The sequence below is a fragment of the Bartonella sp. AP88HLJMH genome (assembly GCF_042195605.1).
Taxonomy (GTDB): Bacteria; Pseudomonadota; Alphaproteobacteria; order Rhizobiales; family Rhizobiaceae; genus Bartonella.
The window spans coordinates 8,691-66,361 of the sequence record NZ_JBHIOR010000008.1; the positions used below are offsets into that span (position 1 = coordinate 8,691).

A 57,671-nucleotide genomic window follows, 5' to 3' on the forward strand; every position below is an offset into this window, starting at 1 on the left:
AAACCCATCTCAAAGGGGAAAACCCATCTCAAAGGGGAAAACCCATCTCAAAGGGGAAAACCCATCTCAAAGGGGAAAACCCATCTCAAAGGGGAACTAAAAAACTTTGAAAGCGTTTAACAGTGAAGAAGCCCCTAGGCTGACAAATTGGAGTCCGCTCTGTCAACCTGTCATTTGGAAAATAATTGATGAATCCCCTTGTTTTTATCCTCTTATTAGTTTCATGTACAGATGATTTTAATAGTTGCTATTCGAACAATACAATGGTTAAAATCTATCCCACGGCTCAAGCTTGTGAACAGGCCATGGTCCCGTCCACAAAAAAGTTTGCACTTTATGGACAACAAATTTTTGCCCAATGTATAAACGTACATGCAAATTTGCATCAACAAGAAGTAAGCTTGATCTGGTCTGTAACAAACCATGGAAATTTTCTTCTTAAAAGCCAAAACGTAAAGGACAAGCTGTCTACAGTCCACAAAGAAGATATTTTACCAACATCGCTTCCTCTTTTACATTCTTCTTCCACAAACCTCTTGCACAAAAAACTTTAAAAGCATAAACCCATCAGATCTCAAAAAAAATAATCAATGAAAGACATGATGGATAATAAGCGAATGCACCCTTCAAAAGACCATCACACAGAGCAAAATTCTCTGCCTCAAGATCTCCCTTTAGACCCTGCCGTAGAACGAGTGAGAAAAAAACTTATGGGTTTAATGATTATTTCCGTTTTAATAACGCTTTTCCTTATTCTAACCGTACTGTTTTTAATTGTTTATAAAGTGATAAAAACCGGATCAGCGCCAAAACAAACAGAGCTATCTTCCTCTCTCAGCAAAAACCCACACGTTATCCATCATACGCTCTCTCTACCGGAAAAAACACAGATTTTGTCGCAAAGCCTCTCAGAACACAATATTGTACTGAAAGTTTTAACCCCTGATGGACAAACAAAATTTATGATTTACAATTATCACACCGGTGCACTTGTCTCCATTCTTTCTGTTGAAACAACAAAAGAGAGAGCGAAGATAATGCCCCATTAAGAAAACTAACATCAATAAGCGCTGACATAGCATTCTGAAGGTTTAAACATTTTCTGCAAGCCGGCATTATCACACGCTTTACCAACTCGTGGATGTTGCCCACAATCCTTGGCGCTAGAGAGAGTTCATAAGAGCCATTTTTATTCCTTCTTATACAAATTTATCCACACGGGCTCTCCCCGTTTGCAACGTGCAAGCGAATGGTTTTTGTTGATCCAACATGGAACAAATTTGCAAATGAGAGAATTCTAGGGGTTTAGGAGCTCTCACCTAACATTCAAAACAATGAATTATTATTATAAATTAATGTGATAAGTCTTAAATATCCACCACTCGGCGACGGCGTGGTTTTTACTGTATCCCCTCACTTAAATCTTGGAAAAGAAGAAACCTTTCTGTCAACGCATTCCCATTTTAAGAAAATGACATCACTTGGGAAAAGCTAATAAACGTGCAAGAAATACCTCTTCTTGAGTGCAAAAATTCAACATATTAATTTATAGTGATGATTTATTTTGCATGTCAAACGAGAATCTCAAATACTGTAAGATTCTCCCTTTCAAATCTGTTCGTAAGAAACTGAATCAAAATCATTTCTTTACATATCCCAGCAAGAAAATGGATGAATAAAAATACCTCTTATGAATGATCCGGTATCAAAAGAAGAACTGTTGCAACATTGAAAATTAAAGCAATAACGCCCAGCTTACATCTTTTATTAAGCAAAGATAGCCGATGAATTTCACATAATAGAATTCATGAACACCAACGCGAAATGGGCATGAATACATTGAATAATATTAAATATAAGTGTGAATTAAATAAAACAACGACATTGCGTTCTTCATAAAAGAACTGCCTCTTAAAATACACGGATGCGGTTTTCTCTGTATTTCCTCACTTAAATCCCAGCAAAGAGGCAATCTTTTCTGTCAACACCCTTTGTTAAGTCTCAATACTGCCCGTGAAAATCCAAAGAAAGCGCAAGAGGCTTCTTGAGTATATACAATTTACTATCATGATACCAATAACATCACCACAAGCGCTTATACAGCACCTTTCAGGTTTAAACATTTCCCTCTGCTTCAAGATTGACCACTTGAGCGACGGCGTGGTTTTCTCTGTATCCGCTTACTTAAATCTCAGCAAAGAGGCAATCTTTTCTGTCAACAGCCTTCGTTAAGTCTCAATACAGCCCCGTGAAAACTCAAAGAAAGCGCAAGAATCTTCTTGAGCATATTATAATTTATTATCATGATACCAATAACATCACCACACAAGCGCGCTTACACAGCACCCTTCAAGGTTTAAATATTTTCCTCTGCTTCAAGATTGACCACTTGAGCGACGACGCATCTTTCCCTGTATCCCCTTACTTAAATCTCAGCAAAGAGGCAATCTTTTCTGTCAACAGCCTTCGTTAAGTTCCTGATACTGCCCGTGAAAATCTAAAGAAAGCGCAAGAATCTTCTTGAGCATATTATAATTTATTATCATGATACCAATAACATCACCACACAAGCGCGCTTACACAGCACCCTTCAAGGTTTAAATATTTTCCTCTGCCTCAAGATTGACCACTCGGCGACGGCGTGGTTTTCTCTGTATCCCCTCACCTAATCCAGGCAAGGAAGAATCCTCTTTTGTTGCTGTTTTTGTTGCTGTTGATGCATCTCCATTGCTAGAGCTTTCTGCTGTTGTAAGTGAAAGCTCAAGAGATGATTCATCTTGAGTCCGTACAGTACGTCGACGAGGAGAACGACGTATTTTTTTGACAGGTTCAACATTTTTCTCAGAGAGGCAGTGCTCTTGATCTGTTTTTTCATCCGATAGAGCCTCTAAAGCGTTTTCACGCGCATCCCCATTTTGCGCTTTATCATATTGGCCATTGCCATTTTTTTGCGACGACATTTGTAATACATCTGTATCACCCTCGACAGCATCCTTTTTTTCACCATCAAGATTTATTTCACCGCATTCTTGCCCATTGTTTTCATCACGATTTTCGTTTTCATCACCACGATTTTCATCACGCCGAACCGATTGAGACATTTGCCCAGCTGCTGCTAAAATAATACGCAAATAGTGCTCGGCATGTTGTAAATAATTTTCCGACATAACACGATCACCTGCACCTTGTGCATCACGCGCAAGGCTTATGTATTTATCGGCAATTTGCTGAGCATTCCCGCGAATTTTAACATCCGGACCGCTACTTTCATAATTGCGAGACAACGGATTAGGACCGCGACGATTATTATTGTTATTACCATTATTGTTATTATTGCGACCGCGTACCCGTCTATTTTGTTGTGGCCTCATCTTTATCCCTTTTTGGAGTGTTTGTCTTATGTGTGTCTTAATTGACGCTTCCTCATTACATTATCTTTTGATAATGCTGATCATGTTTAACATACGATTATCAAGCTATCCGCGTTTATTTCACTCAAACGAACCCTACTGATATTGATAAAAGCATATATTTTCTTGAAAATCACAAAACAGCAGGGAAATCGTAAATCAAAAATTCCCTTTTTCTCTGTCAAACAGCAGAAACCTAATGATGTTCACGTAAAATGCCAAGTGTTTTTTTTAAAATAAACCATATTTCACTAAAAAAAAATAATTATCTTGTGGAAAACAAAAAGGAAAACACACATATAACACACCTGACAAAGAAAAAATTCCTGCCAGAGAATAGTAGAAGCTTCCTTTTTTGCTCTAAAACCACCGCTCCTAAAAACGCCGATATTCTCTACCCCCTCGTGCATTTAACTCACAAGCACTTCCATCCCAACGAGTCACTGCGCGAACCTCTTTATTTTATAAATATAGCCTCTCTTCATCGCTAAAGCAACCCCTTGCGAGCGATAATCCACGATCGCCTCACAAAACCTCTTAACTTTTATAGATAGATTAACACGAAGTATTATTCAAGCCCTATAATCACCAAGAGATCAATCTTCTTTCCCAAAAAAGTCAATGATACTATCAATTTTTATTTTAACCCATAGAGTTTTTAAGTTAATCACAGTTTTTATTTATAACAAATTGAGCTTAAAAACAAAATATTTAAATACAAAAAAATATCAAATTATGAAAAAAACGACCAATATGTCACACTTTTTTAAAAATCAGCTTCTTCTCAAAAAAATACCCTCCTCAAAGCCTATCAATAAGAATGGCCTAAAGTATTTCCTTACTTATCTTTTCTGATAAAGAAAACTAGAATTATAAAACAAGCACATTTTTAAACCCAGCACAGCGCTTTACGCATGAAGAAGCCGTAAATGTTTATAAAAGGAATGTTTTTTTACTCATTTTTGTCATGTCTATTGACTTACACCCTCAAAGAATGAAGGTTCTCAAATCACACTGGTCTGTTAACAATGAAAATACTTATAAAATTCATACACTAAATTGATTTATAATGATAATTCATATTTTTTGTGTTGAATAAGAAAATTAATACCGTAGGATTTTTCATCCTCAATCTGTTTGCTGTTGAATCAATCTCTTTTTCTTGCATGTTACATGTGGGAAAACCTGCGTGGAGTAAAAACGATAAAAAGACTAAAAGTGCCTCTTATGAACCGTCTCTAAGGCTAAAGGGTTGTCGAGAGCACCATTGGGAGCGAGCAAAGTGTGAGATAGTACCGGCTTATTCTTTGTTTAAACCATAAAGATGAACTTGCTTTATAAATTTTATACATTTCATGATGGTTTACCATTATACCATTCACCAAAACCATCACGAAATGGATTTCCCACACTTGTTATTTCCCTTAAAAAAGCGCAACAAATCCTCCTGAAACTCCACCACGCCCCCTTAAACATTTCAAGGAGGCCATCCATACCTTATGTCGCCACACCTTAAATAAGAAGTTCGATATAACAAGATAAATAAATCAAGCTGCTATTGGTCATGAGGCAGATAGTCATTTAAGAGGCTTTTATCTTTTTATCAAAATTCGCATCCTTTTAACTTTCCATATAAAAACTTAAAAGTAATTGCGCCTTTTGCCTGTTTTATTTTCTCTTTCATTCAGAAAACAGTCTCGTAAGAGAAAATAATTTCCATCCCCAGGACGGACCCTCGTCAAACATTGTTTTTTAGCACTATCAGAAAGCTTATCCCACATTTCACGAATAGCAAAATAGGCCTCACTTTCCAAATTAAGACAATGCTGATAAACCTCTCTTTTCATATCGGGCATAACGGAGGCAGAAATTTCCTTGCAATATACGCGTAGATCAAAAACAGGAATAACCAATTCAACGGGTGCTTGTTGTGTTACTTTTTTATGAGAAGAAAAATAACTAACCACCTTTGCAACAACAAAACACAAAAACACTATACAAAAAAGTATTATGCAAACAAAAGCAATCTTGCGATATAATCTTTTGAAATAAGCCTTTTGTCTTGCTCGGATTCTTTTTTCCATAAAGATTATACCCTTTAATATCCCAAGAGAAGCTTTTACAGCAAAAAATGATAGAAGTATCTGTGTACACAATACAGGTTATAGCCGCAAACGATCAAGACTCTTATGTCAAAAGACTCTCTTTTTTACCGTATAATTCTTATCGTATATAATTCTTATGAAACACTTTTCTCATGCCCTTTATGAAAAAATAGGGCTGATGATTTTCTCTCACCACTTTTAAAGACGAAGATTCTTCATCCATGCGGATCTATAAACAATTCGTCTTTGTTAAAACACATCACATTGATTTACAAAGAGTATTTATTGTTTTGCACGTTGAATGAGAAACCCGAACACCATAGGATTCTCTCATTCCAAACCTGTTTATGTTAAATCAACCAAAACCATGTCGCTTACAAGTTACAAGCGGAACTGGCATGTGGATTAAAAACTGTATAAGAAAGGCATATGCCTCTTATGAATCGTCTTAAGTGTCAAAGACCGTAGCAAAATTGCGAGCGAGCAAATACACTGATAGTACCCGGCTTGCCTCTACATAAGCGTAAAGATGGGAGTGCTCAATGGATTTACCGTTATTCACCACACAAACACTTCATATATAAAATCTTATACGCCTTCTATTACCGCCCCCTCAAAAAGCAGTCGCTAAAACAAGATAAGAGATTATAGATGTAAAACTCCTAACAAAAAAGAATGGACTTTCTAATCGAGATCAACAAACACTGTTAAAGACACATTTGCATTTTTGATCATGCTGGCATGTATGATAATGGCCCTTCAAATGCGCCACCATTTTATGCTTCACCTCATATCATTCTCCGTCAAACAATCACAAAGATTCTTTAACTATTCAACGCCCCCCAACCAAAGCAAAGAAACCAAACCCAGACGCCTGCATTTTTATTTGAATCTTCCCTATTGGGATAAAACACACAAGAATTTAAAGATTTCACTGCAAAATGAAATCACAAAATACAATAATGAGAAAAATATCCAAAGCCATCTCAATAACAAATATATAGCGCCCCTGTTATTAGAAAGTAAAAAAGCCGCACCATTTAAAGGCGCGGCTTATGAATAGAGATATAACTAAATAAAATACAAAAGAAATCAATAATAAATACTTATACACAAAACGTATAGTATTGCAAGCTTTTTAATTATATTTATAAAAATATCCAAAAAGAGTATAAATAATGATACATTCGTATTGAGGAGAACTGTTTATAACAATACACTTTCTAAAATAAAAACGTATCCAATAAATCAAAATACTTTGTAGCTTTATCTCAATATAATCCATGAAAAAACACACATGATTTAAGTCCATAATTATAATAAGACCCGTTCTTTTACGCTTGTAAAAGCTGGTTTTTCTTAACTTACATTCACCACTTCAAAAGATGAAGATTCTTCACCCAATCTGATTTATCAACAGCCCAGATTGCAGTGGGGTCCATTTGGCTTTTTCGTATGTGATTGATTTAAACTTAAAGCTCAACAAATAAGCCTGCCTTAAATATTTGCCACGCCCTTTAAAAAACACTTTTTGTATCATGGAAGCTCTTACAAAGAGACTTGCCTTATATCATCACACCTGAAAGGACAGTCTTTACAGCATAAACAGGATAAGACAAATCAACAACCGCTTGTACAATCTTGTCTGATAAGAAAACAAGTGAAACGTTAGCCTTCAAGCCTGCTCCAACAGTACAGCATTTCTCTTCTTTATAAGAAAAGACACAACGATACGCATGATTTTTTTATAGGCATTTTTCTGCTTTTGTCCTTTTGGCAATTAACATTTTCTTTTTATGGGATTTTTAACAAATTAAAATTGCGAGGAACTGCACTTTTTCTCTTTTAAAAAAGCGTAAAAATGGCAATTTTTTATAGAGTTAAAATCATCAAACGCTCTATCCAAAAGCTTTTTAAAATGATTGCACGATTTTTTATCTTTTTAAAGCTTCTTTTGCCATGCGTTTCTATTTGGGCATGGCTCCTTGCTCTGTAGGCTTTAAAAACTTACCCTTAGATTTCAATATGCGCCCTACTCTCCCCAACAACGCATGATCAACTTATCCAGCAACAACGCTTCTCTATCAATTTTTACCATTTTTTAACATCTCAAACAGAGTGCAATTCCAGGCTCCACCGAAGATATAAATTAGGTTTATCTGATCTATAGCTTCACCCCATACATATTGTTATGATCACTCTATTCTATTTTTCCTTATCTAACAAAGAAGAAATCTCTCTAGAATGCTCAACACTGATGTTTTGAGTAACACTACTGTGTATTTCTAGCGGTTTATGTGCTGTAAATTTTGAAATAAAAGAGCTGTAGTCTATTTTTGGCGCCTCGTATATTGGAGAAAAAAATATGTCTCCAGCGGACGATGATTCTGTTTTAATTTCTGGTGCGCTCACAAAACTGTTTGGTGTCGTTATTCCACCACTCACAACACTATTAATACTGTCTTGCTTCTCTTCTTTCTCATTTTTTTTCTGTTCGACATTGGTAAGATCTAGAGCATTTAATTTTTTTTCTAAAGCATCCATGCGCTTTGCAATTTTTGTAATATCTTCATATGCTTTCTTCAACAATGCGTTTAAAGGAGCATGTCCCATTCTTCCGCTAGCATAAAGAACCACACGAATACATTCCGGATCATCAATATCAGCAATAGAAAATGGAAAAAGTGCCATTATATCCCCCTTTTTGATAAGCTAAACGCGTATTAAGGCATTTGCATCTCTTTTTTCGTTGTACGGCTCTTGCATTTCTCAGAAAACCTCAGAAAACCATATGAAAAGCTTTTGAAAAAAAATTCCTCATCGAAAATTTTTACAAGGTATTTTTTTAGATTATACTCTGTTTTCCACCTAAAATGATGATTTTACCACCTAAAACCAAAGAGAAATGCATGTCACCTTGCATGCTGTATCAACCTTTCCCAAAAGGACAAAGCCCACACCGGTCTTTAAATAATGGCAATCAATAAACAATGGTTTGTAAACAATCTGGCTTCTTATCTAACAGATTTGACTTGGCTTCCCCCTTCAAACGCATCCTTGTAATGTATCCCCTGTCCAGAGTTACTCTACAAAAAAATGCTGCGTTAGGAATACGCACAGACGAAAAACACCCCATGCATAAAATTTTAACCGCATCTCAAACAATGGTATTTTACAACACAACGGGATAAACTATTGTCTTATAGATTTTCTCGTATCACTCTCATCCTGTTTCAAGAAGTTGCCTGATAAGCACAAAATGCCATCTCAGAGGGTTCAATGCCTCACCATGTACTACAACGCATCGCCAACCTGCTGCTCTTGCCAACAGTGCACCCATTTTGAAAACAAAGAGGGGCTTTTTTCCTACACGCTTTGCCAAAAAAGGGAGCGCTCCATTTTGCTTTTTCTCGCTTTAAATAAACATATCCGTTAACCTCTTTCCACCACCCTCAAAGGACAAAGGTTTTAGCCCCACATCGGTTTGTAAACAATCCAACTCCTCTGAAGGGGCTCCATATCTGCTCATTATTTATATGATTCACTTGCATAATACTTAACCAAGAAAATCCTCACCATAACATTTGCTAATGTATTAAATACTTTAAGCTATCTTACTGATATCACCACCTTCAATAATAGTGTTTTAATGACGGTATTTTACGCTATAATAGGATAAAATTATCTAGGGGCTTTTTGTCATCGCACAGCAGCGCTTTAACCCCAGCACTTGAAATAATGGATCACGATATCACAAAAGAGAGGCATTTGAGCTAAAATATTGATTCATCAGCAAAAAACGCCATGAATAAAGAAAGTTTTTTTGTTCTCCCCCTACCTTCAATAATCACCGTCTTGATCCTCTAAAGAACAATAGGCAAACTTACCTTTAGACATCCAACAAAGGCAGCACAAAAAATAAAGAGAGTTGAGTTTTTTCTAAAGCGCCTCAAAACTTTCTACACAATATATTCTATAAGACTTTATATTCAATAAGACTTTTTTTCATAACAAACATTTTAGCATTTTTATCTTTCTCTCACACAGCTTTCATTCTCAGGCTTTGACAGCATAAACCACCGCCATATTGACGGGGCGTGTTTCATCCCCCCCTGTTTTTTGCAACAAGACCTTATGTTCATGCTCTCCCGCAGCCTTCGTTAACCGATCTTTATTGTAGACTTGAGCCAGATGTCTATAATATTCACCGTGATTCATATCCCAAACTACTTCGTCAATCATTGGATAACTATGCTGGTGGTTACCTGTTGAATCTGTTTTTCCCTCATGGGTATGGGATTGAAAAGACTCTTCTTGTCGGCTTCCCAAGCGACGTCCTTTATCAATTTCTTTTCCACTATCGAGCCCCCGTAAAAACATTCCACGCAAATCGGGAACATTGAATGTTGTTCTCCCGTCTCCTTTTCCCCATGTTTCTCCCAGAACAGCAAAGAGATTAGCATAGTTCCTTCGCGAATATTCTTTACCATTACACAGTAACCATCCAGAGGGTATTTTTTCTGTAGCAAAAGTCCCGATAAATCCAGAAGAAAAAGTTTCAGGCAAAGGAGGAAAGGGCGGAATTTCAGGAAGTTTTATAGTAGGATTGGTTAAAAACCAGCCATCAGCATTTTTTCCGGCAATATCACGCGTATAGACGATCTCATAAAGCCCCCCTTTTTGAATTTCCCCGCCCTTTAAAGGCACAATACCCTCTGGCGTTGCCATATAAGTTGGTCTTGGCGGCAATTGATTTAAAGAAATATTTGTTATTCCTCTGTTGACGCCTTGTGCTTTAAAGCGCACAACAATGCCATCCATATAAGTCTCAAAAAAAGACTTTGTTGCCAAACGAAGTGACGTTCTCTCATTTTTCACATCGACAGTAAACTGTGTTTCAATCCCGCCCCCATTATCCAACAAATATTCTTTGATGCGTTGCATCATAGCGCGAGCACTATCATTGACTGTGCTTGGCGGTTGCCCTTCTGCCCAGTTTATATTCTCGTCGACATAAGCATTTTCTGATGCAACAATTGACCAATCATAAATCGAGCTCATAGAAGATACTCTTTTTTCAAAAAGGGAAAACGAGCAAAAAATGAAGAAAAGAAAGCCGCAATTTTATTTTTAGATGCCGGCATTTTCTCCATTTTCATTTTTTCCATTTTCAGGCCTATTTTGTCATAATCAACATGCAATAACTTTGTTTTCGCATTGACATAAACAGCTTCAGGGTTCACACGCAACACGTCTTGCGCCATAACGCCCTGATAACGTTGTGGATTTCCCTTATAATTAAAGGTATAAAGTGGATATCCCTTTTTCTGCCCCACAGGGATAATATTTTCTTTTGCTCTCACATCACAAAGCCCTAAAATTCCTCCGACCAATCCAAGCACTTGCTGCGCATCACGCAATGGATCTTTTGTCACAGAAGGCATTGTCGTGGATTTTCCTGAAGTCGTTCCGTAATTTCCAGCAGCCTGTGTTCCTACCTGTAACAAACTTTGCAATCGGTTCCAATCTTGATTATCTTTTTCTGACCATTTTTGGCGTTCAGCATCTAAGACATTTTGGCGGTTTATATCTTGAATCATGCCCCCTTTCAAAGCATTGCTTTGCACGTTACTCTGTCCTTGATAATAGCTATTTGCCGCATTAACTTGATCATTCTGAGAGCGATCAATCATCTGGTTTGCATTCATCATATTGTTAATATCTTGATTATATTGCTGTGCTGCAGCATTTGTTGCCAAGGCGCCTAACTCATCGGCCAGCACACCAGTATGAGCCCCAGAACCATAACGTCCTGCTCCCGACATCGATTGATTAATTGCATCGGACGTTTTATTCAGAGCATTTTGCAATGCAGTATTAAATTTACTATTGCTTCCAATCCAGCTTCCCTTAGCCATACCGGAAAGATTTGTAGCGCTGTTGGTTGGTGCACTCAACCATTGCGTTACCGTTGGATTGTTATAGAGCCCTGCTGCTTGTTGTAAACCGGTCAGCGCATTTTTTGTCATATTGCTAAGACCAGCGACTCTGTCTCCCTGATAAACGTTTCCGCCAATTCCTCTATTATAAAGTCCAAGTGCATCAGCACTGGCTTGTTTAAGAATATCAGCCGCCCAAGCAGGTGGAGCATTTGTTTGTGTTGTTGTCTGCACTTGAGGTGTGGTTTTTCTACTCATGGGTTCAGAACCTTTCTATATTGAATAAGATTACGAGAATATCCGTGATGAGCGAGCTTTTTCGCCCATCCAGTTCTTCCAAACATGTGCATTTCTTCAGCATTAATTGTTCGCGCCCATTTTTCGACTTCATCAATCAACTTGACCAATTTCAGCCCTCCCTCTCCAGCAAGATCAGAGAGAACGACGCATTTTTTTCCCGTATGGGTTATTTCAACTTTGGTAATTGCAAAAGCACTAAATTGGATTTTATTTTTTAAGACCAGCCACAATTGTGCTTGTCCTGTAGCGATTTCTTCAGCAATTTTTTCCAGACAAACATCATCCGGAAAGCGCTGAACATATTTTTTCAATGCAGCATTGAGAGCCTCTTGATAGGGAGCTATTTTTTCCCATGGCCACTGCTCTGTCAGATGAGCAGAATATAAATCTTGACTCTCTTGCATCATAATTTTAGCTCTTTTAGCTTTGTCATTTCCCTCATTTGAGCAATACGCATCCCCATGCATACTTCACGCATTCCATGCCCCCCGCACAATAAAAGAAAAAAAGCCCCATCATCCCTTTGTCACAACAAAGAGGGAACTTTTTTCTTTATAAAAATAAACTATGGTGCAGCCTATTTTCCTTTATCGCAGAAAAGCATGAAACATAACGCACCACCTTGTTCTTCATATTATAAAGACACAGCTTATCGCATTGTGCCTTTGTTTATAAAGGCTTGGGAAGTCTATGGGGCATTTGTTCTTTAATAATAGAGGTTTGAGCCTATCGCATGGTATTACAAAAGGGCATGCCTATCGCATGCCGGCCCGCGTCAATTCCACATCAAATCCAGTGACATGAGTCCAATTCACCCCTTCAGGAATACGCAATTTAAAGCGATAAAACCGTGCCCTTGCACGACAATGAATTTGTCCAGTATTATAAGAGGGCTGTTTTTCTGGCAACCAAACAGTTTCCTCTTCAAGAGATTGTCGAAAGCGCATTCCCACAGACAAATAAAACTTTCCACTATTGACTTGAGGCATAATATTTTTCACCCGTGTTATCCTGCCATTTGTCTGCCCCATTTCTTGTGATGTCACGACACAAGCCATAGGACACCCAGAAAACGAACCCAGTCTCCCCTGTTGATCAAATGCCCCCAGAATAGGCGATTCATTTTTCCAAGCTTTACTATCAAGAGAAAAGGACAAGTCATCAATATTCTTAGTCACAAAATCAAGACCTTCTAGGGTTGTTCCGGCTAAGAAAATAGGCAATATCATTTTGATATCGACGAGAGCTTTTGTCCATTTTTGCAATCCCCAATCATAAATGAGCAAGATACGTTTATGAAGATTCTCATCAGAATCAACCATCCAATAAACACGATTATACACCCCATCGATAGCAGCAGATAGAGTGTACAGATTATCCTTCCTTGATTTTGCGGTCATCGTTCGATCGACTTTTTCGAACCCAATGGGTATAATCTGTCCCTCATTTGTTATTTGATAAAACCCGCCCTCATCGGCAAAGAATGCTAAATCGCCTCTACAAACAATTGATTCAGCATTTTTTGCGCCTCGTTTATCGTGGATTTTTTGGAAACTAAAAATAATCTTAGAGCCAGGGATAAAAGAACCGGCATAGATTGCAGAACGCATAAAGATAATTGGATTTGTTGTCTCCGTTGCCCCTTGGACGAATCCGCCATCAGGAAAATCTTGATAATCACAACTTTTTTTCCCCACGGTCCAAAATTCAGCATCATTTAATCCAGACCAATGAACCCTTCTTGGATACTCGGTTAATTTCATCAAACAAACGAAATCTCCCCAGATTCGAACAATCCCTGCCTGTGGTGGATTTCCTCCTAAATTTCTAAATGTTTTATCATGGTTAATATCAATCACTTGTGGTTTATCATTGGCATTCACCGCAATGATCAAATCACCAAACAAAGCAAAAGACCACGGAGCATCAACATTAGCCAGATAAGGTTTTCCTTTTTGGCTAATATCTTTCCAGTTCATTGTTGTATTATCAAGCAAGAAGATTTTTTCTCTTGTCCCGACAATAATAGAAACCCCATTTTTTGTTTTAACCGCAAGAGCGCCTAAGATTGGCTCCGGACAAGGCTCTGATAAAGGTTCAAAACTTGGCATAGGGATATAGGAGCCATCAGCCGGGAGCACATTAACAAGTTCATCGGTAAAAATTCCATTGATATCCGCCACATCGGGTCGATAATCAGCGATTGGGAAAAAAGCCATCAAGACCCCCATAAAATCTTTGAAGAGCCCAGTGCCATTCAAAACACCAAGGCTTATTGATAAAAAACCACAAAAGCCCTTAAAACTCTAAAGGCATAAAATTCAACAAAATAAACAACCTAAAGTTGTTTAACGCACCAAAAAAAAACGATACCATAAATAATGGCCACCCCAACGCCATCCACCAGCGCCAAACCAAAATCAACTGCCCGCAAATCACCCCCCACAATGACGGGGGAAAGAGCCATCAAAAGCCCCCCATAAAACCTTTGAAAAGCTCAGTGCCATTCAAAACACCAAGGCTTATGGATAAAAAACCACAAAAGCCCTTAAAACTCTAAAGGCATAAAATTCAACAAAATAAACAACCTTAGGTTGTTTAACGCACCAAAAAAAAACGATACCATAAATAATGGCCACCCCAACGCCATCCACCAGCCCTTCACCATCAACACCCAACGCGTGTATCCAGCCATAAGTGACAAACCAGCCACCAGTGCCAAACCAACCTTCAACGCCAGCCATAAACGATTTGGAAAAAAGTCTTTTAAAAACGCATTGGGCGGATCTTTGAAGAACCTTTTCGGCGCGATGTTTCAATGCGCAAAGCTTGAAGCTGTTCTTGAAAATCTCTGAAAGAAACGGCGGCATATTCAGGATCTTTAAGAATATTTTTATAAAGTTCATATTTTGCTCGTGCTTTAATAAGATCAAAAGCATAAATCAACCAAGGGTTATCATCCTCTTTCAGCTGTTCATCGGCAAAATGAACAGGAGCATAAGAAAGCTGTACAGCTTCCACATGTTCTGGTGTTGGAAAGAGTCCTATTTTTTGATCAAGGTAGGTATAAAAGAATGGCGTTCCTAGCGCAGGATGCATACCATATTGTTGATGCAACACTTCCAAGGGCTTAAAGAACAACTTTGTTGGTGTTGCACTCTTTGTTACTAAAAAGACGCCCTCCAAACTCTTTTCTGCTTCAATAAAAACCCCTTCTTCTTGCCCATACCATGTTTTACCACTTTGTGTTTTAAACGTCCTTTCTCTTTTTTCATTAAAGAAAAAGGGTTCGCGTTCACACAAACGCAAAGCCGTAAAAATTGAATCTTGAATTTGCAGGGAATATTCCGCTGTTGTATCGTCAATTTCATCTTGAATAAGCGCGACCATATAAGCAAAAGTTTTAGAATGGTCTGAATGTGTAAGGTTTAGATTTTGGGGATCAGAGGATAAAGTGGTCATAAGCCTGTCCTTGTTTCTGGAAGCATTTTAAATTTTTCCCCCAACAGATCCCTCTTGTTGGGGGAAGAGAGCAAAAATTTGCTTTAAGCGGGTGCTCCATAAGTTGGAATGACAATAGTGCCAAAATCCTGAGCCCCTTGCGTACTGCCTGGCAAGGTAAAGCAAGTTTTTTTCATACCAATAATGGTTTTTGCCGCAACCCCGAATTCTCTTTCATAGTCGAAGAGTTCTTCCACCAATTTATAGCGTGTCGCCCCTCGATCTTTACCAAAAGCAATCACAGCACTCTGTGCACCAAGCAGAACAGCCCGCCGCACATTTGGTACAGCTTTGTTAGCGGTTCCAGCTTCGACCCCTTCGGTAATATGTTCAGCTTCGCGCAAAACCACACCATTATACATGCCCAAAGACCCATCATAGAGCGGATTTTTGATACGACTTCCACTATAGATTGCCTTAGTAATGTCGAGCCATTGCCCCGCATCAGTATTGGTTCGCAATTGTGTCACTTGGGTTGGATGTAGATAAAGCACATAGACATTTTCGCCATCAATCCGCACAGGTCTAATTTTAGGATTTGCCAATTTAGCCCGTTCAACTGCTTTATCAATCAAGCTGAGATCAAAAACATCGTCTTCTTTTAAGTCCTCATCTTTTGCTTTATCATTAGGACGTACCACACGTTTATTGGTTGGTGCCGTTGGCGCATTAAACCCATAATGAACTGGTTTAAGGGTAATCGTGCGTCCTTCAAAGTTAATTGTTTTTGCGGTATACCCGCAAACTTGAATGAAGAACATCATACTCAGACGATCTGCATACCAATCAACCAAACCATTTTTTGCCTCGGTGCGCAAATCATGGAGAATTCGTTGTTGATCAATCGTTCCCTCATTTTTGACACGCACAGCATGAACGAGTTCATTAATTGCCAAGCGATCATTGAGAAACTGTAAAGCTTCTTCATTGCCTTCCAATGTCTGCCCTTCGCTCACCCCATCGCCTAGCAACTGCACACGCAAATTAAAGCTAATAGCATCCCCACTTGCTTTCGTGGTTTCATCTTTTAATTGTACGATACTGTTTGAATCATTTCCAATCAACGGTGCAATTGGAAGTGCTTTTGAGACTTCTTGGTTTAGTAATTTAGACCATGTGCGCACTGCCATTGGGTCATTAAGTCCGATATAAGTTACAGTCATTTTGTCCTCTAAAAGTTTTATTGACATAAAAAACCCGGCAAAGCGCCGGTTGTTAAAACACCACATTTCATTTCAAATGGTGAATAGGTTGTTTGTGAGTTTTATCTAATTTCTGTTAGCGTCTGCCTCCCCCTTATAAGAGCTCTCCTCTCCACATCCGTGTTTAAGAAATCCCCTAGCATTCTCCTGCGCCAAAAGCCTCTTAACATTCCCGCAAAAAACACTCCCCCGCATTCTCCTGCGCTAAAAGCCTCTTAACGTTCCCGCAAAAAACACTCCCGCATTCTCCTGCGCTAAAAGCCTCTTAACGTTCCCGCAAAAAACACCCCCCGCATTCTCCTGCACCAAAAGCCTCTTAACATTCCCCGCAAAAAACACTCCCGCATTCTTCTGCGCCAAAAGCCTCTTAACATTCCCGCAAAAAACACCTGCCACATTCTTGTTTTTAAAATTCTCTTCCCCCCATTAAACGATTAAAAGCGGCTTTATTTTTAGGATCAGCAACCCAAGCGCTAAACTCTGCTTCTGACATTTTATCAAGCATATCCAAAGAAATCGGCCCATTTGGCGTTAAACCGTTATAAGCAGCAAGAGTACGTGCAGAATTGTGTCTTTCCTGTAAATTTTCACCCATGTTATTGGGAACATTTGTGTAGCCAATTTTTTGTGCAATAGAGTAAATCACTTCAGCCGGATTTTGATTTTTTTGCGCACAATCGCGCAAGATCTGCTTCAACTCATCACCAATCAACGCATCAATATTTTTGGGATCGGCCATCTCAGGATAGAGCGAAGCACAAGCTGCCAACTGTTTAGCCCTCGTTTCATAAATAAAATCAGCTGCTTGATCAAAATCATCATGCTTTTGTTTAACACTAGCAACAGACTGCTGAAAAAACGCATGTAACTGTTCTGCTTCCAAACCAAGAGAAGGCTGTTGTTTTTCATGTAAAAGCCCTTTTTTTTGGAGTGTTTTTCCCAACCATTGCATATAGCCCATAAAGTCTTTTTGTGGATCTGGTGGAGCATCTTCTCCCCCTTGAACCTCTTTTCCAGCCTTTTGCGAAGAGTCCTGTTGTTGATGCATTTGCCCTTGAAAATTATCTTCAAGAGTTTTTTCTTCTCTTCCAATTTCACCATTTTCTCTCTCTTGTGTTGAGACCAGAAAATCTTGTTTCAATTGGTTTTGTTCTGCCGGCGTTAAGTGTTCTTGATCCATGACATTAGCCTTCTCTTTTTTTAAACAATAAAATCAAATTTTTCAGATAAAACAGCTCCATAAGCATTTATCCCCTCAATGCTCTCTCATCATTTAGCACCAGCATTCCCCCAATGCTCTCCACCCCACATGACGGCAAGACTCCCTCTCCACCCTACTTTTCCCAACAGTCCTGCCCTACAAAACAGTTCTTTTAAGAAAAGGGAGCCCATGCACTACGAAAATCGATAAGCAATTTATGATATATGGCGTTTATCAGAAGTCACGCATGACAAAGCACCCTATTGTTGAGCCTTTGCTGTCTGCAACATCTGCATTATCTGCTCTGTCCCCACATTATCCCCCATCTGCGCTGAGGCATTTTGCTCTTCTTGAAAAGAGTTTTGCGCCTTTATCGCAATTTTATGAATAAGTGAAGCCGGTAAAGGCGAATAGCGTAAGAGATCGAGCATAATCTCAGGCGTTGTAAAATTTTGCATCAAAGGCAGCAATTGCATGATCAGTGCAAAAGTACGCTCTTTTTCATTAAGACTTGTTGGTGCATCATCCACGACAATATCATATTCCAAACTTGTCACCATTTCGCGTGTCAGCGGCACATACTGGGCATTTTCATCACCAGCAATACGCACCAACCGCCCATCGGACAGATAATTTTGAATAAGATAGAGAATAATTTTTCCCTGTCGTTGCCGATATCGACGCAACCCATCAAAAAAGGAAGCCAAAAGATTAAGTGACGATTGTCGCCGTTGTTGTTCAAGAATGCCAGGCTGATTGACAGCTCGCGTTCCAATAAATTCAGAAGACAACCCCGTCACCTGTTCGAGAGCACTCTTTGCTTCATTAAACAATTGGAAAAACCCTTGCGGAAATTGTGCCATGGGTTTAGGCTGGATTCTTCCCCCAGACACAGCACCACTTTTCAACCAAGTAATACTATCGGCTCTAGCCCAACTCTCGAGGGCTTGTCGATCATCATCAAAAGCATCGCGTTCTGCCATAATGCCGCCTTTTGATTGGCTATTGAGCAAATGCATTACTTGACTAAAATATTTGTTTGCCCACCGTTGCGGATCTTTTGTAGGGCGCACAATTCCGTAAAACTGTCGGCTTAACTTATCAAAAGTACCGGTAATACACTCCCATCCCAATTGATTGGGTGGAACCAAAGGCTTATCAGGCGCTTCAAGCAGCTTTCTACCTAAAAATGCCCGTTTGACAATTTTTCTGTTCAACCTTGTTGCCTGGACATGAGGAAAGGTTTTGCTTAAATTTTGGAAATCCTGCTCTGAATAATCGACAAACTTTCCACTTAGAGGCTCGAGAACTTTATAAACCACCTCGCGTTCAAACCAGCGACATTCTACCAATGTCACCATTTTAGGACGTTGATAGCCGCTCCCCTCTTCTCCTTGATACCCCCTCTCGGACTGATAACTTTGTGTCATCCCATCGCTGGTTGAATGTAAAAAACTCTGATGTTTAACCCAATCAGCATTAAGGTCACTCCAATGAACATTGGGAAACATTTCCTGCGCCACAGCAAGGGGTTTTTCATCAATATACCATAAGCGTTGAGCATCAATAAGATTAGACTTGACAGCACTTGCATCCCACACCATTTTCATAGGATCCAGCCGCGCAATGATTGGTTTTCCTTGGGGATCTTGTTCATAATCAAGGCGTGTATCTGTCCAGCCCATACCGCAAATAATTGCATCTTGAAAAGCATCGGAATCTTCGTATTCGCCGTCGGCTTCATCGCGAAACCATTCGGCTGCTCCTGTCAAAATCTGGTTTGCAAAGGCAGCTCCTTCTTGTCGTGGAATAAATTGCACTTGCCTTTTATTATTGCGCTCAGCCCCAATCACGGCATTAATTAAAGGCGCAATACGGTTAAAAGTCATCACGGGTCTGTTTTGTTCGTGCAAGACAGCCAAGTCTTGCTCATTCCATTGCCGCCCATTATAAAAATCGTAATCTTCCTGGGCATTTTTTCGCCATTTTTCGACATGATCAATATCATCCTGATACCAACCCACGAGTTTTTTAAAGAGAGCTTGATTTTCAAGCGTTTCGATTTGATTAAAAGAAGAATCTGTAGAACTATTCATTAAAAAGCCATCCATGAAGTTTGAGAATGGTGAAACGAGCGATAAGGTTTTTTTCGCGCTTTAGCATTTGGTTGTTCATAAGCCACACACATCAGTCCAAAGGCATCGGCGCCATGGCTAGCCCAATCATGTTCAGCTCCTAGTCCGATATTGCGCTGTTCGTCGCGCTTTTCATGATACCAAGCAAGCGCTTTTCTGCCCGCACATGTCGTTTCACGATTAAACCATAGTGCAGGAAACAACCGCCGTACGGCTTCGATACGCATTTTCACAGCGCCTGTTCCTTGGTTAGGAATTATTTTGGTTTGAAAACCGGCTTGTTGAAGGGCACTTTCAAAACTCACATTATAGACACGATCTTTTGTTGCGCCATCATGAGGCAAGACCATAAGAGCCTTTTCATATCCCCTTTGAAAGACCCACCCCACATGTTCTGAGAGAGGTTGACCTTGGGCTTCATAATAATCGAGCACTCGGATTTCCCGTCCAACAAACTGCGCGACCCACAATGCGGTAGCATCAGCCTTTGCGCCTGTTCCCCCGATATCCCAAAAGATTCTCACCTGCATCAAAGGATCCCGTGGAACAGTGGTAATCCGCCCTTCCATTTCGGCTTCGAGAAGACATTTCTGATAATAAGCCCCTTGGACAGCTTGGAGATATTCGCCTTCCCAAATATGGTTATACTGCTCTGGTCTTTGCTGCAAATCGTCCATTCGATCACGATTGAGTTTTTCAGGAAATTGCGGATTATCACGCCAATTAATTTCCACCCCTTTGATATGAGGATTATCGACATTTCGGAAACGTTTTTCCACGGCTGCATTTTCATGGCATGGGTTCCATGTGACCCATAATTCTGCATTCCAATCTTTTCCTTCTTCGCGCAAAGTTGGAATAAGTGTTTGCCAAGCAGTTTCTGTCACGGGTTCGGCTTCATCGACCCAACAAAGGAAAACGCGACCCATTGATTTAATACTTGCGATATTGCGATCAAGCCCAGCAAACACATAGACAATCCGTCCATCTTTTGACTTAATATATTTATCGCCGATTTCATAATAATCTTGTAAAAAAGGATAAGACTCGATAGCGCGTTTAATTTCCTCCAAAGAACTTTCATTAAGAGAATTTTGAAATTGCCGTGCACAAAGAATAATCCCGCGTTCTCCAGCCATTCCATGGCGATATCCCACCACAGCAGACATCAAAGCAAAAGAACGTGTTTTTCCAGAACCGCGTCCTCCCCAAGCGGCTCGCACATCGGCATTTCCAGTAAAGACAGGAATAAGCTTTGGAATAAGAGCCACTTGAGCCGTTTTCTGCTCAATTTTTTGAGAAATTTTCTGAACAGTTGTCATTATAAATTTTCATACTTTAGCAATAATTGCGCTGCACCCTTTTGCTTATCCCAAGTTTAATGATCCCAGAGCAATTGAACGAAAAGAGCAATTGAACGAAAAACGCCCTTCTCAAAAGCAGCGCTTTATCTTTTCTTCATCCTAATATTCAATAAATTTCACTTTTTTGCATGAGATCCCCTTGACCCCACCTATGCGCCCCAAGCCCCCAAGGCACAAAAGCCCCACCCCCTCAAACACCGCGCCTGTCATCCCCCAACCACAAGCAAGGTATCCTCCCCAACCAAATCATAGCCTCAGCACATGGCTCTCAGGCATATCCAAAGCCCAACATCCTCCAATATCATGCCTCTCAAGCATCACCAATCCTCACACTTTATCCCCCAAGATACCCCCACCAAAACACATGCATCAGGCAAGCATAACACTTCTCTCAAGTTTCATGCCCCTCACCCATCAAAACACTGTTCCATATCCACCACACAAATACCCTGCACCAAATCCCCTCCAGCACACGGGCCCTTACGGCATCATTCACCAAAGCCCCTTCCCAATATCACGAGCGCCCACAAACACGATAGCCTCCGCTTCAATCCCCTCAAGATAGGCAATCACCAAAGCAGCCCCCTTGCAAGACATCACCCCACATCACCCACCTCAGCCTAACATTTTTCAATATCACAAGCCTCAGTTATCGAGGTATCAAGCTTCTCCGGTTCGCTACTTTTTGCATTCACTGGCACAATCTCAATACGCGAAACTGTTTTTGATATCTCCACACCTTCAATAACGAGAAAAGCCCAAATCTTCACCAAATGTCCAAAACAGCAAATATCATCAAGCACTCCCCAACATCTTTCAGGTATCGCGCCCCTCATGCATCGCCATAAAAGCATCTTGCCGACCCCTTCACACAAACCACCCCAGACGCCATGTACCCCCAAAAAACACCATATGCACCGAAGTCTCCTCCAGTCCACGTCCTCATGCTTCCCCCACCAAAGCTTAACAACGTCACAGCTCACACGCCTAAAGCACACGCCCCTCACCGCAATTTCAATCATAAGCTTTCAGACAAACATCTAGCATCCCCGTTCAAAGACAATATCCCTTAAACATCATGTGCCCAACCCAACATTTTCTCGTAGCTTCAAGCCTCAGTTGCCGAGGGATCATGCTTCTCCGGTTCGCTATTTTTTGCATTCACTGGTACAATCTCAATACGCGAAACTGTTTTAACATCTCCCCCTGCTTCTCCCGTAACCTGAAGAGGCAAGACTTTTGCCAGCAGCGAAAAAAAAGGAACAGGATTATTCAACGCATGATACTGAAGATAAGACACCAGCCCATCCTCACCATAGTGATATCCAGCCTGCTCAGCGGCTGTCAAAAGAGCTTCATTAAATCGCTTTGTTGTTTTATTCAAAGTTGTTTTTTTCCGCCCTTTTCGACGTAAGGGAAGACAATGTTCATCTACCATCATCATGTTCCTTCCAACTAAAGAAAAACCAATACTTCAAACACAAAAAATGACATGAAAATCAGCAACAAAATTTAACAAGCCATCAACAATAAAAAATGAGACCACACCCTAAAAGACAAGAACCCACATAAAGCCCAAATCCTCCGCATAATTTTACAGATTCACATTTTTACGCTTTTACATCATTACAGAAAAAAGCCAAATGAAACTCAAAAACCGCCATCCCCACGCCCCTCTGTAAACACGGGTCTGTCAACAAGCTGATTTCTCGTCTATCAGATTCCCCTGCTGATTATTTCATATAGCTATCCCACACTTCAAAGAATGGTGTTTAATCAAACACGCCAGATAAGCTCTGATCTACAATTCGACTTCAAAAAGCAAATTTTCCTCTGCTGAATAAAGCTTCCACCCCGCACCGGTTTTAAACTATCATCCAACCTCTTCCCCAGTAAATTCCCCTACTAACATCAGATTACCACCCCCCCAAACATCCCTATTTTACACTATAACCGTATAGCAAATCTTTTAATTGTTCTTGCCAATCCCTTGAAATTACTTTATCACTCAAAGGATATTTTGATCGTCCACGCAACGATCAATAAGGGATAGTAAAGCCCTAAGCTCTAGCGTAAGAATGAACCCACTTTGTGGGTGTCCCGGGATTCCGGGAGTTTTTGCTATGTCCAGGTGTGATAAGCACTAAAAGCAAAAATGCTGACTAGAGCTCAGTACTTTACTACTCCCGGAATACTCATGCGAGGGCGCTCGCAACCGGAGGGGAGCTTGAAGTGCGAACTAAAAATTCACATTTCAACGACATTTCAATAGGTAAAAAGATCCGTCATAGAAGAATTTCAATGGGACTTTCTCAAAAGGAATTAGGAAGCCATTTAGGTGTCAGTTTCCAACAAATCCAGAAATACGAAAAAGGTTTAAATCGTGTAAGCGCGGGGTGTTTGCTCGAAATTGCTAAAAAACTAGCAGTTCCTATGAACTTTTTTTATGCGGATCTTTTAACAGCAGATATTCCCACAAAAGAACATGCCTTACACCACGATCAAGACACATACAGCGAAAAAGAACACGCCCTTTTAAAAAACTTTAGAGAGCTCCAGCCGAAAAAACAAAAAGCAATTTTGTGGTTAATTTCTGATTAGACAAAAGCACACCCATCAACATCCCTCGCCAATATATCAACATCCTTAAAATATAAGCTTCAGATCACGACACTTCAAAGAAGGCAATTTTATCAGACAAGACAGATAAGCCCTGCCCTAAAATATTCCCTCACACACTTTTCTCCAGTCAACGCGATTTATACCCCTCTTCATCCCAGCTTTCCCCTCTCCATTCACAAATGCGTCCCCTAGTTCTCCGACCACATTCCATGTCAAGACAAAAGCATACAACGCATAAATTCTTCACTTCACTTTTACGGATTCACGTTTTATGCTTTTCCATCTTTACAGAAAGCAACCAAATGAAACTTTTCCACCAGCATCTTACACTGCGTTGTCAAGAATCCAACATCTTGTAGCAGTTTCCTCCTACCAACCACTCAGACAGATCAGCACACCATACCCCTCAAACAACGGATTCAACAAGCAAGCCTTTTCTGAATATTCTTACACCCATCCCTCTCCAACACAAAGAGCGAAAGCTCCCACAAATACCGATCAATTCCGCTTCGAAGCAAAGACCCCACCCAAAAGACAAAGCTTCACACACACACCAAAAAGCTTCTCCCACAGTGCCAATTTTCACATTCTGCATCCTAGCTTTCGACTTCATTTGCAGACTTGTTCCCCAGTCCTTTCCCCCCATTCCATGTCAAGACAAAAGCATACAATGCATAAATTCTTCACTTCACTTTTACAGATTCACGTTTTTACGCTCTTCTATCTTTACAGAAAGCAGCCAAACGAAATTTCCAAACTAACCCACCACTCAATAAACAAGAGTCTGTTAACAATCCCACTTTTATCGCGTATATTGCATTTGGGCAACCACCTCTCACCACCCCTCAAAGAATACTGTTTCACCAGACACGGACAGATAACCCCTACCCTCCAATATCCAGACACTCTCACAAAAAGCACCTTATTGATATACCCGAATTATTGATATGCTTGAAGGTCCCTCGACGGCATATCCTTGCCTCTAATGCCTCCATCTCACCCTACCTCAAATGACAATATTTTACTGCATAAGGCATAAGAATATAATGAGATAATTTTTAAGATACAAAAAAATGCTCTCATTTTCCAAATCTTTTAATTGTTCTTGCCAATCCCTTGAAATTACTTTATCACTCAAAAGGTGCCTTGATCATCTACGCAGCGATCAATAGGGAGTTGAAGCCCGAAAACTCAAACGTTAATTTACCCCACTTTGTGGGTATCCCGGAGTTCCGGGAGTTTTTGCTATGTCCAAGTGCTTGTCAGCACTAAAAGCAAAAAGCTGATTTGAGTTCAGTGCTTTCAACCTCCCGGAATACTCATGCGAGGGCGCTCGCAACTGGAGGGGAGCTTGAAGTGCAAACTAAAAATCCAGATTTCGCACTTTTTTAAAAAGTACCCAATCTTATAGTCTTTGAAATTATTTTGATTTTTCTTGCCAATCTTCTGAAATTGCCTTATGAATTGATCTGTGTTTTTGATCGTCCACGCAACGGTCAAATAGGGATTTGAAAGCCCGAACGCTCAGTACATAAATTTATCCCGCTTTGCGGGTATCCCGGAATTCCGGGAGCTTTTGCTATGTCCAAGTGCTTGTCAGCACTAAAAGCAAAAGGCTGGCTGAGCTCAGTGCTTTCAAACTCCCGGAATACTCATGCGAGGGCGCTCGCAACCGGAGGGGAGCTTGAAGTGCAAACTAAAAATTCACATTTCAATGATATTTCAATAGGTAAAAGAATCCGCCATAGACGCATTTCAATGGGACTTTCTCAAAAGGAATTAGGAAGCTATTTAGGTGTCAGTTTTCAACAAATCCAGAAATACGAAAAAGGATCTAATCGTGTAAGCGCGGGGTGTTTACTAGAAATTGCTAAAAAACTAGAGGTTCCTATGAACTTTTTTTATGCGGACCTTTTAACAGCAGATATTCCCACAAAAGAACATGCCTCACACCACGATCAAGACACCTATAGCGAAAAAGAACACGCCCTTTTAAAAAACTTTAGAGAACTCGAAGCGAAAAAACAAAAAGCAATCTTGTGGTTGATTTCTGATTAGACAAAAGCCCATCAATCGACATCCGTTGCCAATATTCCCCTCAGCCTAAAGCCTTGCCCGCCTGATATCACCACATCTCAAAAAACGGTTTACGACACCGGTTTACGACATCATAGGATAACAAACTTCAAAATAGGATAAAAACACCAAAACCTTGGAAAAACATCCCCACCCCTCTCACAGAATTTTATCAAGAGATCTCTTCTGATTTAAACGCACAATTCCGATTGTATCATTATGATACCTTTTTACATTTACCTTGTCAAGTTTTTATATTTTTCTTTTGATACTTTTGTGTTTTTCTTTAAGGGAGCCACATCCCTCAAAACACCTTTTCTGCAAAATGCCCCTCATACAAAACACAATGTCTAAAACAACAAGAGCTAAAATAGGCTTTCCCCTAAATAGGATTTCCCCTCTAAATAGGCTTTCATTGTATTGCTCATTCACCCACTTATTAAAAAAACACCTCTCAATGCTTCTCACACCCATTTCACGGATATCCCCCATACAAATATAGATGCAACTATAATTGTTAAGCTCCCCATAGAATATAAACGCCCACCACGAGATTTTTCTCTTCACATCTCTTTACACATCAACTCTGCAATCTGTTCACAGCCATTCCCCACACACTCTTCTCCAGAAAACGCACTTCAACAGCACTCTTCATCTCAACTTTCTCCTCCATTCACGAAGACACTTCCCCCAATCCTTCCCACCACATTCCATGCCATGATAAAAGCTCTCAGAAAGCACAAATCCCCCACTTCACTTTTACAGATTCACATTTTTACGCTTCTCCACATTTACAGAACGAAGCCAAGGAAAGGTTCACCGCCCCGCACCACTCTATAAACAATAGTCTATAAACGAACCCAGCTTTTTGCCTAGTACCCCTTACAGTCTTCAGACGCCCTCCTCAAACGACAGCACTTCGTCAAGCTTGACAAATCAAACCCTATCTCCTTAAAAACCGCCATCCTTCACGCATCTCTTTGCACCAACGCCTTACCCACACTCTCCCCCCTATCCATGCGCACACTCTCTTCATCCTCCATTCCCCCTTTTTCTCTCCCATCACACACTCACAACTTAACAGCACTCTTCATCCCAACTTTCTCCTCCATTCACGAAGACACTTCCCCCAATCCTCGCACCACATTCCATGCCATAATAAAAGCTCTCACAAAGCACAAATCCTCCGCTTCATTTTACAGATTCACATTTTTACGCTTTTACATCTTTACAGAACGCAGCCAAAGGAAACTCCCAAACCACCACGCGACAATTTGATAAAAACAAAACACCTTTCCAACAATCTCAAACAACAGATTTCTGTAAAGAGTTCATATGAATTTGATTGTTTAGATCTGACTATTAGATTGGCATATAGAGCCGTAGAACAGAAAGTAATTTTCTATAAGACAGAAACGATAAAAGCGCTATATAACTGAGACAGAACATGAAAGATTGCAAACAGATAAAACGACATCTTTCTTCGTTACAACACCGAAATTGTAAACGAGACGACGAATAACTGTCATCTGAATATGTAATTTTCACATCTGCAAATTTTTATTGATTAATTTAATCCCAACACTTCCCCTGAAACACATTTCTTCATTATCTACTTTTTTGAGACAAACCGGCAAAGGGGTTTCATCGATTATAAGTGCGGATATAATAACGCGTTACTCCAACCTCATCATAAGAAACCATAGACAAGATACCTGTCTTTATTGGCGTTATTTGATAAGTCAAGATTACACCATTTTGCTGTTTGTTTGGTTGATCTGTATAGATCACGTTATATCCATTCCGTCGCAAGAGATCAATAAATACAGGAGTAAAGTTGTCTTCTGTTTTATTTTTTTTCACAATAAGTGTTGTTGTAGCGGGCGGTAAAGGTTTTTTAAGATTACGAACAAAATCGTTAGCAATTAATTTTACATCATCTTTCGTAATATTTGGACTGACATAACTTGATGAATAATTACTGATAGATGCACAACCTGCCACCAATACAAGCGGTAACGGAAATAAATATTTTGACATCTTAACTCCCCTATTAATTGCATTCTCTTCTGAGAAGCTCCTACACCAGAAATAAGAGCCTCCTTTCAAAGAATAGCCTTAACAACATACTGCTTTACTATCAAGCATTAGTTAATCACTTTCTCGCTTGTTAAAAAAACGACCACCATCTCTCATAGTACTCAAAGCTTATGTTTAAGACACAAAATATATATGTTAAAAGTACGAAAAAACACATGTAAAGCATATAGTATATGTATACTTACTTTCATGGTGTGTTGCATTACATAAACCAACGCACAGCACCCTTCATTTCCCCTCCATTCACGAAGACACTTCCCCCCAATCCTTCTCACCCCTCCATATCATGACAAAAAACACGCACAATATATGAACCCATAAATCCTCCGCTTCACTTTTACAGATTCACATTTTTACGCTTTTACATCATTACAGAACAAAGCCAAGGAAAGCTTCATCCACCCCGTACCACTCTATAAACAACGGTCTGTAAAGAATTCAAATGCTTGCCTAGCAAGTTTCCACCACTGACCACTCATTCGTTTCAGATCACCCCCTTCAAAGAGCAGTGTTTTTACCTCATGAATAAGATAATGAGCGAACCGTCTTTAGAAAAAAGAAAAGGCATGGAGATATCAAATATATCAATGGTCATCATCGACTGTCGTGTTAAGGGGTGTTACATCTTTATTTTTCTTAATTTTTACAACGCCAATAATTCCGGTGGAAATAATTAATGCGGACATAGCTAAAAAAGAGCTTAACAATCCCACGAGTGCCAAAAGTCCAGCAATAAAGCCAGACATTGCTTCCGCAGAGTTTGCTAAAGTTGAAAAGGTTCCAAAGCTCTTACCAAAATCTTCACGACGAGAATATAATTGAATAGCTGAGACTAAACCAATATCCACAAAGGCACCAATAAATCCTAGAACAAATGCTAACACGAGAAGGAATTTTAAATAAATTTCTGCAGCGAAGGGCATAACAAACAGAATAACCCCATAAAGAAGCCAAAATATCATGAGCTTCAACGATGTAATATTTAATATAATTTTACTATATAACAAACCACCAACAATAGTTCCAACAGCCATGAGAGAAAAAATATAACTCACAAAGCTTTCCTCTCCCCCCACAAAAAGAACAAAAGCTGGAATTAAAAATCTTAAAATTGCACCCGTAAAGAGAATAGCAAACGATGAGCCAACGAGCGTAATAAATAAATTATTATTTTCTGTAGAAATATATTTAAGATATGAAGCTGTTTCTCGATAAATTTTTATAAAATTGAATGATTTATTCTCGCTTGAATTTAAATTCATGAGATTAAATAACATGATAATAGATATAAAATAGGTAAAAAAATCAAAAATGAGTACTGCCGATTTATTTGCTAAAAAAAGCAGTATGGAACAAACCAAAGGGCCAATGACGGCTGCCGTTTCCATGATAATTTGAGCAATGCTATTGGCCTTTGTAAGATCTTTTATTGAAAACATTCTGGGAATAGCAGCTTGAAAACTTGGTTGGAAAATACTTCTTCCTATCGTTGTACATATTGCTGCAAAAATAAGAACAATGATATGTGCCGTACCTGTTATATAAGTTATAAAAACAAACAATGAAGCTAATAATCTAACAACTTCACTTAAGATCATATTTTTCTTCAAAGAAAAATTATCCGCTAACCAACCTCCTATAGGGCCAAAAAAGAGAAAAGGGATAAATCGAAAAAAATACACAAGACCTGTAAAAAAGGTGTTATCTGTTAATTCTAAGACCAGTAAAATAAAAACAACTTCATAAGCATAATCACCAACTTTGGAAATAAAGAGAGAGCAAAAAAGAGCTAATGGACTCTTTTTTAAAAACAAATTCATATCAACCATCCGATATTAAACTTTTCTACACTTAAAGTTACACTTCCTTCGATACAATTGGTGATATGAACTTCAGAAGAGTCTTTTATTCTAATAAATCGCTTAATAAGTTAAGTGAAAATTTTTAAAGAAATACTCCTCTTGATATAAGCATTTACTCTAATATCAAGTAATATATTAATTTTTCTTGCTTATTTGCTTTAAAAAAGAAAGAATGTAAAAATTATGAGATCACAATCTTCCATATTATTACATTGACCTCCGCCCCACGTTTCAAAGAATGAAAATTCCCAACCAGCACTAATCTACAATCCCACGTCAAAAAGCAGCTTTCCCCACAAAATAAAGCTTACACCCACCCACGCCTCAAACGACAGCACGTCATCAGGCTCAACAAATCAAGCTCTATCTTCTGATAGCCGCCATCCATCACACATCTCTTTGCAACACCCGCCTTACCCACACTCTCCTCTTATCCATGCGCACTCTCTTCATCCTCCATTCTCCTTTTTCTCTCCCGTCACACACTTAACAACTTAACAGCACTCTTCCTCTAAACTTCCATTCACGAAGACACTTCCCCCCAATCCTCGCACCACATTCCACGCCCCCAAAAGCCCAAAGTGACCAAAAACACGCACAATATATAATCCACAAATCCCCCACTTCACTTTTACGGATATACGTTTTTACGCTTTTACATCTTTACAGAACGAAACCGACGAAAGGTTCACCACCCCACACCGCTCTATAAACAACAGTCTATAAACGAACCCAGCTTTTTGCCTAGTACCCCTTACAGTCTTCAGACGTCCCCCTCAAACGACAGCACGTCATCAGGCTCGACAAATCAAGCCCTATCTCCTTAAACCACCATCCTTCATCCCTTCGCACCACCACCTCTTATCCACACTCTCCTCCTATCCATGCGCACTCTCTTCATCCTCCATTCCCCCTTTTTTCTCCCATCACACACTTAACAACTTAACAGCACTCTTCCTCTAAACTTCCATTCACGAAGACACTTCCCCCCAATTCTCGCACCACATTCCATACCATGACCAAAAACACGCACAATATATAAATCCATAAATCCCCCACTTCACTTTTACGGATATACGTTTTTACGCTTTTACATCTTTAAAGAACAAAGCCAACGAAAGGTTCACCACCCCGCACCACTCTATAAACAATAGTCTATAAACGAACCCAGCTTTTTGCCTAGTACCCTTACAGTCTTCAGACACCCCCCTCAAACGACAACACTTCATCAGGCTCAACAAATCAAGGCCTGCCCTCAAATATTCTAGCTCTTCACACCCCTTCAAAGAGCAGTGTTTTATGGCATAAATAGAATAGAAAATTTTTGATTTTTCTTGCTAATCTTCTGAAATTACTTTATCACTTAAAGTGTGATTTTGATCGTCCACGCAACGATCAATAGGGAGTTGAAGACCCGAAACCTAAACATAAATTTATCCCGCTTTGCGGGTATCCCGGGATTCCGGGAGTTTTTGCTATGTCCAAGTGCTTCTCAGCACTAAAAGCAAAAAGCTGATTTAGGTTCAGTATTTTCAACCTCCCGGAATACCAATGCGAGGGCGCTCGCAACCGGAGGGGGGCTTGAAGTGCCAACTAAAAATCCACATTTTATCGACATTTTGATAGGCAAAAGAATCCGTCACAGACGCATTTCAATAGGACTTTCCCAAAAAGAATTAGGAAGCCATTTAGGTGTCAGTTTCCAACAAATCCAAAAATACGAAAAAGGCTTAAACCGTGTAAGTGCCAAATGTTTACTAGAAATCGCTCAAAAACTAGAAGTTCCTATGAACTTTTTTTATGCAGACATTGCCACAAAAGAAGATATCTCAACAAAAGAAAATACCCCACTCCGTGATCAAGAAACCTATAGCGAAAAAGAACACACTCTTTTGAAAAACTTTAGAGACCTCCAGCCGAAAAAACAAAAAGCAATCTTGTGGTTGATTTCTGATTAGGAAAAAGAGCAACGATCAACGTTATTTGCTAATATATCAAACAATAAAACATCCTTAAGTCAAATTCAGATCAGCTCCCCACACCCCTTCAAAGAGCAATGTTTTACGGCGGATAAACGGCATTTCTCTTTAACGTTTTTACGCACAAAGCAATAAAGCAATCCCGCTTGTGACTTCACTTATAACATTGCAAGAAAATAGTTTTCACGACAAACAGAAGTAAAAGAATCCTACGATATTCGAAAACGCTGATTTAACATGCAAAAACACCAGCCACTCCCTTTGCTTTGCAATAAAATACCGCTGTCTCATCGTGAATTTTTCTAAATCAGCACGCTTCAAAGAGCGGTGTTTATCACATAATAGGATTATCACCGCCCTTTATACCATGAATTTTTCCAAACTTAATCTTCAGGCAAAAATTCCAACCGATCTCCTTGTTTTGTAATTTTCACCGTTGTCTCATCGTGAATTTTTCCAAATAAGATGTTTTCCGCCAGTGGATCTTGAATTTCTTTTTGAATAATCCGTTTAAGCGGACGCGCACCATAGAGCGGATCATAGCCTTTATCGGCAAGAAATTTTCTCACCTCTGGCTCGATTTGCAAAGTTATTTTGCGTTCATTGAGCAAATTTTGCAAATGCTCTATCTGAATATCGACGATAGCTTCCATATCGTGACGTTGCAGCCTTTGAAAGAGAATAATCTCATCAATACGGTTTAAAAATTCAGGACGGAAAGCCGCTTTAACGACATTCATAACATCATTTTTTGCCTGATCGGTTGTTTGCCCTTCAGGCAAAGCAGTTAAAAACTCAGCACCAAGATTAGAAGTCATAATCAGCAAGGTATTGCGAAAATCAACGGTACGTCCTTGACTATCAGTCAAGCGTCCCTCATCCAACACTTGCAACAAGAGATTAAAAATATCAGGGTGTGCTTTTTCAATTTCGTCAAACAGAATAACCTGATAAGGTCTTCTACGTACAGCTTCGGTCAGCACCCCCCCCTCTTCATATCCAACATATCCAGGAGGTGCCCCAATCAGCCGCGCCCCAGCATGTTTTTCCATATATTCCGACATATCGATGCGCAACATGGCATTGGAGTCTTGGAAAAGAAAAGCGGCAAGAGCTTTGGTTAATTCGGTTTTCCCCACACCAGTAGGACCCAAAAACATGAAAGAGCCAAGCGGACGATTGGGATCTTGCAACCCTGCACGCGCGCGGCGTACAGCACGAGAAACAGCTTGCACAGCCTCTCCCTGCCCAATCACACGTTTGCTAATTTCATCTTCCATCCGCAACAGCGCCTCCCGTTCTGCCTCCAGCATTCGATCAACAGGAATACCGGTCCAGCGTGAAACAATCCGCGCCACATGTTCAGCAGTAACCGTCTCTTCAACGAGATGATTTTGTTGGTCATCATTTTCCGCAATACTCAATTGTTTTTCGAGTTCAGGGATAACGCTATAAGCGAGCTCTCCAGCGCGTTGGAATTGTCCATCACGTTGTGCAATAGCCAAAGCATTACGAGCTTCTTCGAGTTGTTTTTTCAAATCAGCAGCATGCCCTAATTTTTGTTTCTCAGCCTGCCAAGCACTTGTCATCTCAGCGGACTGTTGTTCCAATGTTTTGAGTTCCTCCTGCACATTTTCCAAACGTTCTTTTGCTGTTGGCTCGACATCTGTTTTCAAAGCTTCCCGTTCGATCTTCAACTGTAAAATACGCCGATCAACAGCATCGAGTTCTTCCGGCTTTGAATCGACCTGCATGCGCAACCGCGCCGCCGCTTCATCGATAAGGTCAATAGCTTTATCCGGCAAGAAGCGATCCGTAATATAGCGGTTAGACAAACGCGCCGCCGCAATCAAAGCACTATCAGCCAAGCGCACTTTGTGATGTTGTTCATATTTTTCCTTAATACCGCGCAAGATAGAAATAGTATCTTCCAAAGAGGGTTCAGGTACAAAGACAGGTTGGAAGCGGCGTGCAAGAGCAGCATCTTTTTCGACATATTTTCGATATTCATCGAGCGTAGTAGCGCCCACACAATGGAGTTCTCCGCGCGCAAGAGCAGGTTTTAACAAGTTAGAAGCATCCATAGGACCATCAGATTTTCCAGCGCCAACAAGATTATGCAATTCATCGATAAACAAAATGATCTGACCATTTTCAGCTTGCACCTCTGCCAGCACCGCTTTAAGGCGCTCTTCGAATTCCCCACGATATTTTGCACCAGCGATAAGCGCTCCCATATCCAACGCATGAAGCTGTTTATCCCGCAAAGTTTCAGGTACATCGCCATTAACAATGCGCAATGCCAACCCTTCCACAATAGCTGTTTTCCCCACCCCAGGCTCACCGATAAGCACAGGATTATTTTTGGTCCGCCGTGAAAGCACCTGAATAGTGCGGCGTATTTCCTCTTCCCGCCCAATCACAGGGTCGAGTTTTCCTTCACGGGCATCTTTTGTGAGATCCCGGGCATATTTTTGCAAGGCATCATATTGTCCTTCAGCATGGGGGCTTGTTGCTGTTTTTCCTTTCCGCAGCGCATTAATTGCCCGATTAAGCGCTTGCGGGGTCAATCCTCCACTTGTTAAAATATCGGCTGTTTTTGCGGTCTTTTCCATGATCAGCGCTTGCAACATGCGCTCCACGGTCACAAACTGATCACCGGCTTTTTTCGCAATATCCTCAGCCAGCGCGAAAACTTTTGCCAATGGCTGCGAAAGATAGAGCTGTCCATTTCCCCCCTGCACTTTAGGCAAAGCATCAAGTGCTTCTTTTAGCGCCTTTTGAATAAGAGTAAGATCACCACCAGCGTTTTGGATAAGCGATGCAGCCAATCCTTGAGAATCGTCTAACAACACTTTCAGGAAATGCTCCGGCATAAACTGCTGATGATCAGAAGCAAGAGCGCTATTTTGTGCTGATTGTAAAAAACCCTGCACGCGTTCGCTATATTTTTCCAAGTTCATTTTTTTTCCTTAAATCTCAAGCCATCACCACACTTTAACCTCTCCAATATTCCACAAAAGAAACATCCAGAAAGGATTTTCCAGCCTCTAAAAAACACCGCGAAAAAAGCAGCATGAAGAAGAACCATAGTGCTAAAAAGAATATGGGTTTCTACAAGCCTCATAGCAAGAGGGAGAAAAAAAATACGCTATCATTTTAAATAAAAACCGCAACTTTTCTTATACCCCCCATCATCACTCCCCTTTTTAAACCATCACCCCTAAATTCCACCATTAAACTTAAATTTGAACAGCAGAAAAGGAGCATGCAAAAACACTTTAAACAAAGTAGTCTTTACAGCATATAGTTTAGAGTAAACATTAAAGTATTTTCTCTAATTTTACTTAACAAAACATTGAATATATGCTTTAATACTTATAAAGTTACACTATTTTTATTAAGATAGAGGATTTGAGTATGTACCATACTGTAAAAAAGGTTATTTTAATACTTTTATTCCTTCTGATAAGTAAACCAAGCTATGCCGTTTTTGCCGGCAAAGTTATTACAATAGAGCATGAATGGCTTAAAAATGCATCATTTGATCTATTTGTTTTCACCCAGCAAGTAAATTACGATGGTGGACCTAACTCCATCTATTTCTGGGGAAATAAATTTGAATTCCAAAATGGAAAAAGTGGACAAATTGGTTTTTTCAACAGGAGCGGCCGTACCATTCATTTTTCTATCTGGAATGCAACGGGATGGAAGGGTAATACATGTAAGCATTTTACTCAGGAAGGTTCAGGAGTACGATGTGAAATTAACTTTCCATGGGAGATGGGACGCAGATATCGATTATATGTTGAAAAAAATGGAAATCTAGTTACAGCGACAGTAGTCGATTTTATAACGGGTAAAAAAGTGAATATTGGGACCATAGAAGTACCAAATACATTTGGACAACTCCGTAAATCTTCAAGTTTTGTTGAAGACCATTCTCGTTGGAAGAGACATCTCTCCTCCTGTTATGATTTAAGTCCGCAAAGTTCGATTTTTTTTGAGCCTCAAGGCATAAAACAAAACAAGCTACACGAAGGGAGTCTGAAAGCTTCTAATCAAGGAAAGTGTCAAGATTCTGACTTCATCCAAACATCATGTACATCCAACTTTTGCATGACAAGTATAAGCGACTTTGGAGGTTTAGCCTCGCCTACTACTAAACCAGAAATACAAATTTCCAATGAGAAAGATCTGTCTGCAGAAACAATTTCTAACGTTTTGAAACAAAAAGAGCTTGTCGTTATTCGTTCAAAAAATCGTTCTTGGGCACCCAATATCTTTTTGCCATCTCCTGATTCATTTAAGTGGAAATCAATCTTTATAGATCATCTAGCGGCTTTCAGTTCTACGCTTCACACCACTCACGGCACACAAAAGATAACCACAGGTCAAAAGATTATGTATATGTCTGATGGAAAAACTTGGAAGATTATGAAAAGAAACTAGCTTTTTTCTTCTTGATAAGCCCCTCACTCCCCTTTGAAAACAACTGGGGGTGAGAAAGTTTTTTTTCATTTCCCCACCACGGCTCCCTTTCCCAGTTATTTTTTCGAGCCCTACTCTCATCCCTTTAGCTCACCTCATCATCATACTTTCCAGGGCATTTTCTCCATTCTCACCCCCTTTCAAAACCACAACACCCTTTAATAAAATCCTCACCTCCCTCTTCTATCCTTTATTCTTCTTCATCACTTACTTGTGGTGGGGGTGGTAAAATATAAGAGCCTGAAAGCCAACGATTAAGATCAATAGCTCGGCACCGTGTGGAACAAAAAGGATAAGAAGATTTTTGTGACATCTGACCACAAATAGGACAAGGATGCGGAGGACGGGTCTCTTTTTGCAAATTTAGCTCTTTTTGTTCTTGGCACACCTTTGTCATTGGCTTCTTCATTAACTTTTCTTCTGTTGCTTTTTTTTCATTTTTGCTTTTCTCTTTTTGTTGCTTTTCACCTTGCATTGATCTTACCTTAAAGTTTTTCTAATGCGTTTGTTCAGCCCAGTGAGTGAAAAGTGGATAGTGATAAGCGGTCAAGAGATCGGCTGTTTCAGCCAAAGGCAATCCCACAACATTAGAATAAGAACCCGTGATATGGACAACAAAAGCCCCTGCTTTTCCTTGGATAGCGTAGCCACCCGCTTTCCCTTGCCATTCTCCTGAAGCAAGGTAAGCCTTCATCATGGCAGAGGTTAAGCGTCTAAAGCGAACACGACTTTCAACCAATTTTACGGTTATTTTTCCACGTTCATTGAGCGCACAAATGGCACCATAGACCTTATGCGAACGCCCAGAAAGGTATCGTAAACATTCATAAGCCTCATCCTCGCTTTCTGGTTTGGGGAAAATGGTCCGCCCAACAGCCACCACCGTATCAGCCGCCAAGATAATCATTTTCTGTCCAGGTAATTTTTCTTGACCATTCTGCAACTCGTCTTGACCATTCTGACTGTACCAGCGCAAAATTTTTTGGGCTTTCAGTGCTTTTTCTTTTGCCAAACGTTTGGCAAGGTTTGCAGGATGTTCTTTTAATTTTGGCGTTTCATCAATATCGCTTGCATAAACCTGCTGGGGATCAATCCCTATTTGTGCCAAGAGCGCTAAACGCCTTGGCGAAGCGGAGGCAAGCACCAAATGAATTTCTTCTGTAAGAGTATCTGCCAAACGTTTTTCCCCCCACTCTCTTATATTTCTCATTTCCACCCCTTCAAAATTGACTTCCCTCTCACCCCCTTTTTAAGCGCCCCCTTTTAAGCGCCCCTTTAGCCTCCCTTTTAAGCGCTATTGATCTCCTTATCCTTTTTCCGCATCGATTTTACAGTTTTTCAAGGCTCTTCAAACACTCCCCTTTTTTCACTCATGAAAAGCAAACTAAAAAACTGTTAAAAAATAATAGAAATAATATGATAGCTTTTAGAAAAAAGTGCAAGCCACCCACGAGGCTACTTATAGCGATATGTAATACGCCCTTTTGTCAAATCATAAGGTGTCATTTCCACCATGATTTTATCACCGGCCAACACCCGTATACGATTTTTCCGCATTCTACCAGCGGTATGGGCAATAATTTCATGATCATTTTCCAGTTTCACACGAAACATCGCGTTAGGTAAGAGTTCAGTAACGATACCAGAAAATTCTAAAACTTCTTCTTTTGACATAAACAAACATTTCCTTTACAGTGCACATATTTTGTTAAGCTGCGCGTTATTTCCAGCGTTCATATCCTATTTTCTTAAGTTTGTGAATAAAAATTCCACAAAAAGGGAAAGGTTTTTCAAGTTTACTCTCTCATGTTCTCAAAAAACGTCATCCCACACCTTAAGAATCAAAACTTTTTTTCCACCAATTTTACCCGCTAATTTCCTTCAATTTTTATGATGATTTTGGTTTCAGTGTGACAAGAAATTACGCTAATTTTTTCCCCTAAAGCATTTTCCCAACACCTCTGACTAATCCCTCCACAACTTACGAACAATCATCCTCTCTCCAACTTTTCCTCACCTTCCACACCTTAAACATGTGCCCTTCAGATAAACACCACTCCCCCCACGCCAGAAGCCCTTCCTTTTCTCAAAAACCTTCTCCATTCTTCACACACCATTCACAACATGCTTCACTGCCCCACACTTCATACTCTACGCATTTCCCATACAGCCTTCCCCATTTTTTCTCTCTTCACACGCTTCCTCTAAGCCACTCTTTCCATTTATGTTGTTCTTCCTACCTTCGAAAACACGATCCCTATACATTGCGTATCATTAACCACAACGCCTCTAACGACATAAAGCCTTTTCCTTTTTTACACATTTCCGTTTTTACGCTTTTACGTATTTACAGAATAAAGCCAAATGAAACTTCCACACCGCACCACTCTATAAACAATAGTATTACCCCAGCTTCTTGCCTAGCCAATCTCCCCCAAGCACACTTCAGATCACCCACCCACGGACTTCAGATTCCCCTCAAATGACACCACTTCATCAAGTACCATAAAAGCAAAGCGCTATCTCCTTCACACCATCCTTCACGCATCCCTTCGCACCACCGCCTCTTACCCCCTCTAGTCTGTTCATTCCTATTCCGCCCCCACACTCTCTTCTCCCTTCAATCTCCCTCCGCTTCATCCCAGCTTACCACTCCATTCACAGAAACTCTTTCCCCATTTATCTCTCCACATTCCATGCCATGATAAAATCATACACCACGCATAAAGTCCCAGCTTCCTTTTTTGCACATTTCCGTTTTTACGCTTTTACGTATTTACAGAAAGCAGAAAATCTGTAAAAAATGCATTACACAATAACGTTTTCAACAACTGTCATTAAAATCTCGCCTCCCTTTTCATCTAACTCCCCCTATTTTCACTTAAATCATAGATATAAACCGCCCTATTATTGTATTGAGCAGCATAAAATTTTTCGAAAAATTCTAACGATCAAAAGGGGGCATAAGAAGCATTTTACGACTTTTAAAAGAATTTTTATTTACACCCAGTGCTTTTTTGTAACGTAGAAGAGCACATTTAATTAATTGACTATAAGAAAGTTTGAAATAAGAGAAGCTTTTCGTTTTTCTCGTTCAACATCCACAACGATAACTCATTCTTATAAATCAATTTTTTTCGTAATACAAAACGCACCAAAAGGAATAGACTTGTGTTGCATATTCACGCGCTTGTTTTAAAGAAAGATCTCTCAACGCTCATCACACCCATTTTGCAAAACGCCGCCCGTAAAGAAATGGTAAGCCCCCATGAAGTATATAAAATCCTTTCAGCCCTCCCCTATCTTTACGCGTATGGAAAAACACGTTTACGCTTATGGAAGAACAAGGCCGGCATCATCACAAAAACTCTGCCAGCTCCCAATGTTGCAGACAGCCTTCGGTTCAAGAGATAATTCATTAAAGGCATGCCTTTCTTGTACAGTTTTGACCCACATGCACGCCCCACCACTTATGATGTATAAGCCAAGTAATTTTAATTGATTTAATATGAGAGAACTGGTGATGAAAAATTTTATTATATTCAGCAACGCGCTTCACGGTAAAAAAATGGTTATTTATTATTATAAATCAATATATTAATAAAGAAGAGAGTCATCATCAAGACGCTTACCTTTTTCTAAAAAAGGCTTCACACTGAAAGAAAACATCTAAAACTTAGATAAAAAAAAAAGGTTTGCCTCTAATAAACAAACCTCTGCAGAAAATTATTCACATAACTTTCAAAATTTTAAATTAATCCCTCTAGAAGCAATAAAAACGCTTTAGAAGCACCAAAATGAATACAAAGATCAATTTAACACAATGTTAAGAAAAATCAAGAACAAAAAATTTTTATCGTTAATGCACCTTTAAAAAACGAGGCTTCTTAACCCACGCGGCTCAAAAGTCCGGGGCTTCTTCTACAAACGCCTCCAAGCCAATCAATCCCTTCATCTCTCTCAAAAGACAGCATAAAAGGTTCACAATACAAGTCTTCGCTAAAAAAAATATCAATCGCCAGCGCTCATAAAAGCCAGCGTTGGTATAAAAGATCAGATTATCGAACAATCTTGCTAAAATGTCTTCCCAATAAATAAAAAAGAAGCGGATTCTTAAATATTTCCGCCTCTTTAACAATAAAAATTATGATGAGGGATTATTAAAAAATTTCAAGACTGTGAAGGGAACCAATTTGATAACAATTCATACCTTACAGGATCATCGGCACACTGTCCACCACCACATTCCAGTATGGTAGAAATCAAATTTGCCGCAATCAAAAACACAAATAAAAAACTTGCCGCTTTACTCAAGACTGGAAAAGGAGAAAATTCTTTGAACTTGTGTGCCAACTCGCCTAAAATCATGACAAATGAGACAGCAAAGATACAAAGGACAGAAATAATGAAAGCCCAAGTATAAAAATGCAATCCAAAGAACGTTGAACCATATCCTAAATCATCGGGTGTGATATGCAAAAACACTTGCCGTGCTGCCACAGCACTGGTTACCATACAACCAAGAATAACCATACCATAATGGGTATTTTTCACCTTATGGTGAATATTGAGTAAGAACCCACAACCTGCCAGCATCAATCCAACGCGCTGCAGCAAACAAAGGGGACAAGGTAACTCAAACTTTACCAATTGATAATAAAAAGCCACCACCAAGACAATAGATAACCCAAAGAGTCCTAGCGTATTCATAAAGATGACGAAGTGAGGATTTTTTTGTTCAACATGTTCCATGGCTATTCTCTCAAAAAGATAAATTTAAAGTAGAAGTTGCGTGATGATTGAAAGTGAGAAGAATGACAACGAATAAAATTGCCCACAAAGCATAACTTATATTTTTTTTACCACACATAGTCGTTACTGCAGTACCTAAAGCGATTAAAAATGGAAGAAACATAGCTTTTAAATCTCCTTTACATCCGTTGTTTAACTCTTATTTATTTCAGCGTTCACCATATTACAAAATTGGGCAAAAAAGAGACCATGGATTTATTATTCACAATTCGTCACTCGCGATTGATATTGCCATTATATTTAAGTGAAAAAACGATATAATCGCTCAGAAGCACATCTCAACAAAAGCGTTAAAAGCACAAAAGCGTTGATTATTCGCTTCCCCTTATATCAGCCATTGTTAAAGATATATCGACAATTATAAAGATTATATCCCCTATAAAGATTATATCCCCCACTCACAAAAGAATCACTTGAACAACAAAATAAATAGGCTTTGAAATCGAGAGATATACATCTCTTTTTTTCTCAAAAGAATATCCTCATTTTGCAACACATTTTTGACATAAAAATCTCTTTTTCTCATAAGCAATGTTTCAAATTGCAACAGATTTTATATCATATGGTGATCTTGTTTATTTTAGCAAATAAAAAATAAGACATTTTTTAAAAAAAAACTTATAATCAATGGCTTTTCCCCAATACACTTTTCCCTCTTATCTTAAATAAAAGACAATACCGCAAGCTCAACAGCCTCATGGGTCCCACGCCACCCCGTGACATTACCCTCCCCGCTCACAAGAAGTGCTTCATGCCTTCAATACTTTAGTTTTTCATCTCTCGAGATCCCCTTTAAATTTTTAGCTTTCCACCTTATTTGAAAAATAACTGTTTCTCTGTCATCAATTGGCTTTGCAAAAAGAATATAAAACTTTAAAAAAATAATGATAAAGAATCGCATTGAACCTTTGAAAAGGATAGAGAATGATGAAAAAATCATGTGATGTGGCGATTTTAATGGGGAGCCAATCGGATTGGCAAACGATGTGCCATAGTGCAGATATTTTGACGAATCTTGGTATTTCTCATAGTTCGCATATTGTCTCAGCACACCGAACTCCTGAACGCCTTTATCAATTTGCAAAAGAAGCAAAAGAAGCAGGGTTTAAAGTTTTAATTGCCGGTGCGGGGGGTGCAGCGCATCTTCCAGGTATGTTAGCAGCCCTTACTCCTCTTCCTGTTTTTGGCGTTCCAGTGCATTCTCACTCTCTTTCTGGTCAAGATTCTTTGCTTTCAATCGTGCAAATGCCAGCAGGGATACCCGTCGGCACATTAGCAATTGGCAAAGCAGGCGCAATTAATGCAGCACTTTTAGCCGCAGCCGTTATGGCCGTTTATGACCATGATCTCGCCCAACGATTAGAAGATTGGCGTCAACAACAAACAGCCAATGTCGCCCAAACGCCTGTAACGGAGGTTTAAAATGGCACCGTTTTTCAACACCTCCTCAGCCAACACCACCTCGTCCAACACCACTCCCTCCAACACCACCTCGTCCAACACCACTCCCTTCACCATGTTACCTCCAGGCAGCGTCATTGGTTTAATCGGGGGGGGACAATTAGCGCGGATGCTCGCCATAGCGGCCGCAGAATTAGGATTTCGAACCGTTATTTTTTGCCCTGAAGCCGATTGCCCAGCCGCTCAAACAGCAAACAACCATATTGTTTCCTCCTATGACGATATATCAGCTTTAGATCATTTTATTTCTCAGTGTGATGTTGTCAGCTATGAATTTGAAAATCTTTCGCTTCAAACGGTTCAATATGTAGAAAAGAGTAAGCCTGTTTATCCTTCTTCCAAAGCATTAGAGATCACGCAAGATCGACTTTTTGAGAAGCAATTTTTGCGTGATCAAGGGATTGGCACCGCGTTATGGCACGCTGTTGACAATTCTTCTTCTATTCTTTCCGCTCTTGATACCTTAGGCGGACGTGGTCTTTTAAAGACGCGTCGTTTTGGTTATGACGGGAAAAACCAGATCAAGCTTGATCACCCAGATGAACAAACCCTTGACGAAGCCTTAAGGACTTTTCAAGAACAGCCTTGTATTTTGGAAGAAATAGTTCCTTTTTTATCGGAAATTTCGGTTCTCTCGGCACGTACAAAACAAGGAGAACATATTTTTTATGACTGCCCTGAAAATCAACACAAAAATGGTATTCTTCATAAGTCCTTTGTTCCATCACATATTCCACTTGACGTGCAAAAAGCAGCTCAAGAAATCAGTGTAACAGTCATGGATGCCCTCGATTATGTTGGTGTTCTTTGTATTGAACTTTTTGTCTTAACGAATGGTCATCTTTTAGTGAATGAATTAGCACCGCGTGTCCATAATTCTGGTCATTGGACACAAAAGGCATGCATAACTTCACAATTTGAACAGCATATACGTGCTATTTGCGGACTTCCCTTAGGTAGTCCCTATCGCCATAGCGATTGCCAAATGACCAATCTTCTTGGTAACAATTTTAGCACGTTAAAATATTTTCTGAAGCAAGAGCGCACATCGATCCATTTATATGGCAAAAGCACTGTTCACCCCAACCGCAAAATGGGGCATATCATCCAATTACTGGGACCAGCCAACAAATCTTAAGCCCACATATATACAAATACTTTTTCACACTTTTCCCCCAAATGAACTGAAAAAACAACCTCTCCCCCACACCGATATCCAGCGGCTTCAAAAGCGCCCCCCCCCCTAACCTTTTAATTCGCCCCTGAAAGGGCGTGAAGCCCTCCTACAAGCTCCTTCTCTCTTAAAAACATCACCTCTTCCCCTTCCAAACCGCTTCATCCTACACGAACATCTCATCCGCCCTCAAAAACAAAGCTTCACTCCACACCGATATCCAAGCAGCACAACAAGCGCTCCCAACCCTTCAACTCCACCCCCTAGCTCTTCTCCTCTTCCTTTTCTCAAAAATATCCCCCCACGGCTAAAAACAATCCACCAGCCCCCAATTTCACTACCCCTCCACCTCCCACAGCATAAATATTCCCCTATAACATACGCAGCCCCTTCATTTTTCTTTTAATGCCAATCTTTAAGAAATAGACTGATCTATTGCACCCCATAGATACCAATCCCCATGATTGCGCTTTTATTGTCTCTAGCTTCTCTTCTTATGTTCATTTTTTCACAAAAGCATTTTCACAAAAGCATCGTTTTGTTTTCCATAAAATCGCTGCAAAGAGGTAAAACGTATTACTCTCCCCAAACAACTCTCGAGAATTCGGCCCAATATCAGCCAGACGATAGCCCCCTCCAGCATAGCAACTTTCTTCTTTTTCTCCTCTCTCTTTTTCCTTCAACGGATAGAAGATTTTCTCCTTTCGTTAATTCCCCCCAACACATTCCTCGAAAAGGTTTCCTGAACTTCTCCCCAAAGGCTTAAGTTTCTTCTTTTCAGATCAATTTTTCTTCTCTCACGCCCCCTCTCTTTTCAGCGCATCCATTTTCCTACCTTTTAATCCTGTTAAAACAATGAATTATAAGGTGCATCACCACCGTATAATGCGCATTGGTTTTATGGCATCTCTTTATTGCATCTCGCACAATTCTTTATGAACTCCCCTTATCGTAAACGCACTTTGTTTACGCATATTCTTAACCACCCATAAGAGATTGTCTGTAACTCTCTAATCCTGCTCAGCAATGACATTCGTCACCCCCAACAGACCAGCGCTTCATGAAGTTCCCACAATTTTTCTCAATCCAAGCTTCTTTCAAGAGCACCTAATAATTTATAAATATAAATGTTTATTTTATTATCCTGATAAAGCTAAACTATACTTTTTAATACTATTATTTTAACACTATCATTGCCTTTAAAACGCTCATTATGCGAAAAAATACTTCACTTCTAACAATAATAAAATAATTTCGCTTGTATCTTATCTTAATATGTGATTAACGTTCAGCACAAACTTAGATCTTTTTATAGCAAAAATACCATACAAAAGGGGAAAATAATGGAGGGTATCTCTTCAAACAAACTCAAAGATGAAAACAATGAAAATAAGGAAGCAACTTTAAATGAGGCACAGTCTGTTCCTCCTCAAAAACGTAAAGGGGGTCCATTTAGACATATGTTGTTCCTCTTTCTTTTAACCTTTCGTAAACCCATTGTTTTCGTAACGAAAATCCTAGCGATAGGCTTTTTATTAATGGCAGGAATTCTTTGTCTAACATACCTCGCAGTAGGAAGAGAGTCATTACCCCTATCGATCGGGATACCAATGATCATTACGTCAGCTCTCTTTGGCATTTGCAACATGTATATAAATTGGTATTATGACATGCTTTTATTACGTTTATCGCCAGACAATGTGAACCTTTCACTCTTTCAATAAACATCATCATAGACCACCCTTGGGAAGGTCAAATTTTTCTACAGCATGGATATTAAAAGGAATTCAAACTATCCACATTCAAGAGCCAAAGTATATTCTCACTATACTGGTTCCCTCACCGGATAATTTGAATTCCCCCTCCGTTTGACAATATCCAGCACTCCACCCACGTAGAAATAATTGGGTTGCAAAAAATCATAAACTATTGCCTTAAAAGAGAAATTTATGCATAATCTTTCACTCTAACAGCACAGATTTAATCCCTCATTAAAAGTACCGAGCGCTCCGCTCCGTCCCTGATCTCCACGTCAAAGATATAATTACAGGATATGATTACAGCACTAAGCTTATCCATTCCCAAACCAAACATCCTCTCACCCCTCACGTAAAATAAAAAGCCTCAAACAGAAGACACTTGTGTTGCCAATTTACGCACTTGTTTTAAAGAAACACTTGGCCAATGCACATTGCCACCACTTCACAACAGTAGCCCCCGTCATAGAGTGAAAGCTCTCGGTAATAGCTTAAACATTCATAGTGCACCACCCTCTTTAAACTTATGAAGCGTAAACGCCAACCTCATCATACCGCTTTGCCAGTCTCCAATGTTACAACACTCTTAGCATTTGAAAGCATTCATAAAAGACCGTTTTATTCCTTATCTTCAAGTATCTTTACCATAGATCAATCCCGCTTGTGATATGCAAGCAGCGAATGCTATGCTTAAAGATACACAGATTTGCAATGAGAAAACCTTAAGACTATGCGAAACTCTTATTTTACTATGTTTTCTCTGAACAATAGAAATTTATCCTTATCAATTCATCATCTTCGTCATCATCATGCGGTTTATTTTTTAGGTTTTAAGAATAAGCCTTAAGAATATCCTCACACACGAACAAAAAACACCTCATGTTATAAATTTTACATGAGCCTTACTAAACGATGATATTTTACGAAAAAACAGGATTATTTTCTCACAAATAGGAAGCTTTTACTTTTTTCCACTCTTTGTGCTTTTTTATGTCCTTTTTTTTTACGAGAAAATTTTTACCTTCAAGGCCAACCCTTAACACACCCTAAGGAATTTGTAAGGGATATACCCTTGACAAGAATAAGACTTCTTGTTAAATCTCTCTTACTTTTTTGCAATTTTCACTTATCGTTGTGCTAATGAAGTGGTTAATGCGTACCTTAAGAGTGCGCTTTTCTTTTTGTGATCACAGTGAAAAAGTGTATCGTGTGATGTTATCATGCAAGTACGATATCGCAATGCAATGCTCATAGAGTAAGCAGTCTATTGGGGTTGTAATATTGTATTTTCGTGTTTTAATATTGTATTATAGTATTGTGTTACGTAAACTATTTAAACGGTGAATATGATGAAAATTAAAAATTCGCTTAAAGCACTAAAAGAGCGCCACCGTAACAATCGTTTGGTGCGTCGTAAGGGTCGTGTTTATATTCTTAATAAAACGAACCCACGTTTTAGAGCACGTCAGGGCTAATTCTTTTAGGACTAATTTCTTTAGGATCAATGTTTTTATGCCTACTTTGATTGTAGGCTTAAAAAGATTTTCTTGCGTTTTTTTGGTTATAAGTCCGTTGATTACAAGTCTAGTATTTGATAATATTTGGTGATTTATCTTTTGGGGGCTTGTTTTTATGGATTCTTCTATTTTTTTAAAAGCCTTTCGATTTTTTCAGCTGCGTTTTTTCTGTATTTTTCAGCGTGCGTTTTTTCTTTTTTTTGTTGGTGTTTTTTGTTTTGTTCCCTCGAGCTATGGGCAAAATCCTCCTTCTCTTCCTGAAGATCGGCCTTCTCCACAATCGCTTTTACCATTAGATGATCTTATTCCCAATTCTCCTCCCCCTTCCTCAACGCCCTCCGATTCTGATTCCTCGGCGGTTATTCTTGAAGATCTTGACAAAGAGCAGCTTTCCCATGTTGACAGAGTTAAGCAACGCAAAGAAGCAGAAATTTCACGTTTACTCAAAGAATTGAAATATTGTGCTGATGTTGCTAAAGCGAAAAAGATCAGTCAACAACTTCAACATTTATGGTCCCAATCGGGGAGTGAGACGATTGATCTTTTAATGTCATGGGCTGAAAATGCACTCAACAGCGACGATTATGGACTTGCGCTTGATTATATTGATAATGCTCTTGCACTTTTACCTACTCATGCTGAAGCTTGGGTAAGGCGTGCTTGGATTCACATTCAACTGAACGATTTCAAACTTGCCCTGCTTGATCTCAACCATGCTCTTGAACTTGAGCCGCGCAATTATAGTGCTTTTTTTGAACTTGGCGTTGTCATGGAAGCAACGGAGCGTCCCAAACTTGCTCTTAAAGCTTATGAAACAGCATTGGATTACTATCCACAAATGCGCAGGATTCAAAAGCGCGTTCAAGCTCTGTTAGACGAACAATCACCCCAAGCTCTTTGAAACCATTCAAGAATAAGACGCTTTACGGAATCCTTTCAAACCTAGATAAGACGCAAGCCGGCTTCACATTCCACTCAATAAACTGCCCCTGCTTATAACCCCCCCCAATTGACAGTGTCTTTTTTTGAAACTTAGCCATTACCATGGAAGCAACAGAGCGTTCAAAACTTGGCTCTTAAGATTGATGAAACAGCATTGGATTACACTCCACAAATGCGCAGGATTCAAAAGCGCGTGCAAGCTCTGCTAGACGAACAATCACCCCAAGCTCTTTAAAACCATTCAAGAACAAGACACTTTACGGCATCCTTTCAAACCTAGATAAGACGCAAGCCGGCTTCACATTCCACTCAATAAACTGCCCCTGCTTATAACCACACCCCCCACACACAATTGACAGTGCCTTTTTTGAATTTGAACTTTTTTTGTATTACAGGCAGCGTCCAAACACTTCCAATATGCCCCTTACAGAATTTCTTCTCATAGCAAGCATACGGGCTTCACGCCTAAGTCCTCTTCACGCCGTTTCTTCTTTTCACACCTTCCATCATGGATAAAAAAAATTGTAAACACGATCCTCAAAAAATACTTTTTGAAAAAAGCTTAAAACATCGCTTAGCGCCTCTAATAAACTATCACCGTCTGTTTTTTATTTATGAGCTTCAACCATATAGAAGCACATACCGTATCGGCTCTCCTCCACCCCTCAAAGTTGATAAAACAGCCCTGAAATATGGCTTCACAAAGCAAAAACTTCAAAGGTGCAACACCAATTCAACCAACATCCTTGAATAAGAAATATTCCTTTCAAAACTCCTCCAAGCATTACCACGAAACATAAAAATCAAGTACTGTCCCAAAAGAGCCAATCAAGCCATTGCCAATAAACCGTTCTGCGTCACTCAATCACCCACCCCCACTCATATTTTTTGCTTTTTTACTTTGAATAAGCCATCCATCATACAGCCATTTCGAGCAACCACCGACAATATCATCAATCTCTCCTGAAATACTTCATGAAAAAGAAGAGAGCGAAGTTATTTTATCTCTAGCAGAAGCTCTGAAATTGTTTTATATTAAGGAGGGTGTTCTGCGCTTCTCGACAGGAAATAACGTATTCCTGAGACCTTAATGATCTCCAAGGGAGCTGTCCCTGATCAAGCCCGTGGGCTTTTTCATATGGCGCCCACCTATTTGTATAGGTTCCCGGGATCAGCTTTTTCCATCGGCTGTTGTGGATCACCCTTTATTTATATAACTTTTTTACATCAAATTTTTCCAGCTAAAATTGAGAGCGTCCTTTTACATAAGACCAATGACGATACTCTCTTTTCAAGAAATAAAAATTACGATAGGCTTTATTTTATAAAACAAACAGCACTGACAAAATAATCCCCTCTGTGAATCTGCTTCATCCCTTCGCACGCAAGCAACGCAAAAGCGGCTTGTCGCACCAAGATGCCCCCTAAAGAGCACACACTTTTTTTCATGCTTTTTTTTTCATGAGCACAGCTCTTGTCCATACAGAGATTTACAAAACGCCAACAATGGATAAAATACCAGCATCTTATAAAACAATTGACGAGACAATGACAAATAATCCCCTCTATGAATCTGCTTCACCCCTTCGCACACAGCAACGCAAAAGCGGCTTGTCGCACCAAAATACCCCCTAAAGAGCACACACTTTTTTTCATGCTTTTTTTTCATGAGCACAGCTCTTGTCCTAACAGAGATTTACAAAACGCCAACAATGGATAAAATATCAGCATCTTATAAAACAATTGACGAGACAATGACAAATAATCCCCTCTATGAATCTGCTTCATCCCTTCGCACACAGCAACGCAAAAACGGTTTATCGCGTCGTGATGCTCTTTTAACAGAAGAGCGTGCACTCTTTTCGCAGCGTGCTTGTTGCCACTTTATTGAATACCTTGAAAAGAAGGGAACCGATTTTTCACGCCTCATTTTAGCAGGCTATTGGCCCATTAAATCGGAAATTGACCCGCGTCCTTTACTGGATGCTGTAGCGTTACGCGGTGGGCATTTAGCCTTACCAGCAGTTCTTGATTCCACCACCATGATTTTCCGTGCATTTTCGCCCAGCACAATTTTAGAGCCCATGCGTTTTGGCACCTTTGGTCCGGGTGCAGACAATGACGTTGTTGCCCCCAATAATATTATTGTTCCGCTTTCTGCGTTTGATCGTCAATGTCACCGTCTTGGCTATGGAGGAGGATACTATGACCGTGCTGTTGCAGCTCTTGAAAAACAAGGGCATCAAATGATATTATGGGGCATAGGATTTTCATGTCAGGAGGTTTCCTCTATTCCTCCGACAGAATATGATCTACAGGTACAAGGAATTTTTACAGAAAAAGGTTTCTTAAAATGTTAAAATGTGATTAAAGCGCCTATGCGTTTTTTATTTTTAGGTGACATTGTTGGTAGCACAGGCTGTAAAGCTGTTTTTGAACACCTTCCTCAACTGATTGAGAAATGGCAGCTTGATTTTGTTGTGGTAAATGGTGAAAATGCCTCTGGTGGTTTTGGTCTCACACAAGAAACGTATCAAGATCTTTTGATAACCGGTGTTGATGTTGTCACCACAGGTAATCATGCTTTTTCTCACAAAGAAGCATTGCAGTATGCCCATGAGAGTGATCGTTTTTTACGCCCTGCCAATTTTTCGAAAGAAACTCCTGGAAAAGGTTCTGGTGTTTTTACGGCAAAAAATGGCGCCCGTGTTCTTGTCGCCAATCTGTTGGGCAACGTTTTTATGCCGTGTAAAGTAGAAGATCCATTTGAAACAGCGGAAAATATTCTGCTTGCCTGTTCGTTGATGGAGCAAGCCGATACGATTATTTTTGACTTTCACGCAGAAACGACAAGCGAGAAGCAATGTTTTGGCCATTTTCTTGATGGTCGTGTAAGTGTTATCGTTGGCACACATACGCATATTCCCACGGCTGACGCGCAGATCTTAGAAGGTGGGAGCGCCTATTTAACAGATGCAGGCATGTGTGGAGATTATAACTCCTCTCTTGGAATGGATAAAGAAGAACCCTTACACCGTTTTCTTTATAAGACGAAGCAAGATCGTTTTGAACCGGCATGTGGTCCTGCCACCCTTTGTGGTTTAGCGGTTGAGATTTCAGATCGCACAGGTTTAGCAGAAAAGGTCTCGGCGGTACGGATTGGTCCTCATTTAAAGCCTGAAGTTCCGGATTTTTGGTAGCTTCTTTTAAGCCACCCCTTTGATAGTTTCTTTCCAAGATTTCCTTTTGAGAACTCTATTTGGCAAGACGACTTTTCCAGCCCTTCCCAAATCCCTACTAAAAACACCCCGCCCTCCAATTTGCCTAATACAGCAACTTTTCTAGCACAAATAAGTCACTCTTTTAAAAAAAATAAAGGATAAAGGATAAAATTTTTCGTGATTTTTAAAACGATGAGAAGGAGGTTTTATTTGGACATTTCTGCGGGGGGGGGAGGAGAAATGTTAACCCCCTTCTCTAGAAAAAGCTTTATATAATAATTTATTATTTAGCAAGAGCCTCTTTAATCTTTTTTTTGATTCTAACGAAAATTTAATCTTAAAATTGCTTTTTGCTTTTTAGGTTTGAGCTCTCTAAAACTTTTCAAAAGGATGTGCTCTTCTTTACTTGAAATCCTTTCATCACAGCAATACAAGACATTGTCTTTTGTTGAGAGATCCGTATAGAAAAAAGAAATGGGAACATTGAGAATATCAGCAATTTCCTGTAAACGCCCAGCTCCTATACGATTAGAGCCTTTTTCATATTTTTGGATTTGTTGAAAAGTCACCCCTAACTGGCTGCCTAATTTCTTTTGCGACATTCCCAGCATTGTTCTTTTAAAGCGAATTTTTCTGCCTATCGAAATATCGTTAAAGTGTGGATTTTTAGCTTTCACTTCAAGCTCCCCTGCCGGTTGCGAGCGCCTCTTATGCGTATTCCGGGAGTCAAAAACACTGAGTTCAGTCAGCTTTTTTGCTTTTAGTGCTAGAGAGCACCTGGACATAGCAAAAACTCCCGGAATCCCGGGACACCCACAAGAGTAGGTTCATTTTTACGCTCGGATTTTAGGGGTTTTTGAATCCCTCTTGGTCGTTGCGTATACGACCAAAATTACAGTGTTATTTATAAAGCAATTTCAGGAAATTAGCAATAAAATTTAAAAACAGTCTTTATTTGTATTTTTATAAGAGGCAGATAACCTCTCATTTTTGATTAAATTATATACGAACGAAGTGAGCGCTATTTATTGAAATAAGTATAAGATCATAATCAAGAGATGCTAGACGTATTAGCTCGTAGTAAAAACCTTTCATAGACATCATTAGCAAACAAGCAAAGAAATATCATGATAACAAAACCAATGACCATTGCTGTTTGGTGTTCATAGGGTGCAACTCTCGCTGTGTATCCCCAAAAAAGAAAAATAGGAATAAAACCAAGCCACCAACAAAGAAGTTTAAGAAGGCAAAAACTGGTTTACGAATGAATAATAAAATAAGGAAGATTGCGTAAAGCAACTTTTTAACTATTACAGCCAATATTCTACGTATTATCTTGAACACCCCACGCATTATAATTGATAAGATACTCTTTTTATGTCTTGATTTTTTTGGTGTTTGTATTCTTAGCAGAAAGATCGTTTATGACTTTCTCCCATTTTCAAGCCACTATATTATAAAAATGTACTATAAAAATAATTTATCTCTAATTATATCATCCAAAAATACAACAATATTTTATTCATTTTAACTAAAAAATAGATGCTTTATTAAGAAGAAAAGCTATTTTCATTAGTAAGAGCTGTTAAATCCTTACGTCTAAAATAGATAGAGCGTCCACAACGAACAGGTGGTTGCCCTTGCATAAGAATAATCTGTTCGTCTTTTCGCATTTCTTGTGTTATTTCATGCGGATATATTAAAGGTCTATGCTGGGTGTTTATATTTTCTGTCCCTCTTGTATGGAATCCTCCTAGAGGTTTGCTTGAATCTTTCACTTCAATGGTCATTTGACCACATGCCTTAGATATATTTTCAGCAGTTTTAATATCTTTTATTGCGGCATAGCTTACAAAAGCACAATTTTCAAACCATGTCATAACGCCTGACGAACCGAAATAGTGTTCTATTTGATCTACAGACTTGTAAAAAAGCATGAGAGATATACCATATTTGCGTCCATGATCACGTGCTTCTTCTAAAATGTTCATATATCCTAAAAGATCAGCATTATCTAAAATAAAGAGCGCTCTTTTTGCATAATTACCATTAGCGGCTTCCATAGCTCTGAGAAAAGAGCCAACAAGGACACGCCCAACACCTGGATAAGATTTTAAAATTTTTGAGGGGATATTTAGAAAAATATCAATATTTCCCTTTGTTATATCGGTAGTTTTAAAATCATGACCACTGATAAGGTTTGCATAGTTAGAGAGTGAAAGCCATTGTATATCTTTTGCAGCAGTAGAATAGACATCTGAGAAAGTTTGTTCAGCCATATTTGTAAACACCCCAAGGGTTTCACGAATAAATTGGGATGGAGAATTTGATCGTATAGATTGCAATTTTCCAATCACGGATGGTTCTGGCATTGACATGATCGTATGAAGGGTTTTTAAGTTTTTTTCCTTTAATGTGTATTCATCAGAAAAGACAATATGCGCAAGTAGTCCTGTTAACAAATTATGTGCCTGTAATACAAAAAATTGATCAGTCGAAGTTGATTTGTCGTTTTCAGAAAGAAGGAGTCTAGCAACTTCAACCAACCCCGCTTCTCTTTCATAAAGGGGTAGATTTTCATCTAACAGCCAATCTAAAGGATTAAAAGTTTCCGTTGAAGAACCATGAGGATCAAGAACGTATACTTTTCTGTTTGACAGCTGCCTTGTTTTTTTTACCATTGGAGCGACTTCAGTTGAAGGGTCAAAAACGATCAGTGGACCGGAATATTTGAGACAAGTTGGAATAACATTACTGGTTGTTTTATAACCACCAGAACCAGCAAAAAATAACATATGAGTTGAATCAAAATTAAGTTTATATGTCAACAATGGCTGGCGACCACCTTTTCCCCATGTTGTTTTGTCTTTAGGATTAAAAGGGACATCTTTAACAATATCTTTGTCGACTCTATAGCGCTCTCCTATGACGACTTCGCCATCACGAGGAAAAATCTTTTCAAGGCGTTTCATACTCATCCATTGAACACCACCAAAGATCGTATTTTTTGAAATTTTCAAAGGTGAAGCTTTAGGTAATGACAGTTTTATCGTGTAACCAAGGATAATAAAGCCAATAACAACACCCCATAAAACCATCCTATCAAAGAAAGGAAAAACATCCGCCCATGTCATATTATCTTGACCTACATATGGACTAAGTCTGATATATTCATTTGCACTATAATAAGTTGCAAACAAACCAAAGATGATCATGGACGAAATAGTGATATTTTTTCTGATATGCCTTTTTTGTAATAAGATGAATGAAGAACATGAAAATGCAATAAGGATTAAAATATCCAGTGGCTTTGATCTTACAAACCAATAAGCATCAGGCGTCGTTCCATTTTCTGTAATGTTATTGATGGTTATATTGACCAAAAAAGCTACAATGATTGAAAAGATGAGTGGCAATGCTAAAAATATAATCTGTTTTTTGTCTAATTTATTGACCATTTTCCCCCCTGCATACCAGAAAAAGCTTCTCTTCCTATTTTTTCGAAATTTTTGAATTTTTATCAAGTTTTGAAACGTAAAGCAAACCATCTTAAGATGAAAGACTTATCTGCCTCTCTAAGACGGGCTTTTATAAAAAGCTCCCCTAAACTAATTTTTTCAAGAATTTTTCCAAAGTTTCTTTGATGCTTCACGCGCTATTTAAATTTCTTACTTAACTCTTTTACGACACTGTATATGCTTCTTAACAGAAAAAAAAACCAATAACAATACGCATTAGTGTTCACTGAAAAAAAAAGCGCGGTTTATCATGTTGTGCCGTAAAACCTTGTTGTTTAGAGCCGTGATATAAGGCATGTAAAACTTTCCATATTAAGTGTTTTTAGAGTGTGTAATAAATGGGCATGGCTTGCCCCGTAACGCCCTTTTTAAAGTGAACCACATGAATGGGTCAGGAGTAGGTCACCCCCCCCGCCAACAGAAGCCGGACTGTTTACAGAGCAGCCCTTAAGTCAGGAATATGCATCCTTTAGAGCGTAGAGCGGGAGGAAATCAAACACAAAATTGCCTTCTGTTTTTGAGGTTTGAGCTCTCTAAAACTTTTCAAAAGGATGTGCTCCTCTTTGCTTGCGATCCCTTCATCACAGCAATACAAGACGTTTTCTTTTGTCGAGAGATCCGTATAGAAAAAAGAAATGGGAACATTAAGAATATCGGCAATTTCTTGTAAACGCCCCGCCCCTATACGATTAGAGCCTTTTTCATATTTTTGGATTTGTTGAAAAGTCACACCTAACTGGCTACCTAATTTCTTTTGCGACATTCCAAGCATTGTTCTTTTAAAGCGAATTTTTCTGCCTATCGAAATATCGTTAAAGTGTGGATTTTTAGCTTTCACTTCAAGCTCCCCTGCCGGTTGCGAGCGCCCTCGCATTGGTATTCCGGGAGTCTGAAAGTACTGAGTTCGAATCAGCTTTTTTTGCTTTTAGTGCTAGAGAGCACTTGGACATGGCAAAAACTCCCGGAATCTCGCGATACTTATAAAGCAGGCTAATGTTTCATCTTGGATTTTCAGGCTTTGGGTTACACCATTCAACCACACTGTACGACGAGAACCCTAGTGCTTGTTCATAAAATAATTTCTGGAGACCAGCAATAAAATTTAAAATAGTGTTTCTTATCTCATGAGACAATCAAACACAAATTGCTTTCTGTTTTTGAGGTTTGAGCTCTCTAAAACTTTTCAAAAGGATATGCTCTTCTTTACTTGAAATCCCTTCATCACAGCAATACAAGACATTTTCTTTTGTTGAGAGATCGGAGTAGAAAAAAGAAATGGGAACATTGAGAATATCAGCAATTTCTTGTAAACGCCCAGCTCCTATACGATTAGAGCCTTTTTCATATTTTTGGATTTGTTGAAAAGTCACACCTAACTGGCTGCCTAATTTCTTTTGCGACATTCCCAGCATTGTTCTTTTAAAGCGAATTTTTCTGCCTATCGAAATATCGTTAAAGTGTGGATTTTTAGCTTTCACTTCAAGCTCCCCTGCCGGTTGCGAGCGCCTCTTATGCGTATTCCGGGAGTCAAAAACACTGAGTTCAGTCAGCTTTTTTGCTTTTAGTGCTAGAGAGCACCTGGACATAGCAAAAACTCCCGGAATCTCGCGATACTTATAAAGCAGGCTAATGTTTCATCTTGGATTTTCAGGCTTTGGGTTCCACCATTCAACCACACTATACGACGAGAACCTTGGTGCTTGTTCATAAAATAATTTCTGGAGACCAGCAATAAAAATTAAAACAGTGTTTTTATCTCATGAGACAATCAAACACAAAATTGCTTTCTGTTTTTGAGGTTTGAGCTCTCTAAAACTTTTCAAAAGGATGTGCTCTTCTTTACTTGCGATCCCTTCATCACAGCAATACAAGGCATTTTCTTTTGTCGAGAGATCGGAGTAGAAAAAAGAAATGGGAACATTGAGAATATCAGCAATTTCTTGTAAACGCCCAGCTCCTATACGATTAGAGCCTTTTTCATATTTTTGGATTTGTTGAAAAGTCACACCTAACTGGCTGCCTAATTTCTTTTGCGACATTCCCAGCATTGTTCTTTTAAAGCGAATTTTTCTGCCTATCGAAATATCGTTAAAGTGTGGATTTTTAGCTTTCACTTCAAGCTCCCCTGCCGGTTGCGAGCGCCCTCGCATTGGTATTCCGGGAGTTGAAAGAGCTGAAACTTGACTCAGCCTTTTGCTTTTAGTGCTAGAGAGCACCTGGACATAACAAAAGCTCCCGGAAATCCGGGATATCCATAAAGCTGGATAAATACGTGTCTCAAGTTTAGGGTCTTTCATTCCCTGTTGATCGCTGCGTAGACGACCAAAACATTCTCTTACCAATAAAGTAATTTCATGAAATTAGCAATAAAATTTAAAAACAGTCTCTATTTGTTTGTTTTATGAGCCCCACCCGCCTCTCAAACTTTTATGCCCGCTCGTAAAAACTCCAAAACCATGAAATAAAACCCACGTTTATTGAGAGGACTAATAACCCTTTATTTTTGAGATCAAGCCTCCCAAAAGCACACCTAACAACATATCACCCCCTCCCAAAGCCATTTTTGAGAGACATCTTACAGATTTACACTGTGATACGTTGGATTTTTGCGCCACAACGAGCCAATTTTTCTTCTAATCTCTCAAATCCACGATCAAGATGATAAACACGATTGACGATTGTTTCCCCCTTTGCTGCCAATGTAACAAGAGTAAGAGGGCTGCAATCACAAGAGAAACAACAAGCACGCAAATCCGTCGCCATGATGAGGCCCCCCTTGCAAATTCTCTGTTCCACGAGACGGTTGCCCTCTCGCCCATCAAGCTTTATCTGTGCCCTCAAGCGATTGAGTTCTTGAACATGCATAAAACGATTTTCGAAAACCGTCTCTGTAATTTCACGCGCTTCCCTCAACCCCGCGTCATGAGCGCCATGAACGAAACTTAGACAATAATCACGAGCCTCCTCAAGAGTGAGAGAAGC

Annotated in this window: 50 protein-coding genes and 1 other RNA gene; 17 read left to right on the forward strand and 34 right to left on the reverse strand. The window is 39.4% G+C overall.

Going from position 1 to position 57,671, the window contains the following annotated elements:
* The first annotated feature begins 188 nt into the window (after positions 1 to 188).
* Together ACFIMA_RS05120 and ACFIMA_RS05125 are read left to right on the forward strand one after the other, a co-directional pair.
* Entirely contained in the window at positions 189 to 554 is a 366-nt protein-coding gene (locus ACFIMA_RS05120; RefSeq protein WP_375632088.1) for a hypothetical protein, read from the forward strand.
* A 45-nt stretch (positions 555 to 599) separates the two neighbouring features.
* Positions 600 to 1,049, forward strand: coding sequence for a hypothetical protein (locus ACFIMA_RS05125; RefSeq protein ID WP_375611689.1), 450 nt, complete (start codon positions 600 to 602; stop codon positions 1,047 to 1,049).
* Between the two features lie 1,548 nt (positions 1,050 to 2,597).
* On the opposite strand, the gene ACFIMA_RS05130 is transcribed toward ACFIMA_RS05125, so the two are convergent.
* The 3 genes from ACFIMA_RS05130 to ACFIMA_RS05140 form a co-directional block, all read right to left on the reverse strand.
* The gene (locus tag ACFIMA_RS05130; protein WP_375677859.1) at positions 2,598 to 3,371 is read right to left on the reverse strand and encodes a DUF4167 domain-containing protein; all 774 of its coding nucleotides are present in this window, start codon (positions 3,369 to 3,371) and stop codon (positions 2,598 to 2,600) included.
* Between the two features lie 1,392 nt (positions 3,372 to 4,763).
* Positions 4,764 to 4,904: a hypothetical protein gene (locus ACFIMA_RS05135; RefSeq protein WP_375693736.1), complete on the reverse strand. Its 141-nt coding sequence runs from the start codon at positions 4,902 to 4,904 to the stop codon at positions 4,764 to 4,766.
* Positions 4,905 to 5,050: 146 nt separating this feature from the next.
* Positions 5,051 to 5,494 (reverse strand): hypothetical protein, encoded by a 444-nt coding sequence (locus tag ACFIMA_RS05140; RefSeq protein ID WP_375610680.1) that lies wholly within the window; start codon positions 5,492 to 5,494, stop codon positions 5,051 to 5,053.
* Positions 5,495 to 6,266: 772 nt separating this feature from the next.
* On the opposite strand from ACFIMA_RS05140, the gene ACFIMA_RS05145 reads away from it, so the two are divergent.
* Positions 6,267 to 6,578, forward strand: coding sequence for a hypothetical protein (locus ACFIMA_RS05145; protein ID WP_375677860.1), 312 nt, complete (start codon positions 6,267 to 6,269; stop codon positions 6,576 to 6,578).
* 1,142 nt (positions 6,579 to 7,720) lie between these two features.
* Here the strand turns inward: ACFIMA_RS05145 and ACFIMA_RS05150 are convergent.
* The 15 genes from ACFIMA_RS05150 to ACFIMA_RS05220 form a co-directional block, all read right to left on the reverse strand.
* The gene (locus tag ACFIMA_RS05150) at positions 7,721 to 8,206 is read right to left on the reverse strand and encodes a hypothetical protein (protein ID WP_375631825.1); all 486 of its coding nucleotides are present in this window, start codon (positions 8,204 to 8,206) and stop codon (positions 7,721 to 7,723) included.
* Positions 8,207 to 8,738: 532 nt separating this feature from the next.
* Positions 8,739 to 8,897 carry a hypothetical protein gene (locus ACFIMA_RS05155; protein ID WP_375621454.1) on the reverse strand — a complete coding sequence of 53 codons (159 nt, stop codon included), beginning with the start codon at positions 8,895 to 8,897 and terminating at the stop codon, positions 8,739 to 8,741.
* Between the two features lie 674 nt (positions 8,898 to 9,571).
* A complete protein-coding gene (locus ACFIMA_RS05160) occupies positions 9,572 to 10,576 on the reverse strand; it encodes a phage tail protein (protein ID WP_375693184.1) in 1,005 nt (334 codons plus the stop codon).
* Positions 10,573 to 11,712 carry a tail fiber domain-containing protein gene (locus ACFIMA_RS05165; protein WP_375693183.1) on the reverse strand — a complete coding sequence of 380 codons (1,140 nt, stop codon included), beginning with the start codon at positions 11,710 to 11,712 and terminating at the stop codon, positions 10,573 to 10,575. Before ACFIMA_RS05165 ends, ACFIMA_RS05160 begins: the two co-directional genes overlap by 4 nt.
* A complete protein-coding gene (locus ACFIMA_RS05170) occupies positions 11,709 to 12,161 on the reverse strand; it encodes a hypothetical protein (protein ID WP_375613653.1) in 453 nt (150 codons plus the stop codon). Before ACFIMA_RS05170 ends, ACFIMA_RS05165 begins: the two co-directional genes overlap by 4 nt.
* Before the next feature lie 348 nt (positions 12,162 to 12,509).
* Positions 12,510 to 13,973, reverse strand: coding sequence for a hypothetical protein (locus ACFIMA_RS05175; protein ID WP_375693182.1), 1,464 nt, complete (start codon positions 13,971 to 13,973; stop codon positions 12,510 to 12,512).
* Between the two features lie 119 nt (positions 13,974 to 14,092).
* Positions 14,093 to 14,221: a hypothetical protein gene (locus tag ACFIMA_RS05180; protein ID WP_375693181.1), complete on the reverse strand. Its 129-nt coding sequence runs from the start codon at positions 14,219 to 14,221 to the stop codon at positions 14,093 to 14,095.
* A 55-nt stretch (positions 14,222 to 14,276) separates the two neighbouring features.
* Positions 14,277 to 14,498: a hypothetical protein gene (locus ACFIMA_RS05185; RefSeq protein ID WP_375621459.1), complete on the reverse strand. Its 222-nt coding sequence runs from the start codon at positions 14,496 to 14,498 to the stop codon at positions 14,277 to 14,279.
* 22 nt (positions 14,499 to 14,520) lie between these two features.
* Entirely contained in the window at positions 14,521 to 15,216 is a 696-nt protein-coding gene (locus ACFIMA_RS05190; RefSeq protein WP_375613655.1) for a hypothetical protein, read from the reverse strand.
* Positions 15,217 to 15,299: 83 nt separating this feature from the next.
* Complete coding sequence (locus tag ACFIMA_RS05195; protein WP_273791303.1) at positions 15,300 to 16,418, reverse strand: N4-gp56 family major capsid protein; 1,119 nt, start codon at positions 16,416 to 16,418, stop codon at positions 15,300 to 15,302.
* 445 nt (positions 16,419 to 16,863) lie between these two features.
* Positions 16,864 to 17,637 carry a hypothetical protein gene (locus ACFIMA_RS05200; protein WP_375693180.1) on the reverse strand — a complete coding sequence of 258 codons (774 nt, stop codon included), beginning with the start codon at positions 17,635 to 17,637 and terminating at the stop codon, positions 16,864 to 16,866.
* 281 nt (positions 17,638 to 17,918) lie between these two features.
* Positions 17,919 to 19,769: a portal protein gene (locus ACFIMA_RS05205; protein WP_375660794.1), complete on the reverse strand. Its 1,851-nt coding sequence runs from the start codon at positions 19,767 to 19,769 to the stop codon at positions 17,919 to 17,921.
* A complete protein-coding gene (locus tag ACFIMA_RS05210) occupies positions 19,754 to 21,115 on the reverse strand; it encodes a PBSX family phage terminase large subunit (RefSeq protein WP_375631846.1) in 1,362 nt (453 codons plus the stop codon). The genes ACFIMA_RS05205 and ACFIMA_RS05210 overlap by 16 nt, the downstream gene beginning before the upstream one ends.
* Before the next feature lie 662 nt (positions 21,116 to 21,777).
* On the reverse strand, positions 21,778 to 21,993 hold the full coding sequence (locus ACFIMA_RS05215) for a hypothetical protein (RefSeq protein ID WP_375631848.1): 216 nt from the start codon (positions 21,991 to 21,993) through the stop codon (positions 21,778 to 21,780).
* A gap of 272 nt (positions 21,994 to 22,265) precedes the next feature.
* Positions 22,266 to 22,595 carry a hypothetical protein gene (locus ACFIMA_RS05220; protein WP_375693188.1) on the reverse strand — a complete coding sequence of 110 codons (330 nt, stop codon included), beginning with the start codon at positions 22,593 to 22,595 and terminating at the stop codon, positions 22,266 to 22,268.
* 794 nt (positions 22,596 to 23,389) lie between these two features.
* On the opposite strand from ACFIMA_RS05220, the gene ACFIMA_RS05225 reads away from it, so the two are divergent.
* Complete coding sequence (locus ACFIMA_RS05225) at positions 23,390 to 23,758, forward strand: helix-turn-helix domain-containing protein (protein ID WP_375693179.1); 369 nt, start codon at positions 23,390 to 23,392, stop codon at positions 23,756 to 23,758.
* Positions 23,759 to 24,185: 427 nt separating this feature from the next.
* On the opposite strand, the gene ACFIMA_RS05230 is transcribed toward ACFIMA_RS05225, so the two are convergent.
* Positions 24,186 to 24,392 carry a hypothetical protein gene (locus ACFIMA_RS05230; RefSeq protein ID WP_375693737.1) on the reverse strand — a complete coding sequence of 69 codons (207 nt, stop codon included), beginning with the start codon at positions 24,390 to 24,392 and terminating at the stop codon, positions 24,186 to 24,188.
* A gap of 1,076 nt (positions 24,393 to 25,468) precedes the next feature.
* Here ACFIMA_RS05230 and ACFIMA_RS05235 point away from each other — a divergent pair.
* A complete protein-coding gene (locus ACFIMA_RS05235; protein WP_375677867.1) occupies positions 25,469 to 25,837 on the forward strand; it encodes a helix-turn-helix domain-containing protein in 369 nt (122 codons plus the stop codon).
* 1,662 nt (positions 25,838 to 27,499) lie between these two features.
* On the opposite strand, the gene ACFIMA_RS05240 is transcribed toward ACFIMA_RS05235, so the two are convergent.
* Both ACFIMA_RS05240 and ACFIMA_RS05245 read right to left on the reverse strand, forming a co-directional pair.
* On the reverse strand, positions 27,500 to 27,895 hold the full coding sequence (locus ACFIMA_RS05240; RefSeq protein WP_375613814.1) for a hypothetical protein: 396 nt from the start codon (positions 27,893 to 27,895) through the stop codon (positions 27,500 to 27,502).
* Between the two features lie 644 nt (positions 27,896 to 28,539).
* Positions 28,540 to 29,775 (reverse strand): MFS transporter, encoded by a 1,236-nt coding sequence (locus tag ACFIMA_RS05245; protein ID WP_375693187.1) that lies wholly within the window; start codon positions 29,773 to 29,775, stop codon positions 28,540 to 28,542.
* 1,628 nt (positions 29,776 to 31,403) lie between these two features.
* Between ACFIMA_RS05245 and ACFIMA_RS05250 the strand changes: the two genes are divergently transcribed.
* Positions 31,404 to 31,775 (forward strand): helix-turn-helix domain-containing protein, encoded by a 372-nt coding sequence (locus tag ACFIMA_RS05250; protein WP_375613820.1) that lies wholly within the window; start codon positions 31,404 to 31,406, stop codon positions 31,773 to 31,775.
* Positions 31,776 to 32,179: 404 nt separating this feature from the next.
* On the opposite strand, the gene clpB is transcribed toward ACFIMA_RS05250, so the two are convergent.
* Positions 32,180 to 34,759, reverse strand: coding sequence for an ATP-dependent chaperone ClpB (clpB, locus tag ACFIMA_RS05255; protein WP_375611673.1), 2,580 nt, complete (start codon positions 34,757 to 34,759; stop codon positions 32,180 to 32,182).
* Positions 34,760 to 35,216: 457 nt separating this feature from the next.
* On the opposite strand from clpB, the gene ACFIMA_RS05260 reads away from it, so the two are divergent.
* Positions 35,217 to 36,248: a DUF3472 domain-containing protein gene (locus ACFIMA_RS05260; protein ID WP_375613817.1), complete on the forward strand. Its 1,032-nt coding sequence runs from the start codon at positions 35,217 to 35,219 to the stop codon at positions 36,246 to 36,248.
* A gap of 229 nt (positions 36,249 to 36,477) precedes the next feature.
* Here the strand turns inward: ACFIMA_RS05260 and yacG are convergent, their stop codons facing one another.
* The 4 genes from yacG to ACFIMA_RS05280 all read right to left on the reverse strand — a co-directional run bounded on the left by yacG (position 36,478) and on the right by ACFIMA_RS05280 (position 38,927).
* Entirely contained in the window at positions 36,478 to 36,762 is a 285-nt protein-coding gene (yacG, locus tag ACFIMA_RS05265; protein ID WP_375611670.1) for a DNA gyrase inhibitor YacG, read from the reverse strand.
* 21 nt (positions 36,763 to 36,783) lie between these two features.
* On the reverse strand, positions 36,784 to 37,497 hold the full coding sequence (locus ACFIMA_RS05270; RefSeq protein WP_375611669.1) for a Maf family nucleotide pyrophosphatase: 714 nt from the start codon (positions 37,495 to 37,497) through the stop codon (positions 36,784 to 36,786).
* A gap of 245 nt (positions 37,498 to 37,742) precedes the next feature.
* Positions 37,743 to 37,961, reverse strand: coding sequence for a translation initiation factor IF-1 (infA, locus tag ACFIMA_RS05275; protein ID WP_004857577.1), 219 nt, complete (start codon positions 37,959 to 37,961; stop codon positions 37,743 to 37,745).
* An 822-nt stretch (positions 37,962 to 38,783) separates the two neighbouring features.
* The gene (locus tag ACFIMA_RS05280; RefSeq protein ID WP_375631466.1) at positions 38,784 to 38,927 is read right to left on the reverse strand and encodes a hypothetical protein; all 144 of its coding nucleotides are present in this window, start codon (positions 38,925 to 38,927) and stop codon (positions 38,784 to 38,786) included.
* A gap of 531 nt (positions 38,928 to 39,458) precedes the next feature.
* Between ACFIMA_RS05280 and ACFIMA_RS05285 the strand changes: the two genes are divergently transcribed.
* Positions 39,459 to 39,701, forward strand: a complete 243-nt coding sequence (locus tag ACFIMA_RS05285; protein ID WP_375631866.1) for a hypothetical protein — start codon at positions 39,459 to 39,461, stop codon at positions 39,699 to 39,701.
* Positions 39,702 to 40,457: 756 nt separating this feature from the next.
* On the opposite strand, the gene ACFIMA_RS05290 is transcribed toward ACFIMA_RS05285, so the two are convergent.
* Positions 40,458 to 41,039, reverse strand: coding sequence for a disulfide bond formation protein B (locus tag ACFIMA_RS05290; RefSeq protein ID WP_375613594.1), 582 nt, complete (start codon positions 41,037 to 41,039; stop codon positions 40,458 to 40,460).
* Positions 41,040 to 41,049: 10 nt separating this feature from the next.
* Positions 41,050 to 41,202 carry a DUF5993 family protein gene (locus tag ACFIMA_RS05295; protein ID WP_273790835.1) on the reverse strand — a complete coding sequence of 51 codons (153 nt, stop codon included), beginning with the start codon at positions 41,200 to 41,202 and terminating at the stop codon, positions 41,050 to 41,052.
* An 821-nt stretch (positions 41,203 to 42,023) separates the two neighbouring features.
* Here ACFIMA_RS05295 and purE point away from each other — a divergent pair.
* The 9 genes from purE to ACFIMA_RS05340 all read left to right on the forward strand — a co-directional run bounded on the left by purE (position 42,024) and on the right by ACFIMA_RS05340 (position 51,150).
* Positions 42,024 to 42,521 carry a 5-(carboxyamino)imidazole ribonucleotide mutase gene (gene purE, locus ACFIMA_RS05300; protein ID WP_375610656.1) on the forward strand — a complete coding sequence of 166 codons (498 nt, stop codon included), beginning with the start codon at positions 42,024 to 42,026 and terminating at the stop codon, positions 42,519 to 42,521.
* A gap of 1 nt (position 42,522) precedes the next feature.
* Entirely contained in the window at positions 42,523 to 43,698 is a 1,176-nt protein-coding gene (locus ACFIMA_RS05305) for a 5-(carboxyamino)imidazole ribonucleotide synthase (RefSeq protein WP_375693738.1), read from the forward strand.
* Positions 43,699 to 45,077: 1,379 nt separating this feature from the next.
* The gene (locus tag ACFIMA_RS05310) at positions 45,078 to 45,458 is read left to right on the forward strand and encodes a hypothetical protein (protein ID WP_375613596.1); all 381 of its coding nucleotides are present in this window, start codon (positions 45,078 to 45,080) and stop codon (positions 45,456 to 45,458) included.
* 1,382 nt (positions 45,459 to 46,840) lie between these two features.
* The gene (gene ykgO / locus ACFIMA_RS05315; protein ID WP_004863016.1) at positions 46,841 to 46,966 is read left to right on the forward strand and encodes a type B 50S ribosomal protein L36; all 126 of its coding nucleotides are present in this window, start codon (positions 46,841 to 46,843) and stop codon (positions 46,964 to 46,966) included.
* A gap of 157 nt (positions 46,967 to 47,123) precedes the next feature.
* Positions 47,124 to 47,909 carry a tetratricopeptide repeat protein gene (locus tag ACFIMA_RS05320; protein WP_375613597.1) on the forward strand — a complete coding sequence of 262 codons (786 nt, stop codon included), beginning with the start codon at positions 47,124 to 47,126 and terminating at the stop codon, positions 47,907 to 47,909.
* A gap of 1,084 nt (positions 47,910 to 48,993) precedes the next feature.
* Positions 48,994 to 49,154, forward strand: a non-coding RNA gene (gene ssrS, locus ACFIMA_RS05325) — 6S RNA.
* A 257-nt stretch (positions 49,155 to 49,411) separates the two neighbouring features.
* Positions 49,412 to 49,585, forward strand: coding sequence for a hypothetical protein (locus ACFIMA_RS05330; protein ID WP_375693176.1), 174 nt, complete (start codon positions 49,412 to 49,414; stop codon positions 49,583 to 49,585).
* A gap of 119 nt (positions 49,586 to 49,704) precedes the next feature.
* Complete coding sequence (locus ACFIMA_RS05335) at positions 49,705 to 50,310, forward strand: 5-formyltetrahydrofolate cyclo-ligase (RefSeq protein WP_375647699.1); 606 nt, start codon at positions 49,705 to 49,707, stop codon at positions 50,308 to 50,310.
* Positions 50,311 to 50,328: 18 nt separating this feature from the next.
* Entirely contained in the window at positions 50,329 to 51,150 is an 822-nt protein-coding gene (locus tag ACFIMA_RS05340) for a TIGR00282 family metallophosphoesterase (protein ID WP_375613599.1), read from the forward strand.
* Positions 51,151 to 51,491: 341 nt separating this feature from the next.
* On the opposite strand, the gene ACFIMA_RS05345 is transcribed toward ACFIMA_RS05340, so the two are convergent.
* The 6 genes from ACFIMA_RS05345 to ACFIMA_RS05370 form a co-directional block, all read right to left on the reverse strand.
* Entirely contained in the window at positions 51,492 to 51,956 is a 465-nt protein-coding gene (locus ACFIMA_RS05345; protein WP_375693175.1) for a helix-turn-helix domain-containing protein, read from the reverse strand.
* Between the two features lie 765 nt (positions 51,957 to 52,721).
* On the reverse strand, positions 52,722 to 54,629 hold the full coding sequence (gene traG / locus ACFIMA_RS05350; RefSeq protein ID WP_375693174.1) for a Ti-type conjugative transfer system protein TraG: 1,908 nt from the start codon (positions 54,627 to 54,629) through the stop codon (positions 52,722 to 52,724).
* A gap of 529 nt (positions 54,630 to 55,158) precedes the next feature.
* Entirely contained in the window at positions 55,159 to 55,563 is a 405-nt protein-coding gene (locus tag ACFIMA_RS05355) for a helix-turn-helix domain-containing protein (RefSeq protein ID WP_375693173.1), read from the reverse strand.
* 259 nt (positions 55,564 to 55,822) lie between these two features.
* Entirely contained in the window at positions 55,823 to 56,275 is a 453-nt protein-coding gene (locus tag ACFIMA_RS05360; RefSeq protein WP_375693172.1) for a helix-turn-helix domain-containing protein, read from the reverse strand.
* Positions 56,276 to 56,446: 171 nt separating this feature from the next.
* Positions 56,447 to 57,031, reverse strand: coding sequence for a helix-turn-helix domain-containing protein (locus ACFIMA_RS05365; protein ID WP_375693171.1), 585 nt, complete (start codon positions 57,029 to 57,031; stop codon positions 56,447 to 56,449).
* A gap of 241 nt (positions 57,032 to 57,272) precedes the next feature.
* Positions 57,273 to 57,602: a hypothetical protein gene (locus tag ACFIMA_RS05370; RefSeq protein ID WP_375631872.1), complete on the reverse strand. Its 330-nt coding sequence runs from the start codon at positions 57,600 to 57,602 to the stop codon at positions 57,273 to 57,275.
* Between the last annotated feature and the right edge of the window lie 69 nt (positions 57,603 to 57,671).

Bases quoted from the DNA above. Each gene is read 5' to 3' on its own strand.
- ACFIMA_RS05120 (WP_375632088.1), top strand. From the start codon at position 189: ATGAATCCCCTTGTTTTTATCCTCTTATTAGTTTCATGTACAGATGAT.
- ACFIMA_RS05125 (WP_375611689.1), top strand. From the start codon at position 600: ATGATGGATAATAAGCGAATGCACCCTTCAAAAGACCATCACACAGAG.
- ACFIMA_RS05130 (WP_375677859.1), bottom strand. From the start codon at position 3,371: ATGAGGCCACAACAAAATAGACGGGTACGCGGTCGCAATAATAACAAT.
- ACFIMA_RS05135 (WP_375693736.1), bottom strand. From the start codon at position 4,904: ATGGATGGCCTCCTTGAAATGTTTAAGGGGGCGTGGTGGAGTTTCAGG.
- ACFIMA_RS05140 (WP_375610680.1), bottom strand. From the start codon at position 5,494: ATGGAAAAAAGAATCCGAGCAAGACAAAAGGCTTATTTCAAAAGATTA.
- ACFIMA_RS05145 (WP_375677860.1), top strand. From the start codon at position 6,267: ATGGCCCTTCAAATGCGCCACCATTTTATGCTTCACCTCATATCATTC.
- ACFIMA_RS05150 (WP_375631825.1), bottom strand. From the start codon at position 8,206: ATGGCACTTTTTCCATTTTCTATTGCTGATATTGATGATCCGGAATGT.
- ACFIMA_RS05160 (WP_375693184.1), bottom strand. From the start codon at position 10,576: ATGAGCTCGATTTATGATTGGTCAATTGTTGCATCAGAAAATGCTTAT.
- ACFIMA_RS05165 (WP_375693183.1), bottom strand. From the start codon at position 11,712: ATGAGTAGAAAAACCACACCTCAAGTGCAGACAACAACACAAACAAAT.
- ACFIMA_RS05170 (WP_375613653.1), bottom strand. From the start codon at position 12,161: ATGATGCAAGAGAGTCAAGATTTATATTCTGCTCATCTGACAGAGCAG.
- ACFIMA_RS05175 (WP_375693182.1), bottom strand. From the start codon at position 13,973: ATGGCTTTTTTCCCAATCGCTGATTATCGACCCGATGTGGCGGATATC.
- ACFIMA_RS05180 (WP_375693181.1), bottom strand. From the start codon at position 14,221: ATGGCTCTTTCCCCCGTCATTGTGGGGGGTGATTTGCGGGCAGTTGAT.
- ACFIMA_RS05185 (WP_375621459.1), bottom strand. From the start codon at position 14,498: ATGGCTGGCGTTGAAGGTTGGTTTGGCACTGGTGGCTGGTTTGTCACT.
- ACFIMA_RS05190 (WP_375613655.1), bottom strand. From the start codon at position 15,216: ATGACCACTTTATCCTCTGATCCCCAAAATCTAAACCTTACACATTCA.
- ACFIMA_RS05195 (WP_273791303.1), bottom strand. From the start codon at position 16,418: ATGACTGTAACTTATATCGGACTTAATGACCCAATGGCAGTGCGCACA.
- ACFIMA_RS05200 (WP_375693180.1), bottom strand. From the start codon at position 17,637: ATGGATCAAGAACACTTAACGCCGGCAGAACAAAACCAATTGAAACAA.
- ACFIMA_RS05205 (WP_375660794.1), bottom strand. From the start codon at position 19,769: ATGGATGGCTTTTTAATGAATAGTTCTACAGATTCTTCTTTTAATCAA.
- ACFIMA_RS05210 (WP_375631846.1), bottom strand. From the start codon at position 21,115: ATGACAACTGTTCAGAAAATTTCTCAAAAAATTGAGCAGAAAACGGCT.
- ACFIMA_RS05215 (WP_375631848.1), bottom strand. From the start codon at position 21,993: ATGAGGGGCGCGATACCTGAAAGATGTTGGGGAGTGCTTGATGATATT.
- ACFIMA_RS05220 (WP_375693188.1), bottom strand. From the start codon at position 22,595: ATGGTAGATGAACATTGTCTTCCCTTACGTCGAAAAGGGCGGAAAAAA.
- ACFIMA_RS05230 (WP_375693737.1), bottom strand. From the start codon at position 24,392: ATGAAGTCGAAAGCTAGGATGCAGAATGTGAAAATTGGCACTGTGGGA.
- ACFIMA_RS05240 (WP_375613814.1), bottom strand. From the start codon at position 27,895: ATGTCAAAATATTTATTTCCGTTACCGCTTGTATTGGTGGCAGGTTGT.
- ACFIMA_RS05245 (WP_375693187.1), bottom strand. From the start codon at position 29,775: ATGAATTTGTTTTTAAAAAAGAGTCCATTAGCTCTTTTTTGCTCTCTC.
- clpB (WP_375611673.1), bottom strand. From the start codon at position 34,759: ATGAACTTGGAAAAATATAGCGAACGCGTGCAGGGTTTTTTACAATCA.
- ACFIMA_RS05260 (WP_375613817.1), top strand. From the start codon at position 35,217: ATGTACCATACTGTAAAAAAGGTTATTTTAATACTTTTATTCCTTCTG.
- yacG (WP_375611670.1), bottom strand. From the start codon at position 36,762: ATGCAAGGTGAAAAGCAACAAAAAGAGAAAAGCAAAAATGAAAAAAAA.
- ACFIMA_RS05270 (WP_375611669.1), bottom strand. From the start codon at position 37,497: ATGAGAAATATAAGAGAGTGGGGGGAAAAACGTTTGGCAGATACTCTT.
- infA (WP_004857577.1), bottom strand. From the start codon at position 37,961: ATGTCAAAAGAAGAAGTTTTAGAATTTTCTGGTATCGTTACTGAACTC.
- ACFIMA_RS05280 (WP_375631466.1), bottom strand. From the start codon at position 38,927: ATGAAGCGGAGGGAGATTGAAGGGAGAAGAGAGTGTGGGGGCGGAATA.
- ACFIMA_RS05290 (WP_375613594.1), bottom strand. From the start codon at position 41,039: ATGGAACATGTTGAACAAAAAAATCCTCACTTCGTCATCTTTATGAAT.
- ACFIMA_RS05295 (WP_273790835.1), bottom strand. From the start codon at position 41,202: ATGTTTCTTCCATTTTTAATCGCTTTAGGTACTGCAGTAACGACTATG.
- purE (WP_375610656.1), top strand. From the start codon at position 42,024: ATGATGAAAAAATCATGTGATGTGGCGATTTTAATGGGGAGCCAATCG.
- ACFIMA_RS05305 (WP_375693738.1), top strand. From the start codon at position 42,523: ATGGCACCGTTTTTCAACACCTCCTCAGCCAACACCACCTCGTCCAAC.
- ACFIMA_RS05310 (WP_375613596.1), top strand. From the start codon at position 45,078: ATGGAGGGTATCTCTTCAAACAAACTCAAAGATGAAAACAATGAAAAT.
- ykgO (WP_004863016.1), top strand. From the start codon at position 46,841: ATGAAAATTAAAAATTCGCTTAAAGCACTAAAAGAGCGCCACCGTAAC.
- ACFIMA_RS05320 (WP_375613597.1), top strand. From the start codon at position 47,124: ATGGATTCTTCTATTTTTTTAAAAGCCTTTCGATTTTTTCAGCTGCGT.
- ACFIMA_RS05330 (WP_375693176.1), top strand. From the start codon at position 49,412: ATGAGCACAGCTCTTGTCCATACAGAGATTTACAAAACGCCAACAATG.
- ACFIMA_RS05335 (WP_375647699.1), top strand. From the start codon at position 49,705: ATGACAAATAATCCCCTCTATGAATCTGCTTCATCCCTTCGCACACAG.
- ACFIMA_RS05340 (WP_375613599.1), top strand. From the start codon at position 50,329: ATGCGTTTTTTATTTTTAGGTGACATTGTTGGTAGCACAGGCTGTAAA.
- ACFIMA_RS05345 (WP_375693175.1), bottom strand. From the start codon at position 51,956: ATGTCCAGGTGCTCTCTAGCACTAAAAGCAAAAAAGCTGACTGAACTC.
- traG (WP_375693174.1), bottom strand. From the start codon at position 54,629: ATGGTCAATAAATTAGACAAAAAACAGATTATATTTTTAGCATTGCCA.
- ACFIMA_RS05355 (WP_375693173.1), bottom strand. From the start codon at position 55,563: ATGCGAGGGCGCTCGCAACCGGCAGGGGAGCTTGAAGTGAAAGCTAAA.
- ACFIMA_RS05360 (WP_375693172.1), bottom strand. From the start codon at position 56,275: ATGTCCAGGTGCTCTCTAGCACTAAAAGCAAAAAAGCTGACTGAACTC.